Raw genomic sequence first — 48,309 nt, 5'->3', positions numbered from 1 at the left:
CACGGCACGCTGACCACCGCAGCCATCGTGATCTGGCTCCGCGATCTCATCAAAGAGCCATCGGACACGCCCTAGTCCAGGGGCACCGCGAGCCCGACGCCTTCGGCCGACACCGCGATGGCGAAGTCGAAGAAGTCGGACTGGTCGAGGACGCTGTCGTGCGTACGGGCGAAGACCTCGAACGCCAGGAGACCGATCAGGTTGCTCCACAGCACGATGCCACGCTCGATGACGTCCGCGAACGGCGCTTCGGGCACGCTGCCGAACAGCGCGGCCGCCTCGGGCCGGATCAGCGGCGGCCCGGGCACCGCCCGTCGCGGCGGGGCGAGTTCACCGGCTTCGAGCGCGGAACGCACGATGCCGGCCAGCACGGCCGGCGTGCGGGACGCGGGCGGGACCGTGTCCTGGGGTGCGTGGTATCCGGGAACGGGCGAACCGTAGACCAGCGCGAATTCGGCGGGGCTGCCGAGGGACCACGTCCGCAGTGCGCGGGCGGCCGCGAGGAAGCGCGCCCCCGTCGGCGCGTCGGCGTCCTTGGCCGCCTGGTCGGCCTGCTCCATCGCCGCGCCGGACTCGTTGTAGGCGTCGACGAGCAGCGCGGTCAGCAGGTCGTCCCGGTGCGGGAAGACGCCGGTGACCTCGGCGACCGCAAGACCGGCGCCGTCGGCCACGGCTTCGAGGGACAGCCCGCCGGCGCCCAGTTCCCCGAGGAGGCGCCGCGCGGTTGCCCTGACAACACTGGATATGTCCATGATCAAACCGTACCTGCCGGCCGGTCCGCGGGACGTTCATAGCAGTCGTAGTTGCGCTGCGCGCGGATCTTTCCGTCGCGGAATTCGAGGAAGACCGCGATGTGCGCACGGAGTACGTGGCCTACGGGGAGGTCGCCCAGCGGGACGGCGAGCGTGCCGGTCCAGGCGACTTCGAGAGCGACCTGGTCGCCGGCCGCCACCGCATTGTGCACCTCGAACCGCTGGTGAGCGATGACCTCGCGGCCGCGCTCCGCGGCCTGGAGCACATCCGGCAGATGGCGGCGGACGCCGTCGGGGAAGAGGGCGTTGGGGAACTCCTGTTGCACCGCCTCCTCGTGGAAGAAGCGGGCCAGTTCCTCCCCGGCGACCCCCCGGGAGACCGCCTCGTGGTACCGGACGGCGGCTTCGACGTTGGGGTGCTGCGGCATGCGACAGAGCCTAGGCAGCGACCCGACCGGTCGGCTAGCGCCGTGCGACGAACGAGCCCATTCCCGGGGTGGTGATGATCAGACCCTCTTCGCGCAGCGCCGCGGTGACCTTGCGCACCGTCCCTCGCGCCACGTCGAACTCCTGCTCCATGCGCACTTCGGAGATCAGGTGGTCGGGCGGGTACTCGCCGGTCGCGATCCGCTTGCGGATCTCCTCAGCGATCTGGGCCCACTTCGGTCGCGTCGGGTCAAACTTCATCACGACCCATGACTGTATGCATCAATATGCAGCCGAACATAGACAGTACTGTACTTGTCTAGGCATGGACAGGGGGGTCTAGGTAACTTGTCGTGAGTCACATGACAGACCCCCGCGACCGTCCGACCGGTCCGGGGGCATGGCCACCAGCCTCAAGGAGCTGATGACATGAAAGAGCGTATCGCCCGACTCCTTGCACGGACGAGAGCGCGACTCATCCGCACCGCGCCCCCTTCCCCGCCCACGCCACCACGTCCGCCCCGACCCGCCGTCATCTCCCTCCCCCACACCGGCGGCCCATGAGCCGCCACCGACACCGAGCGGCCCAGCGCCACGGCGCAGACCGTGAACGCCCGTGGCAGGTGGGGCAAGTGAGCGTTCCGGACGTCCCCCTCGGCATCCTTGCCGTGGACACCTTCACCAGCGGCGTCGGCCTGGTCGTCGAATCGGCGGACGGCCTCGTCCGGCTCCAGCACCCCAACGGCTTCAGCTGGCAGGCGTACGCCACCAACCTGCGGCCGCCGGAGCAGGCGGAGAAGCACCGGTTCGCCGCCGCGGAACGTGTGTACGGGCCCCTGCCCGTACCCCCCGGCCAGGGCGACTGACCGCGCAGTCCGGCGAGGGGGGCAGCCCCACGACGAGTCTGCCCCCGCCGGCTACTCCTGCCCGGCCGGACGGTAGTCGAGCACCATGGCCCCCGACGTGAACGCGGTCGTCCCGGAGGGCACCCACGTCGACGTCGGCGTGCCCTCCGGGAAGAGGCGCTTGCCCTTGCCGACCACCACCGGGTGGATCCAGAGCTTCAGCTCGTCCACCAGGCCCTCGGCTATGAGCGAGCGGATCAGCGCGCCGCTTCCGTAGACGAGGATGTCGTTCTCGTACTGCTCCTTGAGCGCGGCGACCTCCTTCGCGAGGTCGCCTTCGATCAGGGCGGCGTTCCACTCCGTCGTCCGCAGCGTGGTGCTGGCGACGTGCTTGGGCATCGAGTTCATCCGGTCGGCGAAGCCGTCCTCGTCCGTCATGCCCGGCCACGCCTGAACGAAGCCCTCGTACGTCTCGCGTCCCAGCAGCAGCGCGTCCGCGGCGAACAGCTGCCGGTGCGCGTACGCGCCGTGCTCGTCGTCGAAGTACGGAGCGGTCCAGGACGGGCTCTCCATGACGCCGTCCAGCGACAGGTACACCAGCGCGACGATCTTGCTCACTGCAACCCCCCAAGGTCGTGCCCGGGCCGGGCACACGGACAGAGCGGAAAACGCCCCCGTGAAGGCGTCCCCCCGACATGACGGTCAATCTAGGGGCACCCACTGACAACGGGCCGCGCCCCGGCCGGGCCCCCGCCGCCGGGTGGTCGCCGTCACATCCCCGGCCCCGGCGCGACCTGCGAAGATGACCCGCATGCGAATCATGTTCGTCGGCGACTCGATGACGATCGGTAGCGCCGGTGACCACACATGGCGCTACCGCATGTGGCAACACCTCAACGCCTCCTACGGCGCCCCCTACAAGATCGTCGGGCCGCGCCGCGAGCTGTACGACCCCTCCACCGGCGAGGCCGGATCGCTCGACTACGGCGACCCCGGCTTCCCCGAGCGCTGCCGCGGTCACCTCGCCGGCTGGGGCGAGGGCTGGCTGCACATGGCGCCGCTCATCGGCGACGCCGTCCGCCAGGGCAAGGCGGACACCCTGCTGATCTCCCTCGGCCTCATAGACCTCGGCTTCTACACCGACGCCGACCAGACCGCCGCCAACGTCCGCCGCTTCTTCGCCGAGGCCCGCGAGGCCAACCCGCGGATCCGGGCCGTGCTGATGCCGGTGATCCCCAACGTCCGCGCGCTCGCCGACCCGCCGTTCGCCGCCGAGTGCGAGCGCTTCAACGAGCTGCTGGGCAAGGCCGTCGCCGACCTCGACGAGCCCACGTCCCCCCTGCTGCTCGCCTCTTCCCCCCAGGGCTGGGACATCGACCGGGACACCTACGACGGGACGCACCCGAACGCCGCCGGCGAGCACCTCCTCGCCGCCGCCTTCGCCACCGCGCTGCACCAGGCGTGGGACGTGGCCGGCCCCTACGCGCCCGCCCTCTCCCACCGCTGAGGCGCCACTGAGGCGCCGCGTCCTCGTACGGACCCGACCCATACGCGAGCCCGCACGAGAACACCGCGCACCGGCTCGTTCAGCTCACCACGCGAACGCCTCCGGCGACGGCCCCGGACCCGGGAAGATGCCGTCCAGCCCCGTCAGCAGCTCGTCGCCCAGCTCCAGCTCCACCGCCCGCAGCGCGCTCTCCAACTGCGCCTGCGTGCGCGGGCCGACGATCGGGGCGGTGACACCGGGCCGGGTCAGGAGCCAGGCCAGGGCCGCTTCGCCCGGCTCGATGCCGTGCTTGTCGAGCAGGTCCTCGTACGCCTGGACCTGCGCCCGCACGGCCGTGTCGGCCAGGGCGTCCGCCGACCGCCCGGACGCGCGGCGCCCGCCCTCGTTCTCCTTCTTGATCACGCCACCGAGCAGGCCGCCGTGCAGCGGCGACCAGGGGATGACGCCCAGGCCGTACTCCCGCGCCGCGGGGATGACCTCCATCTCGGCGCGCCGCTCGGCGAGGTTGTACAGGCACTGCTCGCTGACGAGGCCGACCGTGCCCCGCCGCCCGGCCAGTTCGTTCGCCTGGGCGATCTTGTAGCCGGGGAAGTTCGAGGACCCGGCATAGACGATCTTGCCCTGCTGGACGAGGACGTCGATGGCCTGCCAGATCTCCTCGAAGGGAGTCAGACGGTCGATGTGGTGGAACTGGTAGAGGTCGATGTGGTCGGTCCGCAGCCGCTTGAGGCTGGCGTCGACGGCCCGGCGGATGTTGATCGCGGAGAGCCGGTCGTGGTTCGGCCACGGCTCCCGGTCGCCGTCCATGCCGCCGAACACCTTGGTGGCGATGACGACCTTCTCGCGGCGGCCGCCGCCCTTGGCGAACCAGTTGCCGATGATGGTCTCGGTGCGGCCCTTGTTCTCGCCCCAGCCGTAGACGTTGGCGGTGTCGAAGAAGTTCAGGCCCGCGTCCAGGGCGGCGTCCATGATGGCGTGGCTCTCGGCCTCTTCGGTCTGCGGGCCGAAGTTCATGGTGCCGAGGACGAGCCGGCTGACCTTGAGTCCCGTGCGTCCGAGCTGCGTGTACTCCATGCGCCCAGCCAACGCCTTCGAGTCCGCTCCAGGCAAGGGTGACCCGCGCCCGTCACCCGCTCATCGTCCGGAGCATGCGCCGCCCGCCCGTGGCCAGGAAGCGCGCCACCAGCACCGCGGCCAGCAGCAGGAAGACGATGTTGAGGTACGTCGTGTAGTTCCAGTGCACGCCCTCCGCCGGGATCTTCGCGTCCGCCTGGTCCGGGATCAGGCCGAGGCCCCCGAAGACGACCTCCACGGCGTAGCCCGCCACCACCGCCGCCGCGTAGAACGTGCCGAGCAGGAACAGCGCCATCCGCCGCCCGTAGTACTTCCGGTAGATGCTGAGGATCGGCAGGATCAGCAGGTCCGCGAAGACGAACGCCACAACGCCCCCGAAGCTGATGCCGCCCTTCCACAGCACCACCGCCAGCGGCACGTTGCCGATCGAGCAGACGAACGACGCGATCGCCACCAGCGGCCCCACCAGCGGGCCCCACAGCTTCGCCAGCAGCGGGTTGCCCTCGAAGAAGAACGCGCGCCAGAAGTCCTCGGGCACCCACGCGGCGATCGCACCCGCGATGAGCAGGCCGAGCACCAGATCGCGCAGGATCGCCGCCCACTCCATGACGAAGACGTGGGAGGTGGCGGTGAGCCCCTCGCGCGACAGCAGGCGGTGGACGAACGACCCCTCGCCCCGGACCGACATGTCCATCGCCGCATGGCCCTCCATGGCACCCGCCACCCCGCGTCCGGCCTGCTCCCGCGCGCTGCGCAGCAGCGCCTCGCGGAGCAGCAGCCGGAAGAGCACGGCCAGGACCGCGATCATCACGATCCCGCCGGCGAACTCCGCGGCGGTGAACTGCCAGCCCATCAGCAGGGCGAGGATGACGCCCAGCTCGACCACCAGGTTGGTGGAGGCGATCTCGAAGGCCATGGCGGACGTGAAGTGTGCCCCCTTGACGAACAGCGAACGGGCCAGCGCGACGGCGGCGTACGAGCAGGAGGACGACGCCGCGCCCAGCCCGGCCGCGGCGGCGAGCGCCCGGGGGCGGTCGTCGCCCAGCAGCGAGACGACGGCCGAGGTGCGCACGAGGGCCTGGACGACGGCGGACAGGGCGAAGCCGAGGATCAGCGCCCAGGTGATCTCCCAGGTCATGGACCCGGCGATGGAGAGCGCGTGCAGCACGGCATGGACCATCCGGAACCCCGCCTTCCGATCAGCGCCCGGGGCCGGGACCGTACCAGCGTGATTCGCCGGTATCCCGGCACAGGCCGCCCTCCGCGTGTTGGGGCGCGTGTCCGTCGGCGTGTCCGTCGGCGTGTCCGGACGCGTCCGGGCGCCGCCGTCACTTCACCGCGGCCACCACGGCGACGACGACGAGCATCACGGCGAGCGCACCGGTCATGATCCGGTTCCTGGTCTTCGGGTCCACCCCTTGAGCGTAACCGGACCGCTCACTGTGCTCGCCGGGTGCCCAGCGGCCAGGCCGCCACGGTCTCGTAGCGGGGGCGCTCCCCGGGCACCCCGGAGGCCGGCAGGCGGCTGCGGACGAGCTCCAGGCGCTCGACGGGCCACCGGCGGCCGCGGAACTCCGCCAGCTCCTCGGCGTACGGCCGCAGGTTCACGTGCCCGGTGGCCCGGGCGAGGGTGAGGTGGGGGCGGAAGGGCCTGGCGTCGTCCATCCGCACCCCGGCCCGCCGGGCGCCGGCGGCGGTGGAGCGGGCGAGGCCGCCCAGGGTCTCCAGCGAGCCGGTCGCCCCGACCCACAGGATCCGGTCGCCGAACCGGCCGCCCCCGGCGAACCGCAGCTCGTGCGCCGGATGCCGGTGGGCGGCGCGGGCGAGACGCTCGCCCAGCTCGGGCAGCAGGGTCTCCTCGACCTCGCCGAGGAAGGCGAGCGTGAAGTGCCACATGGCCGGCTCGGTCCAGCGCAGCCGGCCGTGCCGGTCGGGGAGCGCGGCGCGCAATTGCGCCACTTCGGCCGCCAGTTCGTCGATGGCGGGTCCGGGCGGGATCACCGCGGCGAACAGTCGCATGCGGCCAGTCTCCCCCGGCGGGCGGCCGCCGGGGCGGTGCGACGTCGCCCGGCGGCCACGCCGTCACACCACGCCCGCCGACCCGGCGACCGCGCCTCACGCCGCCACGCCACGCCCACCGACCCGGCGACCACGCCTCACGCCGCCACGCCGTCACGCCACGGCCGTCACCTCGTCCGGACGGGGAGCGGCGGTCCGCTGCCGCGGGACGAACGTCACGTGCCGGCGTCCGCGGCGCAGGTCGATCTTCAGGCGCAGCCCGCCCGAGCGGGCCAGCGCGAAGCCGATCGCGACCGCGGCCAGCGCCGAGACCGCGCCCCCGGCGAGGAAGCCGACCCGGGGCCCGTACGCGTCGGTGACCCAGCCGATCAGCGGCGCGCCCAGCGGCGCACCCCCCATGAAGACCATCATGAACAGGCTCATCACCCGCCCCCGCAGGGCCGGGTCCGAGGCCATCTGCAGGCCCGAGTTGGCGGTGACGTTGATCGTCAGGCCGCACATGCCGATGGGCACGAGCAGCAGCGCGAAGACCCAGAACGAGGGCGCCAGCGCCGCCGCGATCTCCAGCGCCCCGAAGGCCGCCGCCGCGCCGACCAGCATCCGCATCCGCGAGGTGCCCCGGCGCGCCGCGAGCAGGGCGCCGGTCAGCGAACCGCCCGCCATCAGGGTGTTGAGCAGGCCGTACGTGCCGGCCCCGGCGTGGAAGACGTCGTTGACGTACGCCGTGAGCCAGATGGGGAAGTTGAAGCCGAAGGTGCCGATGAAGCCGACCAGGACGATCGGCCAGATCAGCTCCGGGCGCCCGGCCACATGGCTCAGGCCCTCGCGCAGCTGTCCCTTGGCCCGCGGGGCGCGGTCGACCTTGTGCAGTTCGCCCGTGCGCATCAGCAGCAGCGCGGCGATGGGTGCGGCGAAGGACAGCCCGTTGAGCAGGAACGCCCAGCCGCTGCCCATCGCGGTGATCAGCACACCGGCGACGGCCGGGCCGACGAGGCGGGCGGACTGGAAGTTGGCGGAGTTGAGGCTGACGGCGTTGCGCAGGTCGGACGGGCCGACCATCTCGACGACGAACGCCTGCCGGGCGGGGTTGTCGACGACCGTGACGAGGCCGAGCGCGAGCGCCGTGAGGTAGACGTGCCAGACCTGCACGTGCCCGGTGAGGGTGAGCACGCCGAGCGCGAGGCCGGTGACGGCCATCGCGGACTGGGTGATCAGCAGCAGCGGCCGCTTGGGGCAGCGGTCGGCGATCACGCCGCCGTAGAGGCCGAGCAGCAGCATGGGAAGGAACTGCAGTGCCGTGGTGATGCCGACGGCGGTGGAGGAGCCGGTGAGGCCGAGGACGAGCCAGTCCTGGGCTATGCGCTGCATCCAGGTGCCGGTGTTGGACACCACCTGGCCGGTGGCGAAGAGCCGGTAGTTGCGGATGCGGAGCGAGCTGAACGTGCCCCCCTTGGAAGTGCGCCGAGTGCGCGGCAGGGGGGTGGTGCGTGCGTCGTCGTGGCGGTTCGGTGCGGGGGCGGAGTCTGCTCCGTGTCCCGTACTCAAGGTGCGTTCGCCTCCTTCTCGGGCGCTTACAGGTGCGCGAGTTTCTCCAGAACGGGCGCGGCGGCGCGCAGCGTCGCCCACTCCTCGTCGTCGAGCTGCCCGGCCAGTTCGGCGAGCCAGGCATTGCGCCTGCGCCGGCTCTCTTCGAGCATCGTTTCGGCCTGCTCGGTCTGGCGGACCACCTTCTGGCGGCGGTCCTCGGGGTGCGGCTCCAGCCTGACCAGGCCCTTGCCCTCCAGCAGCGCGACGATGCGGGTCATCGACGGCGGCTGGACGTGCTCCTTGCGGGCGAGCTCGCCCGGGGTGGCCGAGCCACAGCGGGCGAGGGTGCCGAGCACCGACATCTCGGCGGGGCTCAGCGACTCGTCGACGCGCTGGTGCTTGAGCCTGCGCGAGAGCCGCATCACGGCCGAGCGCAGAGCGTTCACGGCGGCTTCGTCGCCCGGTTCGGGGGCACGGGACAGATCCGGCATGTTCATTAGATTAACTCATTACCTGAACTAAAGAAAGTGGGCCAGTGGGGCGGACGGAAGCACACGTGGGCGGCCGGGCATCACGCCCGGCCGCCCACGACGACCGTTTCCTGCGGTGCAGGTACTACTTCACGCCCAGCATCCGCTCGATCGGGTCCAGCATGAAGTAGACGAGGAAGCACAGCCCCACGGCGTTGAGCAGCCAGGGGATCTCCCGCGCCCGCCTGTCGGCGATCCGCAGCAGGATGAAGGACAGGACGCCGATGCCGATGCCGTTGGTGATCGAGTACGTGAACGGCATGGAGATGATCGTCAGGAACGCGGGGATCGCGATCGTGAAGTCGCTCCAGTCGATCTCCTTGACGTTGGACGCCATGATCAGGAAGCCGACGACGACCAGCGCGGGGGTGGCGGCCTGGGCGGGGACCACGGTGGCCAGCGGGGTGAAGACGAGGGCGAGCAGGAAGAGGCCGCCCGTCATCAGGTTGGCCACGCCCGTGCGGGCGCCCTCGCCGACACCGGCCGTGGACTCCACGAAGCAGGTGTTGGCCGAGGCCGAGCCGGCACCGCCGGCGGCGACCGCCACGCCGTCGATCATGAGGATCTTGCCCATGTTGGGCAGCTGGCCCTTCTCGTCCGTCAGGCCGGCCTCCTCGCCGACGCCGATGATCGTGCCCATGGCGTCGAAGAAGCCGGACAGCAGCACGGTGAAGACGAACAGGCAGCCGGTGAGCAGGCCGACCTCGTGGAAGCCGCCGAAGAGGCTGACGTCGCCGATCAGCCCGAAGTCCGGGGTGTCCACGATCTTGTCCGGCATGGACGGGACGGACAGGCCCCAGCTCGCGTCCGGGATCTTCGCCACCGCATTGACGGCGATCGCCACGACCGTCATCACGACGATGCCGACGAGGATCGCGCCCGGCGCCTTCCGCACGAGCAGGATGAACGTCAGCGCCAGCCCGGCGACGAACACCAGCACCGGCCAGCCCTGCAGCTGACCGCCCTGGCCGAGGCCCAGGGGGACGGTCGTATGGGCGGCGTCGGGGTTGCGGGTGACGAAGCCGGAGTCCACCAGGCCGATCAGCGAGATGAACAGGCCGATGCCGATGGCGATCGCCCGGCGCAGCCCGGCGGGGATCGCGTCCATGACGCGCTGCCGCAGGCCCGAGGCGACCAGGAGCATCAGGACCAGGCCGGCCAGCACGACCATGCCCATCGCGTCCGGCCAGCTCATCTTGGGCGCCAGCTGCAACGAGACGACGGCGTTGATGCCGAGGCCCGCGGCGCAGGCGATGGGCACGTTGCCGATCACGCCCATGAGGACGGTGCTGAGCCCGGCCATCAGGGCCGTGGCCGTCACCAGCTGGCCGTTGTCCAGCTGGTGGCCGAACTTGTCCTGGCCTGCCCCGAGGATGATCGGGTTCAGCACGATGATGTAGGCCATCGCAAAGAAGGTGGCCAGACCGCCGCGCAGCTCGCGGCCGAGGGACGAACCCCGCTCGGATATCCGGAAGTAGCGGTCGAAGGCGTTCTTCGCGGCGCCGGGGGGCGTGGGGGACGGCTGCTGCTCGTCGACCGCAGGGGTGGCCGAGGTGGTCATGCGGGGACCTCAGTCGTGAGAGGGCCGGCCGGAGCCGGGGAAACAAACAAAAAGGATCATGAATTGGATGCTTCTTGGATGATCAAACAAAAGCATCCAGTCAATTCCGGTTCGATTCAGTATGAATAAACAAACGCCGCTTGGCTATCTCCGCGCGTAGACCCCGGCGGGACAAGGGCTCCGCGGCTGCGCCTCCGACAGGACGCACTAGGCTGGCCGCCATGACGAAGTGGACACCCAGGCACGAGGCGCCCGAGCCGCTGGAGGGGCCCGTCGTGGCCACCATCACCGGTGGCACCATCCTGTGGTTCGTCCTCTTCCTCGCCCAGCTGCCGTTCTACGGCTGGTTCCAGGACCACGGGCACCTGTGGTGGCTGTGGACGTGCCTGGCCGGCGGCGGCCTCGGCCTGATCGGCGTCTGGTACGTGCGCAAGCGCGACGCCGCGATCAAGCGCCACGCGGCGGGGACGGACGAAGTCCGCTAGACCCCGCGGCCGGTGGCCGGTCCCCGGCGTCCCGGAAGGCCGGGCGGGCGGGGGCGCCTTACCGTCGGAGGATGAGGCACAGCGGCCTGACCTCCCGCGAAGTCGCCGAGCGCGTGGCCCGGGGCGAGGTCAACGACGTCCCCGTACGGTCCTCGCGCTCCACGGCGGACATCGTCCGGGCCAACGTCTTCACCCGGTTCAACGCCATCATCGGCGTCCTCTTCCTGATCATCCTCGTCGTCGGGCCCCTCCAGGACGGCCTCTTCGGCTTCGTGATCATCGCCAACACCGCGATCGGCATCGTCCAGGAACTCCGCGCCAAGAAGACCCTCGACTCCCTCGCCCTCATCGGCGAGGCCAGACCGACCGTCCGGCGCGACGGCACGGCCGTGTCCCTGGCCACCGGGGAGATCGTCCTCGGCGACCTCGTCGAGCTCGGCCCCGGCGACAAGTGCGTCGTCGACGGCGAGGTCGTGGAGGCCGACGGCCTGGAGATCGACGAATCGCTGCTCACCGGCGAGGCCGACCCCGTCCTGAAACAGCCCGGCGACAGGGTCATGTCCGGCTCCTTCGTCGTCGCCGGCGGCGGGGCCTTCACCGCCACCAAGGTCGGCCGCGCGGCCTACGCCGCCCAGCTCGCCGAGGAGGCGTCCCGCTTCACCCTCGTCCACTCCGAGCTGCGCACCGGCATCAGCCTGATCCTCAAGTACGTGACGTGGATGATGCTGCCCACCGCCGTCGGGCTCGTCGTCAGCCAGCTCGTCGTGCAGGAGCACGACTGGAAGGAAGCGGTCCGGCGGATGGTCGCCGGGATCGTGCCGATGGTCCCCGAGGGCCTGGTGCTGCTGACCTCCGTCGCCTTCGCCGTCGGCGTCGTCCGGCTGGGCCGCAAGCAGTGCCTGGTGCAGGAGCTGCCCGCCATCGAGGGGCTCGCCCGGGTCGACGTCGTCTGCCTCGACAAGACCGGCACCCTCACCGAGGGCGGCATGGACGTCAGCGAACTGCGCGTCCTGCCCGACGCCCGGGCCGACGAGGACTACGTGCGCCAGGTGCTCGGCGCCCTGGGGGACGCCGACCCCCACCCCAACGCCAGCCTGCAGGCCATCATCGACGCCTACCCCGACGGCAGCGGCTGGCGCTGCACCGGCGCGCTGCCGTTCTCCTCGGCGCGCAAGTACAGCGGCGCCACGCTCGACGGCCCCGGCCACGACAGCGGCAACTGGCTGCTCGGCGCGCCCGACGTCCTGCTGCCGCCCGGCGACGCGGCGCTCACCGACGTCGAGGAGCTCAACGCCCGGGGGCTGCGGGTGCTGCTGCTGGCGCGGGCGGGGCGCGGGCTGGACGACCCGCGCGTCACCGAGGGCCTGCGGCCCACCGCGCTCGTCGTCCTGGAGCAGCGGCTGCGGTCGGACGCCGCGGACACCCTGCGCTACTTCGCCGAGCAGGACGTCTCCGCCAAGGTCATCTCCGGCGACAACGCCGTCTCCGTCGGCGCCGTCGCCGCGAAGCTGGCCCTGCCCGGCTCCGCGGCGCCCGTGGACGCCCGGCGGCTGCCCGGGGAACGGGAGGCCATGGGCCGGGCCCTGGACGAGGGCGCGGTCTTCGGGCGCGTCACCCCGCAGCAGAAGCGGGACATGGTCGGCGCCCTGCAGTCACGCGGGCACACGGTCGCCATGACCGGCGACGGCGTCAACGACGTGCTCGCGCTGAAGGACGCCGACATCGGCGTCTCCATGGGCTCCGGCTCGGAGGCCACCCGGGCCGTCGCCCAGATCGTCCTGCTCAACAACAGCTTCGCCACCCTGCCCTCGGTCGTGGCGGAGGGCAGGCGCGTCATCGGCAACATCACGCGCGTGGCGACGCTGTTCCTCACCAAGACCGTCTACTCGGTGCTGCTGGCCATCCTGGTGGTGTGCACGCGCGTGCCGTACCCCTTCCTGCCGCGCCATCTGACCCTGCTGTCGACGCTGACGATCGGCGTACCGGCCTTCTTCCTCGCCCTCTCGCCCAACAAGGAACGGGCGCAGCCGCACTTCGTGCGGCGGGTGATGCGGTACGCCGTTCCGGCGGGGCTCATCGCGGGGACGGCCACGTTCGCGGTGTACCTGCTGGCACGCCACTACTACTCCGGCGCGGGCGCGCTGGACGCGGAGACGAGCGTGGCGACGCTGGCGCTCTTCCTGATCTCGATGTGGGTGCTCGCGATCATCGCGCGCCCGTACACGTGGTGGCGCGTGGCGCTGGTGGCGGCCATGGGGGCCGGCTTCCTGGCGGTGCTCGCCACGCCCTGGCTCCAGCGGTTCTTCGCGCTGAAGCTGGTCGGCACGGCCATGCCGTGGGCCGCCGTCGCCGTGGCGGCCGTGGCCGCGGGGGCGCTGGAGGTGACCTGGCGGTGGGTGGGGCGGAGGTTCCCGGCGTAGCCGCCGGCCGCCGCCACGCCCCTCAGGAACCGGCCTTCTCGTCCTCCAGCAGGCCGCGGATCTGCTCGCGCAGCTCGGGGGTGTCCTCGTGCTGGTGCACGGAGACGGCGTGCTCGGCGGCCGCGCGGAGCACCTCGTCCTCCTCGCCGGAGATGGTGAGGGTGCAGTGCGATTCGCTGGGGTACTTGCGGCAGTCGGCGACTTTCCGGGTCATGGGGGCCTCCCGGGGGTGCGTGCGTACTTCGCCGTACTGCCAGGGTAGGCCGCGGGGGGCGGGGGGCGGAGTTTTCCCCTACCCGCCCCTTCCCGAAACCGGGGGCGGGCCCCCGGACCCCCGGATTTCGGGGCTCCGCCCCGGACCCCGGTCCTCAATCGCCGGACGGGCTGGATTGCTGCCGCCGGGACCGGGCTGGATCGTCGTCGCCGGACGGGCCGGATTGCCGCCGCCGGGACAGGCCGGATCGCTGTCACCGGACGGGCCGGATTGCTGCCGCCGGGACCGGGCTGGATCGTCGTCGCCGGACGGGCCGGATCGCCGTCACCGGACGGGCCGGATCGCTGCCGCCGGGACAGGCCGGATCGCCGTCACCGGACAGGCCGGATTGCTGCCGCCGGGACAGGCCGGATCGCCGTCACCGGACAGGCCGGATTGCTGCCGCCCGGACAGGCCGGATCGCCGTCACCGGACGGGCCGGATTGCTGCCGCCGGGACCGGGCTGGATTGTTGCCGCCGGACGGGCCGGGTCGCCGTCACCGGGCGGGCTGGGGCGTCGTCAGTCGAACCACCTCGCCCGCGCCAGTTCCTCCGTCCGGGTCGGGTCCTCCAGGAGCGCCGCCGCCTCGAAGCGGCGGGACCAGGCTCCCGCCGCCCAGGCCAGGCCCGCCGCCACGCCCTCCAGGGTGGCGGCGTGCAGGATGCCGTCCTCGCCGTAGCGCCAGTCGAGCTCGACGCCGCCGACGACCAGATCCTCGTGCTCGACGTACGTCGACGGCGCGCCCGGGAGCAGGACGCGGACGCCCTCCGGCACCTCGCGCGGCCGGCCCTCGCCGGCCGGGACGATCACGGGGAACACCTCGCTCACCCGCCGCACCTGCAGCAGCTCGGCGAGAGCGGCCGCCCGGTCCGGGCGTACGGGCAGCAGCGGGTGGCCCGCCGCCAGGGGCACCAGGTCGGGGGCGTCCGCGACCAGCACGTCGGTCGCGTCCCCGACCTGCACCTCGTCGTCGACCACGGCCCGCAGGTCGTCCGGCAGCGTCACGTCCTCCGGGTCCAGCTCCGCCAGCGCGCTGTAGAGGCCGTGCAGCTGGGCGGGGGTCACCGGCAGGTCCGGGTCGGCGAGGCGGGCCAGCAGCTCCGCGGCGCCGCCGGGCTCGTCGAGGAGCGCGGCCACGGACGTCCGGACGCCCAGCGCCCGCAGCACCTGCTCGTCGGCGAGGCCGGCCGCGTCGGCGGCCTCGTAGAGGCCCGCCAGCAGCGGGTCGCCGCCCCTGACCCGCAGCCCGGCGGGGCGGCGGCCGTCCAGGACGGGGTGGCCGCGCAGCCACCACGCGGTGTACGGGCGCACGGACTCGGTCGTGCCGTCCGGCAGGAGCACCCGCACGGGCGCGGTCAGCGCGTCGCGCAGCGGCGGCCGGGACAGCAGGGCGAACGCCTCCGGCCACGCGTCGTCGTCGACTAGGTCGAGGTCCCGGACGGCGACGATCTCCGTCGCGACGGGCGGCACGGGCGTGTCCGGGAGCCGGTCCAGGACGTCCTCGCACCAGACGTCGACCGCGTCGAGCAGGCCCACGTCGTCGGGCTCGGCGAAGTCGCCGTCGCGCGGTTCGAGCTCGTCCGGGTCCAGGACGACGTCCGTGGCCCGCACCAGCGCGAAGTCCGCGAGCACGCCCACCGCCGTCAGCGGCTGCTCGCCCCAGCGCCCGGCCAGCTCCGCGTCGCACGCGGCGAGCTCACCTGGCCGGATCACGCGCTCGAAGGCACTGCCGGGGAAGACCAGTTCGCCGGCGGGGGCGAGCTCGCCGTCCTCGTCCGGGAGGGCCAGCGCGGCCAGCCAGGGCTCGTCGCCGGGGGCGAGGTCCGCGTCCCGTACGAGGGTGAGGACGACCTCGGCGAGCGTGTCGCTGTCGAGCCCCTCCTCGTCCCAGACGTCCTCCGCGTCCAGCGACGCGGCCACGGCGGCCCGCACCTGCGGGGTCGTCAGCACGGCCCGCGGCGAACTGGGCGTGGCGCCCAGCTTCTCCAGCAGGGGGTGGGCCGCGTCGGGGTGAGCGACCTTCAGACCCAGCCGCGACAGGCGCTCCGAACCGGTCGTGTCGGCCGGCGGGAGCAGCACCTGGCGGGGCCCGACGGCCGTCCGGCCGTCGGCCAGCGGCACGGGCAGGCCCGTCAGCCGGTCCGGGTCGACGCCGGCCAGGCTGTCGTAGAGCCGCCACCACCAGTCCGCGGGGCGCTCGGCACCCGCGAGGCGGTCGATGACCTCGCCGAGCGGCACGCGCGCCACGCCGAGCGCCCGCAGCTCCTGGCGGCGCTCCAGCCCCGCGGGCAGCAGGCTCGGGAACAGCTCGGCCAGCACCGCCACGGTCTCCGCGCCCGCGCCCTCCACGACCTCGGCCTCCACCGGCCGCAGGGCCCGCGGGGCGCCGGCGGCGGTGTGCGCGAAAGGGTCGTCCCAGGCGTGGGCGGACGGCTCCGCCCGCTGGGTGGAGGCGTCCGGCCCCTCGGTCCAGGGAATGCCCTCCACACCGGCACCGGCCGGCGGTACGGGCTCCTCCTCGCCGGGCCCGCCCGCGGCGCCCGGCAGGAACGCCACGCGCGGCAGCCGCTCCAGCACCCGGCGGCGCAGCTCCGCGTCCACCACGCCCGTGGCCAGCGGCGGCGGGACCAGGTCCAGGGTTCCGGTGCCCACCGGCTGCCAGTCCCGCAGCAGGGCGGCGTACGCCTCCGCCGCGCGCTCGGTGAGGAAGTCGGTGAGCGGGCCGGGGGCCGTGTGACGGCGGGTGGGCTCCAGCGGGAAGCTCGCGATGAGCAGCGCCGGCAGCCCGAGGGGCTCGTCGGTCGGGGTCGGGGCGTGCACGACCGGCGCGGTGGCGGGCCGTGCGGGCGCGCCGTCGGCGTCGACGGGGACCGCCCAGGTCAGCGACCAGTGCGGGCGCAGTCGCTCCTCGACCGGGCGGTCCGCGAGCAGGGCGGGCTCCAGCGGCCCGCCGTCGCGGTGCACGCGCCAGCGCGTGGGCTGCGGCGCGGCGGAGTCCTCGACGACGACGTACGGGCCGTCCTGGCGGCGCGTCAGGGTGCGCTCCCCGTCGCCGGGCGTCTCGACGACCACCTCGGTCAGGCCCGGCAGGGCCAGCAGCAGCGCGTCGTCGACGCCCGCGAGGAGACGGGCGGTCAGGTCCTCGGCGGCGCCGTCGCGCAGGGGCAGCACGACCACCGTGTCGTAGCCGGCAGGCGCCTCGCCCTCGGCGGGCAGCGGGAGCCGCAGCAGCGGGACGTGGCCCTCGCGGCGCCGGATCTCCTCGGCCAGGGCGCCGTCACCGGCGGCGTCCGCGAGGGCCCGGGCCTCGGTGAGGGACCAGCGGACGCCGCCGGTACGGCCCAGGATGGCGGGCTCGTCGCTGACGGCGAGGACGGCGGCGAACCCGACGCCGAACCGGCCGACGGCCCGGCCCTCGTCCTCCCGCTTGGCGGAGGCGCGCAGCGTGGAGAGGGACTCGGCGCCGGCGGCGTCGAGGGGCGCACCGGTGTTGGCGGCGGCGAGCGTGGCGGGCGCTCCGCCGTCGGCGGCGCGCAGGGTCAGCCGGAGGCGGCCGGTCACGCCGGCGCGGGCCGCGGCGTCGGCGGCGTTCTGGGCGAGCTCGACGACGAGGCGGTCGCGGTAGCCGCCGAGGGCGAGGTCCTCCTCGGCGTTGGCGTCCTCCCGGAACCGCGCGGGCGAGGCCGCCCACGCATCCAGCACGGCGCGGCGCAGGTGGGCGGTGCCGAAGGGGTCCATATCCGTGCCGGTCACGTCTGGTGGTCTCCCTGTGCGCGTGGGCGGGCCGGGGCCGTTCCGCGCCACTCGCGTGGTGCGGTTCTCCCTGCCCGGTGGGTGGGTCGGGGCCGGGGTGGGACGGACCCTTCTGGGGCTGCATTATTTACGGCCCGTTGCCCCGCAGTGTCATGGGAGCCCGGCACTTGGGCCGCAAATAACGCGTAACGCCCCTGCCAGGGCCCATCCCACCCCGGCCCCTCAGCCCGCACGGAGTCTGCGGACCGTACGGCGTGCGGGTGACGGGAGGGCGCCGGGGGCGGAGGAGGGTGTTCCGGAATGCTGCCGGATATTTGTGGGCCCGACCCGTGCGGGGTGCGCCGAGGAGGGACGGCGCCGGGCCCGTAAATATCCGATTCCGGAATACCCTCCGGAGCCCCCGGCGCCCGGACCCACCACCGGGCCGCACCCGCACCCGCAACGGCAACGGCAAGCGCAGCGCTACGCGCTACGCGTGCCCGAGGTCGTCCTCGGACTCCGGCGTCTCGTCGCGCAGCGGCATCGCGTCCACCAGCGTCTCGTCCACCACCGGCGGCGCCGGCCGCGGCGCCTTCGGCATGACCGCCGCCTCCGAGTGCCCGCCGCACCCGTACGACAGCGACACCACGTGCCCGTCCGCCGGACCGAACTCGTTCGCACAGACACCGAACGCCTGCCCGAGCGATCCCCCGATCGGCACCAGGAAGCCGCAGCTCACGCAGGACGCGGGCGCCGCCTGGGCCATCGGGGTCTTGGAGCCGTGGGACTCGTCCCACCGGTCCGCGGCCGTGTGCAGCCCGTACCGCGACAGGACCCGGGCGCGCCGCATGCCGAGCTCGTGGGCGAGGGCGGCGATGGAGCCGCGCACGGGCGCCGAGGGCTGGGCGGACGGGGGCCCGGCCGTGACGTCCGCGTCCTCGGCCTCGGCCAGCTCGGCCATCTCCTCCGAGACGGCGGAATTCGGCGGCGGGACGTCCTCGCCGGTCCAGCCCGGCTCCAGGCGCAGGTCGTCGGCCTCGGTGGGCAGCAGGTCGCCGGGGCCCATGTCGCCGGGGCGCAGCCGCTCGCTCCAGGGCACCCATTCGGGGGCCATGAGGGCGTCGGGCCCGGGCAGCAGGACGGTCTCGTCGAGGGTGACGTTCTTGGCGCGGGAGGCGCGTGCGACGGTGACGGCCCAGCGCCAGCCGCGGTAGCCGGGGTCCTCGCAGGCGAAGTAATGCGTGACGACGCGGTCCCCGTCGGCGACGACCTCGACGTGGTCGCCGACCTTCCCGGGCAGCGCGGCCTCCTCGGCCGCCGCACGGGCGAGTTCGACCGCCTCGGCGCACAGGCGGTCCGGGGTACGGCTTCGCATCGCAGCACTCACAAGAATCGATTCTCTCTTCCACGCCGTCTCACGAGTGCGCCAGCCGAACGGTCGGGGCTGCGGACGGAGCGGACCGGTGGACCGCGTCGACGTCCGCGCCCGAACGGCCTCGGGCGCACCTGTCATCACCCATTCTGCGGGATGGGGACTCGGGGTGCGGCCAAGAGCAGCGGCCGGTGGCGCGCTACGCACGCTACCCCGCGCGACCGCCCGGGGGATACCCGGGCCACGGCGAGCCCCCGGCGACCTGGTGTGCGCGCCCCGCTCGTGCGCCGAAAGTGCCATGCGCGGTGCCAGTTGGGGCAGTATGGCGTGGTGGGAGCCATCCGGTCAGCCGAAGGCGGCCCGCTCCGCCGTACGGGCCGGAGCGTCGGCCGCCTCGTTCGCGCGCCCTTCACAGGGGCCGCCCGGGGTGTGCGCAAGGCGACGAACGCACACGGCGCCGGCGAGTCCGGGCTGGGCCGGCTGATCGAGCTGCACGCGGTGAACTCCGCCGGCGACATGATGATCACGATCGCGCTGGCGTCGACGGTGTTCTTCTCGGTCCCCACGGACCAGGCGCGCGGCCGGGTGGCCCTGTACCTGGCGGTGACGATGGCGCCGTTCACCCTGCTGGCCCCGGTGATCGGCCCGCTGCTGGACCGGGTGCCGCACGGGCGGCGGGCGGCGATGGCGTGCGCGATGCTGGCGCGGGCGCTGCTGGCCCTGACGATGTCGGGCGCGGTGGCGACGGGCGGGCTGGAGCTGTATCCGGCGGCGCTCGGGGTGCTGGTGGCGTCGAAGGCGTACGGGGTGGTGCGCTCGGCCGTGGTGCCGCGGCTCGTACCGCCGCGGATCGCACTGGTGAAGGCGAACTCACGGGTGACGCTCGGCGGGCTGCTGGCCACGGGAGTGGCGGCCCCGCTGGGCGCGGGGCTGCACCAGCTGGGCCCGGCGTGGCCGCTGTACGGGGCGTGCGCGGTGTTCGCGTTCGGCACGTACCTGTCGCTGTCGCTGCCGCACAAGGTGGACTCGGCGAAGGGCGAGGCGCGGGCGCGGCTGACGGCGCCGGAGTACCGGCACCACCTGACGAAGCAGCGCAAGCGGCCCCGGACGCCGGGGCTGCGCACGGTGGGTGCCTCGGTGCTGCACGGTCTGCAGGCGAACGGCGCCCTGCGCATGCTGTCGGGGTTCCTGACGTTCTTCCTGGCGTTCCTGCTGCGGGTGCATCCGCTGGGCGGGCTGAGCCCGGCGTTCTCGCTGGGCGTGGTGGCGGTGGCGGCGGGCACCGGCAATGCGCTGGGCACGGCCATAGGGGCGCTGCTGCGCTCGCGCGGCCCGGAGAAGATGATCGCGCTGGTGCTGACGGTGACGCTCGGGACGACGATAGTGACGGCCGTCCTCTACAGCGCGTTCTTCGTGGTGGTCATGGCGGCGGTGGCGGGCATCGCGCAGGCGCTGGGCAAGCAGTCGCTGGACGCGCTGATCCAGCGGGACGTGCCGGAGGAGGTGCGGACCTCCGCGTTCGCCCGTTCGGAGACGCTGCTGCAGATGTGCTGGGTGGTCGGCGGCGCCATCGGCATCCTGCTTCCGCTCAACGGGGTGGTGGGGATGGCGGTCGCCGCGGGATTCCTCGCGCTGGGCGCGCTCACTGCCGTACGGGGCCTGCTGGCGGCCGCGCGGCGCGGCTCGCCGCACCCGCGCGTGGCCTGAGCGGGGACGCCCGATAGCCTGCCCGCATGACCGCTGCGATTTTCCGGGGCAAGCGCCGCCGCGCCGCTGCCGCCGTGGGTGCCGTGACCTTCGGGCTCGTCGCCCTCTCCGCCTGCGACAAGCCGACGCCGCTGGCGACGGTGACCGTCGGCTCGACCACCGTGACCGCCGAGGCGTGCGCCTACAACGACGGCGAGGCCGTCGACACCGAGAAGGTGGCGCCCTGCCTGAAGGACGCGGGCAAGACCGTCAAGGCGTCGATGGAGGACAAGGTCCGCTTCGGCGTCGACCCGAAGATCGCCGATGAGGGCTGGAGCCTCTTCATCAACGGCCAGCCTGCCGAGCAGGAGCCGAACAAGAAGACGTACCGCACCATCCCGGCCAGCGCCTTCTTCTCGGCCGGCCAGGGCGCGGCGGTGAAGAAGACTCAGATCAGCATCGTCGAGACGACCACGGGCAAGGCCCTGGGCGTCTGGAACTTCACCCTTGAGCGCGACTCCTGACGCACCGTGGCCACCTTGCCGACGCGGGTCCTGATCGTCGCCGCCGTCACGGCGGAACGTGACGCCGTGACCGCCGCATGGCCGGTCGCGGCGGAGGTCGCGCTGCCCGGCGCCACGCTGCGCCGCGCGACCCCGGCGGGGCCGGACGGCCCGGTGCTGGACGTGCTGGCCGCCGGCGTGGGCCCGGGGGCCGCGGCGGCCGGGACGGCGACGGCGCTGACCGCCGCCGCGCTGGCCGGGCGGCCGTACGGGCTGGTGATCTCGACGGGCATCGCGGGCGGCTTCGCACCCGGCGCGCAGGTCGGCGCCGTGGTGGTCTCCGACGCGATCGTCTCCGCCGACCTGGGCGCGCAGTCCAGCACCGGCGGTTTCCTGTCGGTCGAGGAGCTGGGCTTCGGGAAGGTGACGCACGGGGCGCCGGAGGCGCTGGTGCGTGCCGTCGCCGAGGCCACCGGTGCGCTGCGCGGGGACGTGCTGACGGTGTCGACCGCGACGGGCACCGCCGAACGGGCCGCGGAGCTCGCCGGGCGGCACCCGCAGGCGGTGGCCGAGGGCATGGAGGGCTTCGGGGTCGCGGAGGCGGCGTCGGCGCACGGCGTGCCCGTACTGGAACTGCGCGCGGTCTCCAACGCCGTCGGGCCGCGCGACCGCAGCGCCTGGCGCATCGGCGAGGCGCTCGGCGCCCTGTCGGGCGCCTTCCGCGAGCTCGGCGCCGCCCTCGGTGCGGCGGCCGCGCCCGGCGACGACAAGGCCGCACCCGGCGGCGAGGACGACGAACCGGAGGTCTCGGGATGAGCAAGCCGCTCCGGATCGCCTACTCCCCCTGCCCCAACGACACCTTCGTCTTCGATGCCTGGGCGCACGGCCGGGTGCCCGGCGCGCCCGCGCTGGACGTGACGTTCGCGGACATCGACGTCACCAACGGCATGGCCGAGCGCGGCGAGTTCGACGTGCTGAAGGTGTCGTACGCGGTGCTGCCGTGGGTGCTGGACGAGTACGCGCTGCTGCCGTGCGGCGGTGCGCTGGGCCGGGGCTGCGGCCCGCTGGTGCTCACCAAGGAGGCGGCGGAGCCGGCCGGCCTGGCCGGGAAGACCGTCGCGGTGCCCAGCGAGCGGTCCACCGCCTACCTGCTGTTCCGGCTGTGGGCGGCCACCGAGGTGCCGGGCGGCGTCGGCGAGGTCGTCGTGCTGCCCTTCCACGAGATCATGCCCGCCGTGCGCGACGGGAAGGTGGACGCCGGCCTGGTCATCCACGAGGCCCGGTTCACCTACCGCGACTACGGTCTGACGTGCCTGGCCGACATGGGCGAGCACTGGGAGGACACCACCGGCCTGCCCATCCCGCTGGGGGCGATCATCGCCAAGCGGTCGCTGGGGGCGCCGGCGCTGCGGCAGCTGGCCGAGGCGGCGCGCACGTCGGTGCGGATGGCCTGGGACGATCCGACGGCCTCGCTCCCGTACGTCCTGGAGCACGCGCAGGAGATGGACCCGGCGGTGGCGGACCAGCACATCGGGCTGTACGTCAACGAGTTCACGGCCGGCCTCGGGGAGGCGGGCTACGCCGCGGTGCGGGGGCTGCTCACACGTGCCGCGGCCGAGGGGCTCGTACCGCCCCTCGGCCCGGACGCGCTCGCCTTCGTCTGAAAGGCCCGGAATCAGACGTCCAGCTGGTCGGCCACCGCGCGCAGCATGCCCGCGATCTTGGAGCCGTGTGCCTTGTCGGGGTAACGGCCGCGCTCCAGCTGCTGGGTGACGTTCTCCAGGAGCGTGGTGAGGTCCTGGACGATGGAGGCCAGCTCGTCGGGCTTGCGGCGCTGCGCGGCAGCGACCGACGGGGTGGGGTCGAGCAGTGTCACCGTCAGCGCCTGGTCACCACGCTGGCCTGCTACGACGCCGAACTCCACGCGCTGGCCGGGCTTGAGGGCGTCGACCCCGTCCGGGAGCACCGAGGAGTGCACGAAGACGTCTCCGCCGTCGTCGCGGGAGAGAAAGCCGAAGCCCTTCTCGCTGTTGAACCACTTGACCTTGCCGGTAGGCACGTCTGTCCTCGTCCTCGTGTCTCGTCGGATACCGAAAAAAGCCGAAACATCTGCAGTCTCTGCAATATCTGCAATCAACAGAAAAACAGCTCTGGATAGCACTACAGCGGGCCACAGGACCCGCTACCCCCAAGGCTAATGGTCCCCGGCCCGGTGACAAGACGTCCTCGGGTCGTACCTCTGCGCGTCCGGTCCGATCGCCGTCGTCCCGGCAGCCGTGCCGCCGCACAGGGATCTACCCTGGTCGGGTGAGTAGCGAAACGCCCCGAGCCGGGGATCTGCTGGTACGGACCGGTGCCGTCGTCTTCCTCGTCGGCGCCGTGGCCACGATGGCCACGATGGCCCCACTGTTCCTCGGTGCGGACCCGTTGCCTCCGGTGGCGTGGTTCGTGTGCATGCTGATGGGCGTCGGATTCCTGATCGCCGGGGCCGGGGTGCTGCGTTCGATCGCGGAGCAGCGCCGTCAGGCGAGCGGGGCGAGCTCGGCGTCGCAGTAGCCGCGCAGCCAGCCGGGGAAGTCCGGCAGGCCCCCGTCGAGGACGACGTCCGCCCCCGCCGCGCGCAGTTCACGCGGTCCGTACGGGCCGGTCGGCACCGCCACGGCGAGCGCGCCCGCGGCGCGGGCGCCGCGCACGTCCCCGATGTGGTCGCCGACGTAGACGGCGGCGGCGTGCTCGCGCAGCGCCACGGCCTTGCCCTCGGCCCACAGGCCGCCGACGAGTTCGTCGGGCTCGATGCCCAGGTGGTCGAGGTGGAGCCGGGCGTTGCGGGGGAACTTGGCGGTGACGACGATCGCCCTGCCGCCCAGCTCCCGGACGGCGGCCACCGCTTCGCGGGCACCGGGCAGGGCGGGCGAGGGGGCGATGCCGTGGTCGGGGTAGGCGGCCACGTAGAGGGCGGCGACCTCGTCGACCTCCTCCTCCGGGAACCAGTTGCGCAGCTCGTCCTTGAGCGGCGGGCCCAGCCGGCTGACGACGAGGTCGATGTCGATGTGCGCGCCGGTGGCCGCCACCAGCGCCTCGTACGCGGCCCGGATGCCGGGCCGGGAGTCGACCAGCGTGAGGTCGAGGTCGAAGCCGACCGTGAAGCGGTGGTCCGTGCGCGGGGCTCGCGGAGATGGCGTCATGCACCGCATTGTGCCGTGATGCCCACCCGTACACTTAGCCTCGCCTAACTCCGGGTAGCCCCGCCTCACTCCGGGCCGGTCCCGCGGCCGGTACCAGCCGTCGCGGTCCGATCCGGCCGTCCGCCGAAGTGGAAGCAATGTCAGCCGCCGTCCCGATCAGCAACCCCAGATCGTCCCTGGTCCGCCGCCGCGTCGGCTGGACGGCGGCAGCGGTCGCCGCCCTGCTGGTCGCGGTCCTGCTCAGCCTCGCCGCGGGCAGCCGCCCGGTGGCGCCGTCCCAGGTCGCGGGCGCCCTGCTGCACGACGGGACGGACAAGGCGTCCGTCATCGTGCGCAGCATGCGGCTGCCCCGCACGCTCATCGGCGTGATGGTCGGCGCGGCCCTGGCCATGGCGGGGGCGGTCATGCAGGGCATCACCCGCAACCCCATCGCCGACCCCGGCATCCTCGGCGTCAGCCAGGGCGCCTCGCTGGGCGTGGTGCTGGCGATCGCCGTCGCCGACGTGCACGCGCTGAACGGCTACGTGTGGTTCGCGTTCGCGGGCGCGGCCGTGGCCGCCGTGGGCGTGTACGCCATCGCCTCGCGCGGCCGCGGCGGGGCCTCCCCGGTGAAGCTGGCGCTGGCCGGGGCCGCGGTCAACGCGCTGCTGGTCTCCGTCATCTCCGGCGTCCTGACGACCGAGGCGTCCGCGCTGGACGAGTTCCGCTTCTGGCAGGTCGGCTCGATCGCCGGGCGGGACGCGGACCTCGTCGGCCAGATCTGGCCGTTCCTGCTCGTGGGCGCAGTGCTGGTGCTGTCGGTGGCCCGCGGGCTGGACGCGCTCGCGCTGGGCGAGGACGTGGCCCGGGGCCTGGGACAGAACGTGGCGCTCGTACGGATCGCGGGCGGCCTCGGCGCGACGGTCCTCACCGGCGTGGGCGTCGCGGCCGCCGGCCCGATCGCCTTCCTGGGCCTGGCGGTGCCGCACATCGCCCGCGCGGTCGTCGGCAACGACCACCGCTGGGTGCTGCCGATGGCGGCGTTCCTGGGGCCGGTGGTGCTGCTGACCGCCGACGTCATCGGCCGCGTCGTCTACGCCCACAGCGAGGTGCCCTCCGGTGTGATGACCGCACTGATCGGCCTGCCCTTCCTCGTCACCCTCGTGCGCCGCAAGGCGGTGGCGGCGTGAGCGCCACCGCGCCGGTGCGGCCGGCCGGGTACGCCCTCGTCCGGGCCGGGCGCGGCTCGTTCCTCGTCCACCGGCGGGCCACCGCCGTGGCACTGGGCCTGACCGTGCTGCTGGCCGCCGCCTGCCTGCTGTACCTGTGCGTGGGCAAGAGCTGGGTCGCGCCGGGCGAGGCGCTGAAGGTGGTGTTCGGCCGGCCCTCCGCGCAGGAGCTGACCGTGGGCTCCTTCCGGCTGCCCCGGATGACGGTCGGCCTGCTGGCCGGTGCCGCCTTCGGCGTGGCGGGCGCCCTCATCCAGACCGTGGCCCGCAATCCGCTGGCCAGCCCCGACATCATCGGCGTCAGCCAGGGCGCGAGCGCCCTGACGGTCGGTGCGATGACCTATGGCATCACCTCCTACGCCGCGCTGCCCTACGTGGCGGTGGCGGGCGGGCTGCTGGCCGCGGCGCTCGTGTACGCGTTCGCCTGGCGGGGCGGGCTGCAGGCCGCCCGCTTCGTGCTCATCGGCATCGGCTTCGCGATCGCGCTGCGCTCGGTCACCCACCTCTTCCTCACCAAGGGCGACTACCTCGTCGCCCAGCAGGCGAAGGTGTGGATGACCGGCTCCCTCAACTCCCGCGGATGGGACGAGGCGGCCCCGCTGGCCTGGACGCTGCTGGTCCTGGTGCCGTGCGTGTGCTGGGCGGCGCGGGCGCAGCGCACGGTCTCGATGGACGACGACACGGCCACGGCGCTCGGCGTCCGGCTGGGGCGGGTGCGGCTCGGGCTGGCGCTGCTGGGCGTGGTCCTGGCCTCCGTCGCCACGGGCGCGGCCGGGCCGGTGGACTTCGTGGCGCTGCTCGCCCCGCAGATCGCCCGCCGGATGACGCGCACCGCGCAGATCCCACTGCTGTGCTCGGCGCTGACGGGCGCATTCGTCGTGGTCGTGGCGGACCTGCTGGGACGCAAGCTGTTCGAGCCGACGGAGCTGCCGGTGGGTGTCCTGACCGCAGCGGTGGGCGCCCCCTATCTGATCTGGCTGATCGCCCGCAGCCGCACCGGAGGAAGAGCGTGAGCACGACCGACGTCCCGGCGGCGAGCCGCCTGGCCGCCCGCGGCCTGACCCTCTCCTACGAGGACCGCACCGTCGTCGACGGCCTCGACCTGGAGATCCCGGACGGCGAGGTCACCGTCGTGGTGGGCCCCAACGCCTGCGGCAAGTCGACGCTGCTGCGCGCGCTCGGCCGGCTGCTCAAGCCGGCACGGGGTGCGGTGTTCCTCGACGGCGAGGAGCTCGACCGCCTCCCGACGCGCCGGATAGCGCAGTCGCTGGGCCTGCTGCCGCAGACGCCGGTGGCGCCCGAGGCCATCACCGTGGCCGACCTGGTCGCCCGCGGCCGGCAGCCGCACCAGCGCTGGTGGCAGCAGTGGTCGGAGGCCGACGAGCGTGCGGTGACGGACGCCATGGCGCGCACGGACGTCACGGCCCTGGCCGGCCGCCCGGTGGACGAGCTCTCCGGCGGCCAGCGGCAGCGCGTGTGGATCGCGATGGCGCTCGCGCAGGAGACGGACCTGCTGCTCCTGGACGAGCCGACGACGTACCTCGACATCTCCCACCAGGTCGAGGTCCTGGACCTGGTGCGCCGGCTCAACCACGAGCGGGGCCGCACGGTGGTGGCGGTGCTCCACGACCTCAACCAGGCGGCGCGCTACGCGGACCACATCGTGGCGATGAAGGCGGGCCGGGTGGTGGCCGCCGGCCGGCCGTCGGAGGTGGTGACGGCGGAGCTGGTGCACGAGGTCTTCGGACTCGCCTGCGTGGTCGTCCCGGACCCGGTGACGGGCGGCCCGTTGGTGGTCCCGGGCAAGCCGTGGGGGGCGTGACCTCCGCCCGGAGCGGACGGAGGTGCGCCGCGGCGGCGGCAGGCGGGCTCCGGCTCGGCCGCCGCGGGCAGGGCCGTAGGCGTGGCCCGCCACTTGGACAGACCAGCGTGCGTCACGGCCGGCAGAGGGCCCGGCCTCCCGTGGCCGGTCGGTCCGGCCGCCGCGGGCAGGCCATGAGGAGGATGGCCCACCGCCCCGTGGGTCCCGCCAGCGGCCGGCCGGGTCGGATCAGCCCGGGCGGCGGGCTCGCCACAGGACGAAGGCTGCCGATGCCACCGCCGCCACCTTCACCACCACCGGCAGCGTCTCGGACAGCGCCGTCCCCATCTCGCCCTCCGCTATCGGCGCGCCCCAGCGGCCGTTCATCCGTCCCCACAGCCACACCAGGCCACCGGCCACCACCAGCCCGGGCACGCCCATGACGGCCAGCTTCGACTCCGTCTGCGTCAGCCGGCGCGTGACGTAGGCCAGGGCCCAGCCCGCGACGATCACGAGCCAGTTGCCGAGGACGGCGCCGGTCACGAGCAGCAGGGCGACCAGCAGGAGCAGCGGGCTCATGGGGACGCCGGCGCGCGAGTACCAGAAGCGGAAGCGGCGGTCCGGGGGCTCCTCCTCGTCCTCCTCCGGCTCCGGCGCCGCCCGCCGCTTCCCCGGCTTCCCCGGCGTCTCCGGTTTCTCCGGCTTCTCCGACGCCTTCGCGCCCTCCGGCGCACCGGCCTCCGTGCCGCGCCGCGCCTCCCGGGGCTCCGCGGCCTCCGGCGGCTTCAGCATGTCGGGGATCTCGATCCCGCCGACGAAGCCGTGCACCTCGTCCCCGCCCCGGAAGGGCCCCGGTTCCAGGCCCCACCCGTCCGGGTGAACGCCGCTGACCGGGCGCAGCTCCTCCTCCGTGGCCAGGTGCGGCGGCAGCGCCGCGCCCGGCACGCGGCGGGCGGCCGCGGCCTCGCCGTACTGCCGTTGGACGGGAACACGCCCGGCCCCCTCCGCCCCACCGCCTGCGCCACCACCGGTGCCGGCGACGGCCACGGCCTCGGCGGGGGTGCCGAGCCCGTCGAGGATGCGCTGCACGGCGGTCGGGCTGTCCGCCCCCTCCGCGGCGCGGCGGCGTTCGATCTCGGCGCGCAGCCGGGAGACGAGGCGCATGCGGTCGCCGGAGGTGAGGGACTGTCTCTGGGCGAGGTCCCCGACCTTGCTCAAATAGTCATAAACAAGCTGATCGCTCTCGATCCCCATCGAAACCCCCAAGACCGCACGAGCCGTCGAACCCCACCGAAGGTACCGGTTTCCCGTCCTGTGGTCTCCGGGCGCGGGGGAAGCCGGGGGCCGGGCGGGTCCACGGCGGGCCGAAGCCCGTGCCGGCCGGCACGGACCCGGTACCGTAAGCAGAATGACCACTTCGCGGGAGACCGGCAGCACCGCCGACACCACGGGCTCGCCCGGCGTCGGCAGCGCACCGCGCACGCTCGCCGAAGAGCTGCGCACCCGTCCCGACGACGCCCTCGCCGGCCTGCTGCGGGCCCGGCCCGACCTGCTCAACCCGGTGCCCGGGGACCTCACGCAGCTGGCCACCCGGGCCTCGACCCGGGCCTCGGTCGTGCGCGCCCTGGACCGCCTGGACCGCTTCGCGCTGCAGGTCGCCGAGGCCCTCGCGGTGGCCCCGGACCCGTGCCCGTACGCCACCCTGGCCGCGCTCATGACCGGTGGGGAGGACCTCCCGGGCGCCGCGACCGGCGACGCGGTCGGCGCCGCGGTCGCGGCCGAGCTGCCGCGCGCGGTGGCCGCGCTGCGCGAGCAGGCCCTGGTCTGGGGCGGCGAGGACCGGCTGCGCCTGGTCCGCACCGCCCGCGAGCTCCTCGCCCCCGCCCCGCACACCCCCGGCGTCTCCTCCCCCACCGGCCTGGGCCCGACCGTCGCCGAGGCCGCGTCCGGGATGTCGCCGGGACGGCTGCAGGAGATCCTCGCCACGGCCGGGCTGCCCGCGACCCACGACCCGGTGAGCGCCGTCGCCGCCCTGACGGACCTGTTCCGCGACCGCCGGCGCATGGCCGCGCTGCTCGCCGGGGCGCCGGCCGAGGCCGCCGCCGTCCTGGACCGGCTGGTGTGGGGCCCGCCCCACGGCACGGTCACCGCCGACCCCGCCCCGCACCTGCGCTGGCTCCTGGACCGCGGCCTGCTGCTGCCCACCGGTCCCGGCGGGGTGGTGCTGCCCCGTGAGGCCGCGCTGCACCTGCGCGGCGGGCGCGCGCACCGCGCCCCCGAGCCGACGCCGCCGGAGCTCGCGCCCGTCACCGAGCACTCGGTGCGGCTGGTCGACACGACCGCGGCCGGGCAGGCGTTCATCGCCCTGACGACCGTGGAGGAGCTGCTCGGCGCCTGGGAGAGGGGCGGCCCGCTCGTGCTGCGGGCCGGCGGCCTGAGCGTACGGGACCTCAAGCGCACCGCGGCCGCCCTCGACGCGACCGAGGCGGCCACCGCGTTCTGGGCCGAACTCGCCTACGCGGCCGGGCTGCTCGCCTCGGACGGCGAGGTCGACGAGCGCTACGTGCCCACCCCCGCCTACGACGACTGGCTGCTGCTGCCCGCCGAGCAGCGCTGGACCCGGCTGGCCACGGCCTGGCTCGCGGCCACCCGCACCGCGGGCCTGGTGGGCGAGAAGGACGCCAAGGGCCGCACGGCGGCGGCGCTGGGCCCGGAGCTGGACCGGGGCCCCGCCCCGGAGGTGCGCCACCGCGTGCTGACCCTGCTCGCCGGGCTGCCCGAGGGGGCGTCGGTCCCGCCGGACACCCTGCTGACCAGGCTGCGGTGGGAGCGCCCGCCCCGCACGGCCACGGACGACCTGCGGTCGCGGCTGGCCCTGTGGACGCTGGACGAGGCCGAGCAGCTCGGCGTGACGAGCCGGGGCGCGCTCTCCGGCCACGGCCGCGCCCTGCTGCGCGAACCGGCCGCCGCGGCCGGCGTGCTGGCGCCGCTGCTGCCCGAACCCCTCGACCACGTCCTGCTGCAGGCCGACCTGACCGCCGTGGCCCCGGGCCCGCTGCGCCGGCCGCTCGCCCGGACCCTCGCCGTGCTCGCGGACGTCGAGTCCAAGGGCGGCGCGACGGTCTACCGCTTCACCCCGGACTCCGTGCGCCGCGCCCTCGACGCGGGCCGCACCGCGGCGGACCTGCGGGCGTTCCTGACCGGGCACTCCCGTACGCCCGTTCCGCAGCCGCTCGCCTACCTCATCGACGACATCGCCCGCCGCCACGGCCGGCTGCGGGTCGGCGCCGCGTCCTCGTACCTGCGCTGCGACGACGAGTCGGTGCTGGCCGAGATCCTCGCCGACCGGCGCTCGGCCCCGCTGCGGCTGCGCCGCCTGGCGGCGACCGTGCTGGCCTCCCAGGCCGCGCCGGACGCCCTGCTGGAGGGGCTGCGCGCGATGGGCTACGCCCCGGCCGCCGAGTCCGCGGAGGGCGACGTCGTCGTCACCCGCGCGGACACCCACCGCACGCCACCGCGCACGCCCCCGGCGCCCGTTCCGGACGGCCCGCCGGTGCCGGACGCCACGCTCCTCGGCGCGGCGGTCCGCGCCATCCGCGCCGGCGACCTGGCCTCGACCACCCCGCGCAAGCCGGCCGCGGCCCCCATGACCACGGCCGGCGGCCTGCCCCGCACCACCTCCGCCGACACCCTGGCCACCGTCCAGGCCGCGGTCCTGACGGGCGCCGCCGTGTGGATCGGCTACGTCAACGCCGACGGCGCCGCCAGCCAGCGCGTCATCGCCCCCATCCGGGTCGAGGGCGGCTTCGTGACGGCCTACGACCACACCGCGGACGAGGTGCGCACGTATCCGCTGCACCGCATCACGGGCGTGGCGGAGCTGGCGGACGACGTGGTGTGAGACGGCGGGGTGCCGGGCGGCGCCCGTCCGTCCCGGGGCGGTCCGGCGTCCTCTCCTCGCGCAGCCCGAAGAAGTACGTGGCCAGGAAGCCGGTCCCGTACCCCACCAGCAGCCCGACGCCGTAGATCGCCACGGTCCGCCCGAGCCCGTGGTTGCCCTTGAGCAGGGGGAAGAGGGCCCAGCCCGACGGGCCGATGGCGGTGGAACCGACCTTGTCGCCCAGCTGGTTGAACAGGCCGACGACCGCGCCGCCGAACGCGCCGCCCACGCACGCCGTGACGAACGGCCGTCCCAGCGGCAGCGAGACCCCGTAGATCAGCGGCTCGCCGATGCCCAGCAGCCCGGCGGGCAGCGCCGACCGGATGGTCCTGCGGACGGAGGTGTTGCGCGCGAGCCGGACGTAGACGGCCAGCGCCGCCCCGACCTGTCCCGCGCCCGCCATGGCGAGGAGCGGCAGCAGGACCGTGTAGCCCTGCTCGGCGATCAGCGTGGTGTGCAGGGGGATCAGCGCCTGGTGCAGCCCCACCATCACCAGGGGCAGGAACAGGCCGCCCAGTACGAAGCCCGCCGCCGCGCCACCGCTGCCCAGCAGCCGGTCCGCGACGTGCCCGATCGCGGCCGACGCCCCGCCCGCCAGGAACATCAGCCCGTACAGCGTGGCCAGCCCCGGCAGCAGCACCGTCAGGAACGGGGTGACGAGCACGTCGACGGCCTCCGGCACCACCCGCCGGCACCCCTTCTCGACCTGGACCGCGAGCAGCGCCGCCGCCAGCGCCCCGAGGACCCCGCCCTGGCCGGGCGCGAGGTGCTGGCCGAACGCGTCGACGTGGGCGACGCCCGGATACACGACGACGGCCGCGACCGCGCCGCCCAGCACGGGCGTCCCCCCGAACTCCTTCGCCGTCTGGTGGCCGACGAACACGGCGATGAGCGACATGAAGCCCGCGGCGACGGCGGTGAGCGCCGGCACGAGCGAGGGCAGCCAGTGCAGGTTGGCGAGGAACCCCGCGAGGCCGGCGATGATGCCGCAGCCGATCAGGGCGGGGATCAGCGGCACGAAGACCTGCGCGATGCGGCGCAGGAGGAGCTTGAACGGGGTGGCGTTGCGCGCCTTCCGTCCGGCCCGCAGGGCCGCCCCCCGCTCGGCGAGGGACTCGGCGGTGACCGCCGTCGCCGTCCCCTCCAGCTCCGCGGCCACGCGCGCGACGGCGCCCGGCCCCAGCACGATCTGGTACTGCGCCGGGGAGGACGCCGCGTCCTCCACCACGCCGAGCACGCCCGGCAGCGTCCGCAGCCCGTCGCCGTCGACGAGCGAGCGGTCGCGGACCTCGACGCGCAGCCGGGTCATGCAGTGGGTGGCGGACAGGAGGTTGGTGGCGCCGCCGAGGAGGGGCAGGAGTGCGGCGGCGGTGGCGCTGTGCTTGCTGTCGTCCGATGACATGTGGCCTTGCTCGGTTCGGGGATGACACCACGTCAGGGTGGGGTGGCCGCCGCGCGCAGGGCGGCGCGCAGGTGCCCGTGCGACGCGTCGAGCAGCCGGGCCGCGGTGGGCCCGTCGACGTCGCCGAGGAGGACGAGGATGGCGTTCTTGACCTCGCCGTCGGTCGCGGCCAGCGCGTCCTCGATCTCGCCGTCCGCCGCGCCCGTCGCGAGGGCGACGATGCGCCGCGAGCGGGCCCGCAGCTTCTCGTTCGAGGCGCGGACGTCGACCATCAGGTTTCCGTAGGTCTTGCCGAGGCGGATCATCGTGATGGTCGAGAGCATGTTGAGGACGAGCTTCTGTGCCGTGCCGGCCTTCAACCGCGTCGAGCCGGTGAGCAGTTCGGGCCCGACGACGACCTCGACCGCGTGCTCGGCGGCCGCGCCCAGCTCGGAGCCGGCGTTGCAGGCCAGGCCGATGGTGAGCGCCCCGGCGGCGCGCGCGTGCCGGACCGCGCCGATGGCGTACGGGGTGCGGCCGGAGGCGGAGACGCCGACGACGGTGTCGTCGGCCCCCACCTTCAGCGCGTCCAGGTCGGCGGCGGCCAGCCCGGCGCTGTCCTCGGCGCCCTCGACGGCCGCGACCAGGGCGCCGGGCCCGCCCGCTATCAGGCCGACGACCTGCGCGGGGTCGGTGTTGAAGGTGGGCGGGCACTCACTGGCGTCCAGCACCCCGAGCCGCCCGGCCGTACCGGCGCCGGCGTAGACGAGCCGGCCACCGCGGGCCATCCGGGCGGCGGTGGCGTCGATGGCGGCGGCGATCTCGGGCAGCCGCTCGGCGACGGCACCGGCCACCGTCGCGTCCTCGGCGTTCATGATCGTGGCGATGTCGTGGGTGGACAGCTGGTCGATGTCGGCGAGGTCCGGCCGGAACGCCTCGGTGGTGAGCGTGGCGAGCTGGGCGCGGAGGGCGGCGAAGGCGGCGGTCGAGGTCATGATGATCTCCGTGCGGGCGGACGGAACACGGACGGAACACAGGCGGACGCGACGCGGGCGTACGGGGGCGTACGGGAACGTCAGCGCCGGTCGCGCGGGTCGTGCCGGTGCGCCAGCGCCTCGTACGACGCGGACAGCGCGGGCGCCGCGTCGTCGTACGTGCGCTGGGCGACGCCGATGAACAGGCAGTCCACCACGAGAAGCTGGCTGGTGCGGCTCGACATGGCCGCGGGCCGCAGCTCACTCTCCCGTGCGGAGGACGTGGTGAGGATGTGGTCGGCGTACTGCGCGATCTCGCCGCCCGGCCGGCCGGTGATCGCCACCGTCGTCGCGCCGCGCTCGAAGGCGACCCGCAGCGGCTCGATGACGTCGGTGGTGCGCCCGGAATGGGTGATGGCGATCGCCACGTCGCCGGAGCGCAGCTGGACGGCGTTGGTGACGGCCAGATGGGGGTCGGCGGGCGCGTGGGCGATCAGGCCGATGCGCAGCAGCTTCTGGACGAGGTCCTGCCCGACGAGGTTGGAGGCGCCGATGCCGTAGACGTCGATGCGCCGGGCCCCGGCCAGGGCGGCGACGGCGGCCTCCAGGGCGGTGGTGTCCAGCCCGGCGGCGGTGTCCGCCAGGCACTGCGCCTCCTCCTGCGCGAGCTTGGCGACGACGCTGGCCAGCGGGTCGTCGACGGCGATGTCGGCGGTGACCGAGGGCGCCCGGCCGGCCGCCTGCTCGGCGGCGAGCGCGGCGAGCGCGAGCCGCAGGTCCCGGTAGCCGGGGTAGCCGAGGATGCGGGCGGTGCGCACGACGGTGGCCTCGCTGGTGCCGGTGCGCTCCGCGAGCCCGGTGACGGTGAGCGCGGCGGACCCGGCCGGATCGTTCGCCACGGCCTCCGCGACGCGCTGCATGGAGCGGGTCATCGAGGGGGCGAGCGTACGGACCTTGGCGGCGAGGGCGGCCGGGGGCGTCGGGGTGGCAGGGGGCGTCGGTGCGGAGGTGCCGGCAGTTTCTTTCACCTTGCTGCTCACAGCTCGAAAGGTATTTTCGGCCCGGTGTGCCGTCAACCCTCCGGCGAGCCGACAATGGGTCACATGGAGCTCGAACAGGCACTGCACACGGCGCGGGCGCTGGTCCTCGCCGACCTCGTGGCCGGCGATGCGGCGGAGGCCGACGTGGTCTCGCTCGTGGAGGACGCGGTGGCCCACCGCAGGTGGTGGGTGGAGCAGTGGCCGGAGGGCGTCGCGTTCCTGCCCGGCCTGGTGGCCCAGGACGTCCAGGACGCGCTGCTGGAGCGGCACGGCCGCTGGCCGCTGTGCCCGGTCTGCACCGACTCGGGCGACCCGCACGCGCTGGAGGTCGAGCCGGAGCTGGGCCCCGACCCGCACTGGGCCTGCACCAAGCAGGCGGTGCTGGTGGCGCGGGTGGGCTCGCTGGCCACGGCCCTGCGCCGGTGATCTACATCGACCCGCCGAACTGGCCGGGTCACGGCCGCATGTGGTCGCACCTGATCAGCGACGAGTCCTTCGACGAACTCCACACCTTCGCGGCCCGCCTGGGCGCCCCGCCCCGGGCGTTCGACGGCGACCACTACGACGTGCCGGCGGCCTCGTACGCGGAGGCGGTGCGGCTGGGCGCCACCGAGGTGGGCAGCAAGGTCCTGGTGCGCCTGCTGAGGGAGGCGGGCCTGCGACGCCCCAAGCGCACCCGCGGCGTGCCCCGGGGGACGGGCGGGGCCTGACCTCTCAGGCGGTGAGCAGTTCCAGTTCGGTGGTGAGGTTACGGCGCGCGAGCAGCTCCCACCGGTCGTGCCCGAGTGGCGTGCGGAACAGGCGCGGCAGGGCCAGCAGCCGGCGGAGCACGTCGGCGCGGCCGGCCCGGAACGCGTCGTCGGGCACGAAGCCGTACTCCTCGCGGACCGCCGCCGCGTAGGCCGCGTACTGCTGCGGCGTCCCGCCGAGCACGGCGAGGTCGGCGTCGCACAGCGTCTCGCCGTTGTGGTCGCCGGGCGCGGGGTCGTGGCCGACGGTCAGCCGGACGAGCCGGGCGACCTCGGCGGTGCGTCCGGGGTCGACGCCCAGCTCGGCCAGGGCCCGCTCGGCGAGGTGGGCGGAACGCTCCTCGTTCTCGGAGCGGTCGGGCCGGTAGACGGCGTCGTGGAACCAGGCGGCCAGGCGGACGGACTCGATGTCGTCGGCGTGCGCGGCCAGGGCGTCGAGGTGCCCGAGGACGGCGTCGAGGTGATCGGCGGTGTGGTACCGCCGCTGCGGCTCGGACCACCGGCCGAGGAGGTCCTCGGCGTACGGACCCGGGTCGGGCTCGGCGGCGGCACGGACCTGCTCGACGGTCTGCCGCCAGCGGGCCCGCAGGCTCTCGTGCCGGGCGTGCGGGGGGCCGGACGGGCCCTCGGGGGTGTCTGCCATGGGCACCAGTGTGGGGCACGGTGACGGCCGGGCCGAAACCGTCCGGAAATGGCATGCCCATTGGCCGGAATCATCAACCGGCACGCGCGACACCCGGATGGAATTATTCGATTCACCCTTTCCCGCCCGCCCTCCCGCGAATAGCTTTCCGGAGAAAAATGCACGCGCATTACCGGAATTGCATATTTCAATTGGAGGTAACATGAACAAGCTGGTAAAGGCGGCCGCCGTGACGCTCGGCGGGGTCGCCCTCATCGGCGCCGTCTCGGGCACGGCCCAGGCGGCGACCTCGCCGGCGACGGCGGACGCGCCGGGCTGCGTCACGCTCGACGCCCCGTACACGATGTTCGGCGGCATGGTGAAGGCCACGGTGACCAACGGCTGCACGCAGCCGGTCAACGTCAGAATTGTTTACCCCAACGGCCCCGGCCGGACGTGCCACACGGTGGCACCGCAGCAGAGCGTGGTGGAGTCCTACTGGTCCTTCGGCTTCGGCTGGACGGCCAAGAGCCTGATTTCCTGCTGACGACACCGCACAAACCCCCGGCATGCGCGCCACTTCCCGTCGATGCCCCTGACGGCGCGCATGCCGGGCGCCGGGCACCCGCACCGGCACCGCCCCCATCGGGGGAATCCCGGGGTTCGGCTTCCTGCCCGGTCCACGGGTGTGGGAGGCTTGTTACATGTCTAGACCAATTCTTGAGGTGATCGCGCTCGGCCCCGAGGACGCGGTGGCGGCACAGTCCGGAGGTGCGGACCGGCTCGAACTGGTCAGCGACATGGCCGCGGACGGGCTCACCCCGGCCCGCGAGACCTTCGCGGCGGTGCGCGCCGCCGTCGACATCCCCGTCCGGGTGATGCTGCGCGCCACCGACGGCTTCGCCGCGGGCGGCGCGGCCGCCCTGGCCGCTCTGTGCGAGGAGGCGCGGGCGCTGCGCGCGGAGGGCGCGGAGGAGTTCGTCCTCGGCTTCCTCACCGACGACGGCCGCGCCGACCTGGCGGCCGTCTCCGACCTGGCCGAGGCCATCGGGCCGCGGGCCCGCTGGACGTTCCACCGCGCCATCGACCGTGCGGCCGACCGCAACGCCGTGCGCAAGCAGCTCGCCGACCAGCCGGGCCTGGACACCTACCTCACCGCCGGCTCCGCCTCGGGCGTCGACGACGGCCTCGCCACGCTCCTCGCGGAGGCGGCCCGCGGCGACGAACCGGGCTACGAGCCGCGCATCATGGCGGGCGGCGGCCTCCAGCTGAAGCACGTGCCGGTGCTGCGCGAGGCAGGCGTCACCGCGTTCCACATCGGAACGGCGTCGCGCCCCGCGGGCTGGGACTCCCCGGTCTCCCCGTCCGCGGTCCGCACCTGGCGCACAACCCTGGACGGCTGAGCCCCCGCCCCCGACGACGGCCGGGGGCGCAACACCGCAGACACCCGGGGCCACCTCCGGCGACCCCGTCCCCCGCCCACCGCCCCAGGCACTCGGGCCCCCGCTACCCCCTCGCCCGGGGCCGCCCCCTGGCTGCCCCTCCCCCACCCGCCGTCACAGGCGCCCGGGCCCCGGCCACCGCCGGAACGTGCCCGGGGGCCGGGGGCTTGCCCACGGTTTCGGGAAGGGGCGGGGCTGGGGAAAGAAAGCCCGCCGCAACGGCGCTCAGCCCCCGCGGCGCACCCCGGCGGTGCCCACCGCCCCCGGCCCGGCGGCAGCCGCCCCCGCGGCAGCCGCCCCCGCCCCGGCGTCAGACGAGACGGACACCGGCACCGACGCCCTGCCCCGTCCGCCCCCCGCCGTGGCCACCGCCAACCCCGTCGCCGCCAGCGCCAGCACCGTCCCCGCCAACGGGAACCACCGCTCCCCCAGCAGTGCGATCGCCGCGCTCCCCGTGCCGCCGCCCGCCGCGATCCCCAGGTACAGCGCACTGCTGTTGAGGGAGATCAGCAGCGGCGCGCTCGGCGGGTCGATCGATGCCAGGCGGTGCGGCAGGGCCACGCCGATTGCCCAGCCCGCGAGCGGGCCCACCACGGCGTACGCCATCGCCCCCGGCATCGTCCGCCCCAGCCACGGCAGCGCGGCGAAGGCGGCCGCGGCCGCAAGGCCGGCGACGAGGAGCACGGACCCCGCGCCCAGCCGGTCGACGGCCCGGCCCCCGAGCCAGCTGCCGGCCACCGACGCCACGCCCGTGACCAGCAGCACCGCGCTCAGCCGGTCCGCGTCGCCGCCCGTCGCGCCCTCGACCGCGGTGGCGAGGTAGACGTACACCGCGTTGATGGCGAGGAAGAAGGCGAACGTGGTCGCGGCGGCCCCCACGACCCGCCGGTCCCGCAGCGGTTCCAGACGCCGACGCAGCGTCAGCGAGGCGGCGGGCGCGGGGAGTTCGCGCAGGAAAACGGCCTGCCCGGCGCAGGCGAGCACGCCGAGGGCGACGACGAGCCACATGGTCAGCCGCCAGTCGGTCCGTCCGATGTAGGTGCCGAGCGGCACGCCCAGCGCCGTCGCGACGGTCATGCCGCCCATCACGGTGGCCAGCGCCCGGCCCCGCCGCTCCGGCGGTACGAGCGAGGTGGCGACCGCGTTGGCGGTCGGCGTGTAGAGCGCGGCGCCGGCCGCCGCGAGCACCCGGGTGGCCAGCAGCAGCCCGTACGTCGGCGCGACGGCGCTCAGCGCGTTCGCGACCGTGAAGAACGCGAGTGCGGTGAGCAGCAGCCGGCGCCGCGGCCACCGGGCGGTCACCGTGGCGAGGACGGGCGCGAGGAGCGCGTACGCGAGGGCGAAGACGGTCACCATCTGGCCCGCGGCCGGGACGGAGACGTCCAGGTCGCGGGCCACGAGGCCGAGGATGCCGGCCATGACCATCGAGTCCGTGCCCACGGCGAACGCCCCCAGGGCCAGCAAGAGCAATCGGAAACGCACAAGGTCCTCCCCCGAACGACCACTAAAGTTTGACGCACGCCAAACAATAGAGACTGTTGGACAGATATCCAACAGTTAAGTGGTCATCGATCGGAGGAACCATGGACAACGACGGCGAGTGGCTGCCCCAGCCGGACGTCGCGGACATCCAACTGGCCAAGGTGCTGCACGCGTTGGGCGACCCCGTGCGCCTGCGCCTGTTCGCGATCTACGCGACCGGCGAGCAGTACGACTGCTCCTCCGAACGGCTCGGCCTCGGCCACCTCCACAAGTCGACCGTCTCGCACCACATGCGGGTCCTGCGCGAGGCCGGGCTCACCTCCACCCGGGCCGTCGGCCGCAACCGCTACGTGCGCCTGCGCCGCGCCGACCTCGACGCCCGTTTCCCCGGACTGGTGAAAGCCCTCCTCACGGCGGCGGAGGGCCTCGACGACCTCGACGACCTCAAGCCCGCGGACTAACTAGGGAGTGTCCGAGGCGGCCAGCCGCTCCGGCAGCGGCTCCGCGTGCAGCACCGTCAGCCCCGACACCGCCCGCGTCAGCGCCACGTACAGCCGCCGCAGCCCCGTGCGCTCGTCCGGCTCGCCCGCGACGACCGCCGCCGGCTCGTCCAGCACGACGTAGTCGTACTCCAGGCCCTTGGCCAGCGACGCCGGCACGAGCGTCAGCCGGGCCTCGGCCGAGCTCTCCTCGCCGGGCGCGAGGTACGGCAGGCCGGCCGCCACGAGCAGCCCGCCCAGCACGGCGATCCGGTCGTCCGCGGCGATCAGGCCGATCGAGCCCTCGCGCCCGAGCGCCTCGCGGCACGCGGCGACCACCGCCGCGTCCAGCTCCCCGGCCGCCACCTCCCGCACCGCGAAGTCGCCCGCCGCCTCACGCACCGACGTCGCCTCCGCCAGCCCCGGGGCGATGGCCGGCAGCAGGCGCGACGCGTAGGCGATGACCTCGCGCGGCACGCGGAAGCCCTGCGTCAGCTCCTCGACGGCCGCGTCCGGCTTGCCCAGGTGGGCCAGCGCCTGCTCCCAGCTCGCCGTCGCCCACGGCGTCGTCCCCTGCGCGAGGTCGCCGAGGATCGTCGCCGAACCCGTCGTGCAGCGACGACCGACCGCCCGGTACTGCATGGGCGAGAGGTCCTGCGCCTCGTCCAGGACGACGTGCCCCAGCGACGGCGTGCGCGCCACCAGGTCCATCGCCTCGTCGACCAGCACCGCGTCCGCCGCCGACCACGCGGCCGACTTCACGCCCCGGGCCGGGCGCGCCCACAGGACCTCCCGCTGCTCGTCCTCCTCCAGCACCCCGTCGGCGTGCTCCGCCAGGAACTCCGCGTCCGACAGCAGCCGCAGCACGAGCTTCGCCGGGTCCACGGCGGGCCAGATCGTCTTCACCGCGGCCTTCACCGCGGCGTTGCGCGCGACCGCGTCCTGCACCCGGTCGTCGGGCGCCTCGCCGGCCTCCTCCATCCGTACGAGCACGGCGTGCGCGATGCGCTGCGGCAGGGCCTCACGGGCGGCGCCGTAGCGGATGTCGCGGGCGAGCAACTCCCGCACCATCTCCTCGATCTCGTACGCCGGCACCCGCCAGCGCCGCGACCCGCGCGCCACGATCACCGGCTCCACGGGCATCGTCACGCCCGCCCGCACCGCCCGCCGCAGCACCTCCGCCATGCGGGCGTCGCCCTTGAGCCGGGCCGCGGCGGCGGAGTCCGTCCCCCGCACCTCCACGTGCGCGACGAGGTCGTCGACCGTCGCCTGCGCCACATTCAACTCGCCCAGCGCCGGCAGGACTTGCTCGATGTAGTGCAGGAAGGACCGGTTCGGCCCGATGACCAGCGTGCCGGTGCGGGCGAGCCGCTCGCGGTGGGCGTACAGCAGGTACGCGACGCGGTGCAGGCCGACGGCCGTCTTGCCCGTACCGGGGGCGCCCTGGACGCACACCGTGCCGCCGATGCCGGCCCGGACGATCTCGTCCTGCTCCGGCTGGATCGTGGCGACGATGTCCCGCATGGGGCCGACGCGCGGCCGCTCGATCTCGCTCTGGAGCAGCCGGCTCGCCCGGTCGCCGGCCGCCGCGTCCGTCAGGTCCTCGTCCTCGTAGGCCGTCAACTCGCCGCCGGTGTAACCGAAGCGGCGGCGCAGCCGGACGTCCATGGGCTCCTTCTTGGAGGCCCGGTAGAACGGCTGCGAGACGGGCGCACGCCAGTCGATGACCATGGGGTCGCCGACGGCGTCGTGCACGTGCCGGCGGCCGATGTAGAACTGCTCGCCCTCGGCCCCCTCCGCCTGCTCCGCGCCCGGGGCGTGCAGGTAGTCGAGCCGGCCGAAGAAGAGCGGGGTGTGCGCGAGGTCGGCGAGGGCGGTGATGCGCTCCTCGATCTGCCGCTGCAGGATGACGGCGTTGACCCAGTTGGCCGTGACGTCCTTGATGTCGAGGGACTCGGCATCGGCCCGCATCGCCCGCAGCGCGGCCCGGGAAGAGGCCAGGTGGGCGCGCTCACGGTCGAGGGGGTCGGTCACGTTCGTTACGTGCGCGGGCACGGCAGGGCCTCCAGGCGTACGGCGGTGTGAGCGGGGAACCGCCCGGTTACCGACCGGACGGAGGCGCTCCCGGAAGCGGTGCGGGCGGGAGGCGGCGGGAAGGGGGGATTGTAGTCGGGGCGCCCAGGGGCACGCGACCGATTTATCCCCCACCCCTGGCGTACCTCAGGGTCACCGTCGTCCTCCCGTAGGGGACGGCATGATTCCTGGGTCGTACGCGGGCGCCCGCGCGTTTACACCGGCAGGCCGATGCCGACGGGGCCGCGGAAAACCATCATGGAGACATGACCACGGCATCCATCACCCCGGACCCCTCGGCCCCCGCCAAGCCCCTCGCCACCGCCCTCCGCGCGATCAAGGCGTTCGCCGGCGCGGCCGTCAGCGTCGTCGTCCTCGGCGAGTACGCCGACAAGCGCAGGGCCTAGGCCCTGCGCGGGCGCCCCGCCCCCCGTCAGGCGTCCTCGCCCGCCAGCAGCGAGTCCGCGTCCACGATCCGGTACGCATACCCCTGCTCGGCCAGGAAGCGCTGGCGGTGCGCCGCGAAGTCCTGGTCGACCGTGTCGCGGGCGACCACGGAGTAGAAGCGGGCCTCGTGACCGTCGGCCTTCGGGCGCAGCACGCGGCCCAGCCGCTGGGCCTCCTCCTGGCGCGAGCCGAAGGTGCCCGACACCTGAATGGCCACCGTCGCCTCCGGCAGGTCGATCGAGAAGTTCGCGACCTTGGAGACGACCAGCACCGAGATGTCGCCCTGCCGGAAGGCGTCGAAGAGCTTCTCGCGCTGCGCGTTGGTCGTCTCGCCCTTGATGACGGGCGCGTCCAGGTGCTCCCCCAGCTCGTCGAGCTGGTCGATGTACTGGCCGATGACCAGCGTCTGCTCGCCCCGGTGCTTGCGCACCAGCGCCTCGGTGACCTTCCGCTTGGTGGCCGTCGTGGCGCAGTAGCGGTACTTCTCCTCCGTCTCGGCCGTCGCGTACGCGAGCCGCTCGGAGTCGGTGAGGTTGACGCGGACCTCGACGCAGTCGGCGGGCGCGATGTAGCCCTGGGCCTCGATCTCCTTCCAGGGCGCGTCGAAGCGCTTGGGACCGATGAGGGAGAAGACGTCCGACTCCCGCCCGTCCTCGCGCACGAGCGTCGCCGTCAGCCCGAGCCGCCGCCGCGCCTGCAGGTCGGCGGTGAACTTGAAGACGGGCGCGGGCAGCAGGTGCACCTCGTCGTAGACGACCAGGCCCCAGTCCCGGGAGTCGAAGAGCTCCAGGTGCGGGTAGATGCCCTTCCGCTTGGTCGTGAGCACCTGGTACGTGGCGATGGTGACCGGGCGGATCTCCTTCTTCGTCCCGCTGTACTCGCCGATCTCGTCCTCGGTCAGCGAGGTCCGCTTGACCAGCTCGTGCTTCCACTGCCGCGCGGAGACGGTGTTGGTCACCAGGATCAGCGTGGTCGCCTTGGCCTGGGCCATCGCACCCGCGCCGACGAGCGTCTTGCCGGCACCGCAGGGCAGCACCACGACGCCGGACCCGCCGTGCCAGAAGCCCTCGACGGCCTGCCGCTGGTACGGGCGCAGCGCCCAGCCGTCCTCGGCGAGCTCGATCGGGTGCGCCTCGCCGTCCACGTACCCGGCCAGGTCCTCGGCGGGCCAGCCCAGCTTCAGCAGGGTCTGCTTGATCTGGCCCCGCTCGGAGGGGTGCACGGCGACCGTGTCCGGATCGATCCTGGCCCCGACCAGCGGCACGATCTTCTTCGACCGGAGGATCTCCTCCAGCACCGGCCGGTCGGTGCTCTCCAGCACCAGCCCGTGCGTGGGGTGCTTGAGCAGCTTCAGCCGCCCGTAGCGGGCCATGGTCTCGGCGATGTCGACGAGCAGGGCGTGCGGCACGGGATAGCGCGAGTACGTGACGAGCGCGTCCACGACCTGCTCGGCATCGTGCCCGGCGGCCCGCGCGTTCCACAGCCCCAGCGGCGTCACCCGGTAGGTGTGGATGTGCTCGGGCGCCCGCTCCAGCTCGGCGAACGGCGCAATGGCCCGTCGGCAGGCGTCCGCCTGCTCGTGGTCCACTTCCAGCAGCAGGGTCTTGTCGCTTTGAACAATGAGGGGGCCGTTCACGCGTCACCCTTTCGGTATGGCTAAACCTCCAGTGTGCCGCATGAGGGAGCGGTGCCGGAGGGCGTCGGCGCTGCGCACCCTCCGTGGGCCGGTCCCTAGCAGGGGGTCGACGGTCCGCTCTGGCGGGTGAGGTTGTCGTTGGACATCCAGCCCGAGGTCTTCGTGCCCTCCACGCGGACGTAGGTCCACGTGTTGCCGTGCGCGTTGACGACGGAGCAGTGGTACCAGAGCTTCGTGCCGGACTTGGCCAGGGACACCGACGGGCAGTTCTCGTACGGGCCGGTCTGCAGGTGGTAGCTGCCCGACATGTAGCCGTAGCTGCCCGGGGCCGGATCCCGGTGGCTCCAGCCGCTGCAACTCTTCGACACGGAAGTGGGCTTGGCCGACGCGGATGCCGACGCGCGCGGGCTCGCGCCGCCGGCACTGCCGCTCGGCCGCGGCGAGGGCTTGCCGGACGGCTTCCCCTGGACGGACGGCGAGGTGCCCGGGGAGTTCCCGTCGGCGGCTGCGCCTCCGCTCGGTCCGCCGCTGCCCGAGGGCGAGCCGGCCGCGGGCGCCGCCTGCGCCCCGCCACCGCTCTTGTCGCCGTACTCGCCGGTCAGGGCGTAGGTGACGCCGGCGCCGGCGAGCACCACCGCGGCCGCCACCGCGATGACCGTACGGCGGCGGCGCCGTGCGCGATCGGCAGCGGGGCGGCTGTCGCCGGGATCACCGGGCCGGGCGAAGGGGGCCGGCCCGCCGGGCGGCGGGTAGCCGACGTGCTGCGGCTGCGGGGACGGATGCGGCTGGGGCTGCTGGTGGAACGGTGCGGGGCCGAAGCCGGGCGGGGGCGGCGGCACGGCGGCGGGCGTGACCGGAGGGACGGCGGCCGACGGCGTCGGCACGGCCCCCGGCCCGGCCCCTGCCCCGGGCGGCGGGGCGGCGACGGTGGGCGGGTGCGGGGGAACGGGGGCCTTGGGGGCGACGTTCACCGTCCCGCCCGCAGCGACCTGCTCCAGCATCCGGCGCGCCTGGTCGGCGGTGGGCCGGTTCTCCGGCTCCTTCGCCATCAGCGCCTGCAGCACCGGGGTGAGCGGGCCCGCACGGCGCGGCTCCGGCAGCGGCTCGTTGACGATCGCCGTCATCGTCGACCACACGGACGTGCGGCGGAACGGCGAAGCACCCTCGACGGCCGCGTACAGCGTCATGCCCAGCGACCAGATGTCGGACGCGGGGCCGGGCTCCCTGCCCTGCGCCCGCTCCGGCGGCAGGTAGTCGATGGAGCCGATGATCTGGCCGCTCTGGGTCAGCTTGGTCACGGCGTCGCCGTCCGACGCCTCCATGGTGGCGATGCCGAAGTCGGTCAGGACGACCCTGCCGCCGCGCTCCAGCAGGACGTTCGCCGGCTTGACGTCCCGGTGCAGTACGCCGGCCCGGTGCGCGGCGTCGAGCGCGTCCATCAGCTCGGCGCCGATGGCCGCGGCCTCGTGCGGCTCCAGCGGGCCGCGCTCTTCGAGCACGTCGTCGAGCGAGGGGCCGTCGACGAGTTCCATGACGATGACCGGCAGGCCCTGCTCCTCGGTCACGTCGTGCACGGTGACCACGCCGCCGTGCCGGATGCGGGCGGCGGCCTGCGCCTCCCGCTGCATGCGGGCCCGCAGATCGGCCAGGTCGGGTGCGGAGGCGTCGGTGTAGACCCGAAGGATCTTGACGGCCACCTCGCGGCCCAGCAGTTCGTCCACCGCCCGGGCGACCACGCCCATGCCGCCGCGCCCGATCGTCGCCGTCACCCGGTACCGCCCGCCGAGCACCTGCCCGACCAGCTCTCCGCCGTTCGCCTCCCCCGCCGTCACCGCACGCTCCCTTCCCTCGTGTCCGTATGTCCGTCACATGACAACCTGCGCGCCCCAAGGGTAGAGGCATCGCCGGAGCCCACGGCTGCGGCCGGGAACGCCACCGGGGCGGCACCCCCGCGAGGGAGTGCCGCCCCGGTGTCCTGGAAGGACAGGCGATCAACCGTCAGAGGTCGATCAGAAGTCCATCTCACCGCCGGGCATGCCGCCCGGAGCGGCCGCAGCGGCCTTCTCCGGCTTGTCGGCGATGACGGCCTCGGTGGTCAGGAAGAGCGCGGCGATGGACGCGGCGTTCTGCAGGGCGGAGCGGGTGACCTTCGCCGGGTCGATGATGCCCTCGGCGATCATGTCGACGTACTCGCCCGTGGCGGCGTTGAGGCCGTGGCCCACGGTGAGGTTGCGGACCTTCTCCACGACGACGCCGCCCTCAAGACCACCGTTGACGGCGATCTGCTTGAGCGGGGCCTCCAGGGCCAGCTTGACGGCGTTGGCACCGGTGGCCTCGTCGCCCTCCAGCTCCAGCTTCTCGAAGACCTGGCTGGCCTGCAGCAGGGCCACGCCACCACCGGCGACGATGCCCTCCTCGACGGCGGCCTTCGCGTTGCGGACGGCGTCCTCGATGCGGTGCTTGCGCTCCTTGAGCTCGACCTCGGTCGCGGCACCGGCCTTGATGACGGCCACGCCGCCGGCCAGCTTCGCCAGGCGCTCCTGCAGCTTCTCGCGGTCGTAGTCGGAGTCGCTGTTCTCGATCTCGGCGCGGATCTGGTTGACGCGGCCCTGGACCTGGTCGCTGTCACCGGCACCGTCGACGATGGTCGTCTCGTCCTTGGTGATGACGACCTTGCGGGCGCGGCCGAGCAGGTCGAGACCGGCGTTCTCCAGCTTGAGGCCGACCTCCTCGGAGATGACCGTGCCACCGGTGAGGATGGCGATGTCGCCGAGCATGGCCTTGCGGCGGTCGCCGAAGCCCGGGGCCTTGACGGCAACGGACTTGAAGGTGCCGCGGATCTTGTTGACGACCAGGGTCGACAGGGCCTCGCCCTCGACGTCCTCGGCGATGATCAGCAGCGGCTTGCCGGACTGCATGACCTTCTCCAGGAGCGGCAGCAGGTCCTTGACCGAGCCGACCTTGGAGTTGACGATCAGGATGTACGGGTCGTCGAGCGACGCCTCCATACGCTCCATGTCGGTGGCGAAGTACGCCGAGATGTAGCCCTTGTCGAAGCGCATACCCTCGGTGAGCTCCAGCTCCAGACCGAAGGTCTGGGACTCCTCGACGGTGATGACGCCTTCCTTGCCGACCTTGTCCATGGCCTCGGCGATGAGCTCGCCGATCTGGGTGTCGGCGGCGGAGATGGAGGCGGTGGAGGCGATCTGCTCCTTGGTCTCCACGTCCTTGGCCTGCTCCAGCAGGGCGGCGGAGACGGCCTCGACGGCCTTCTCGATACCGCGCTTCAGCGCCATCGGGTTGGCACCGGCGGCCACGTTGCGCAGGCCCTCGCGGACCAGCGCCTGGGCGAGGACGGTCGCGGTCGTCGTGCCGTCACCGGCGACGTCGTCCGTCTTCTTCGCGACCTCCTTGACCAGCTCGGCGCCGATCTTCTCGTACGGGTCCTCCAGCTCGATCTCCTTGGCGATGGAAACACCATCGTTGGTGATCGTGGGGGCGCCCCACTTCTTCTCAAGGACGACGTTGCGGCCCTTGGGGCCGAGGGTGACCTTGACGGCGTCGGCGAGCTGGTTCATACCGCGCTCAAGGCCGCGCCGCGCCTCCTCGTCGAACGCGATGATCTTGGCCATGTGAAGTGGTCCTCCCGGACTGGGGGTGGATTGCTCCGGACCGCACAGGCGCCCGCGACGGACGGCCCGCGCACCCTGCGGTTCCTTGCCCCGCTTGGCTCGCAGACCTCACCGACGGTCCAAATCTGTCACTCTCACCCGGAGAGTGCTAAGCCCAATGATTAGCACTCGACCCACCCGAGTGCAAGCGGTCCGCCCGGTATCCCACCCCGAGTGGCAGGGGGTACGGCCCCGCAGCGACCCGCGCCGGATGCAACCCTGCCCCGCCCGGGGCCCGCGCACACCCCGTCGGCCCCTTACGACGCGCACCCGCACGCGCACACGCACGAGGGGCCCGCGCCTTCACAGGCGCGGACCCCTCGTACGAGCTGAGTGAGCCGGTGGTCGATGCGACGCGATCAGCCGGCCGCCAGCCTCACCATGTCGGCCTGCGGACCCTTCTGGCCCTGCGAGATCTCGAACTCGACTCGCTGCCCCTCTTCGAGGGTGCGGTAGCCGTCCATCTGAATCGCGCTGTAGTGGACGAAAACATCCGCACCACCGTCGACCGCGATGAAGCCGTACCCCTTCTCCGCGTTGAACCACTTGACGGTGCCCTGAGCCATGCCTAACTCCCCTATTACTGGCCCTTGCACAGGACCGCACCTCGCGGACCCGGGTCAGACCTCACCCCCAGACAGGTTGGAGGTGTGCGCCGGAACGCGTCGACCGCGGCTGAATGTATCTGCACGGATGCCGTCTGCAACAGGTCAGTCGGACGAGAATTCCAGGCGTGGCCGATCGGCCATTCGTGCCGATTCACGGCACTTCCCGGGCAAGTCGGGCCGGGCAAAACGCCACCAACCCGGCAATTCGTACACGTGTTAACGGCACAAGTTGACGGGTTCTCATATGCGCTCGGCACTGACGCCGGAGGGGGAACGCCCCAACTGTATCGCGCTTCAACAGACGGAATCACCCCGTCCGTTTAACGGGCGGGGTGATTCCAGGGAATTGCTCAGGAACGCTGAGAAAAGCTCAGGCCATTGATCAGCCGGTGCGCGTGACCGCGTTCACCGGCTCAGCCGCCGGCCACCGCCGGAATGATCGAGACGCCGGCACCGTCCGGCGTGGCCGCGCCCAGCCCGCCCTCGAAGCGGACGTCGTCGTCGTTGACGTAGACGTTGACGAACCGGCGCAGCTTGCCGGACTCGTCGAGGACGCGGGCGGCGATGCCGGGGTGGTTGCGCTCCAGGTCGGCGATGACCTCGGAGAGGACGGCCCCCTCCGCGGAGACCTCGGCCAGACCGCCGGTGTAGGTGCGCAGGATGGTGGGGATGCGGACGTTGACGCTCATGGGATCACCTTGGTGTGAAGGCCGGACGCACTCAGCCCGTCCGGCGATGGAGGACCGGGGGCCGGGGGCAGAGCCCCCGATGACGGGAAGGGACGGGGCGGGGGCGACAGCCCCTAGTAGTGCTTTGTTAGGTGGTGTCGTAGGGCTGCCATGGGACGGTCTGTCGGCAGGTGGGGCAGGTTCCGGTCC

46 protein-coding genes are annotated in these 48,309 nt (G+C 73.7%); 19 read left to right on the top strand and 27 right to left on the bottom strand.

What is annotated here, in order from left to right:
- Positions 1–71 precede the first annotated feature (71 nt).
- Genes IE182_RS28960 through IE182_RS28950 form a run of 3 tightly spaced genes read right to left on the bottom strand, consistent with a single transcriptional unit; the run spans position 72 to position 1,439 of the window.
- Positions 72–752 carry a TetR-like C-terminal domain-containing protein gene (locus tag IE182_RS28960; RefSeq protein ID WP_190112938.1) on the bottom strand — a complete coding sequence of 227 codons (681 nt, stop codon included), beginning with the start codon at positions 750–752 and terminating at the stop codon, positions 72–74.
- A 2-nt stretch (positions 753–754) separates the two neighbouring features.
- Complete coding sequence (locus tag IE182_RS28955; RefSeq protein WP_190112937.1) at positions 755–1,180, bottom strand: nuclear transport factor 2 family protein; 426 nt, start codon at positions 1,178–1,180, stop codon at positions 755–757.
- A 34-nt stretch (positions 1,181–1,214) separates the two neighbouring features.
- Positions 1,215–1,439 (bottom strand): GntR family transcriptional regulator, encoded by a 225-nt coding sequence (locus IE182_RS28950; RefSeq protein WP_373303635.1) that lies wholly within the window; start codon positions 1,437–1,439, stop codon positions 1,215–1,217.
- Between the two features lie 371 nt (positions 1,440–1,810).
- Here IE182_RS28950 and IE182_RS28945 point away from each other — a divergent pair, with 371 nt between their 5' ends.
- The gene (locus tag IE182_RS28945; RefSeq protein WP_190112935.1) at positions 1,811–2,044 is read left to right on the top strand and encodes a hypothetical protein; all 234 of its coding nucleotides are present in this window, start codon (positions 1,811–1,813) and stop codon (positions 2,042–2,044) included.
- 51 nt (positions 2,045–2,095) lie between these two features.
- Here the strand turns inward: IE182_RS28945 and IE182_RS28940 are convergent, their stop codons facing one another.
- Positions 2,096–2,641 carry a dihydrofolate reductase family protein gene (locus IE182_RS28940; protein ID WP_190112934.1) on the bottom strand — a complete coding sequence of 182 codons (546 nt, stop codon included), beginning with the start codon at positions 2,639–2,641 and terminating at the stop codon, positions 2,096–2,098.
- Between the two features lie 193 nt (positions 2,642–2,834).
- On the opposite strand from IE182_RS28940, the gene IE182_RS28935 reads away from it, so the two are divergent.
- Positions 2,835–3,530, top strand: coding sequence for a GDSL-type esterase/lipase family protein (locus IE182_RS28935; RefSeq protein ID WP_229845205.1), 696 nt, complete (start codon positions 2,835–2,837; stop codon positions 3,528–3,530).
- An 84-nt stretch (positions 3,531–3,614) separates the two neighbouring features.
- Here the strand turns inward: IE182_RS28935 and IE182_RS28930 are convergent, their stop codons facing one another.
- From IE182_RS28930 to IE182_RS28905, 6 genes are all read right to left on the bottom strand, one after another.
- Positions 3,615–4,604 carry an aldo/keto reductase gene (locus IE182_RS28930; RefSeq protein WP_190112933.1) on the bottom strand — a complete coding sequence of 330 codons (990 nt, stop codon included), beginning with the start codon at positions 4,602–4,604 and terminating at the stop codon, positions 3,615–3,617.
- A 52-nt stretch (positions 4,605–4,656) separates the two neighbouring features.
- Positions 4,657–5,784, bottom strand: a complete 1,128-nt coding sequence (locus IE182_RS28925; protein ID WP_190112932.1) for a permease — start codon at positions 5,782–5,784, stop codon at positions 4,657–4,659.
- A 257-nt stretch (positions 5,785–6,041) separates the two neighbouring features.
- Positions 6,042–6,623, bottom strand: coding sequence for an RNA 2',3'-cyclic phosphodiesterase (gene thpR, locus IE182_RS28920; protein ID WP_190112931.1), 582 nt, complete (start codon positions 6,621–6,623; stop codon positions 6,042–6,044).
- A 153-nt stretch (positions 6,624–6,776) separates the two neighbouring features.
- Entirely contained in the window at positions 6,777–8,168 is a 1,392-nt protein-coding gene (locus IE182_RS28915; RefSeq protein ID WP_190112930.1) for an MFS transporter, read from the bottom strand.
- 26 nt (positions 8,169–8,194) lie between these two features.
- Complete coding sequence (locus IE182_RS28910; RefSeq protein ID WP_190112929.1) at positions 8,195–8,641, bottom strand: MarR family winged helix-turn-helix transcriptional regulator; 447 nt, start codon at positions 8,639–8,641, stop codon at positions 8,195–8,197.
- Positions 8,642–8,765: 124 nt separating this feature from the next.
- Positions 8,766–10,241 (bottom strand): NCS2 family permease, encoded by a 1,476-nt coding sequence (locus IE182_RS28905; protein ID WP_190112928.1) that lies wholly within the window; start codon positions 10,239–10,241, stop codon positions 8,766–8,768.
- Between the two features lie 221 nt (positions 10,242–10,462).
- On the opposite strand from IE182_RS28905, the gene IE182_RS28900 reads away from it, so the two are divergent.
- Both IE182_RS28900 and IE182_RS28895 read left to right on the top strand, forming a co-directional pair.
- The gene (locus tag IE182_RS28900; protein WP_190112927.1) at positions 10,463–10,726 is read left to right on the top strand and encodes a DUF2530 domain-containing protein; all 264 of its coding nucleotides are present in this window, start codon (positions 10,463–10,465) and stop codon (positions 10,724–10,726) included.
- Positions 10,727–10,797: 71 nt separating this feature from the next.
- The gene (locus tag IE182_RS28895) at positions 10,798–13,146 is read left to right on the top strand and encodes an HAD-IC family P-type ATPase (RefSeq protein ID WP_190112926.1); all 2,349 of its coding nucleotides are present in this window, start codon (positions 10,798–10,800) and stop codon (positions 13,144–13,146) included.
- Positions 13,147–13,168: 22 nt separating this feature from the next.
- Here IE182_RS28895 and IE182_RS28890 read toward each other — a convergent pair whose 3' ends face one another.
- The 3 genes from IE182_RS28890 to IE182_RS28880 form a co-directional block, all read right to left on the bottom strand.
- Entirely contained in the window at positions 13,169–13,360 is a 192-nt protein-coding gene (locus tag IE182_RS28890) for a DUF1059 domain-containing protein (protein WP_190112925.1), read from the bottom strand.
- Positions 13,361–13,919: 559 nt separating this feature from the next.
- On the bottom strand, positions 13,920–17,138 hold the full coding sequence (locus tag IE182_RS28885) for a sacsin N-terminal ATP-binding-like domain-containing protein (RefSeq protein ID WP_190112942.1): 3,219 nt from the start codon (positions 17,136–17,138) through the stop codon (positions 13,920–13,922).
- 484 nt (positions 17,139–17,622) lie between these two features.
- A complete protein-coding gene (locus IE182_RS28880; protein WP_190112924.1) occupies positions 17,623–18,507 on the bottom strand; it encodes a DUF3027 domain-containing protein in 885 nt (294 codons plus the stop codon).
- Between the two features lie 327 nt (positions 18,508–18,834).
- Between IE182_RS28880 and IE182_RS28875 the strand changes: the two genes are divergently transcribed.
- The 4 genes from IE182_RS28875 to IE182_RS28860 are packed head-to-tail and all read left to right on the top strand — an operon-like array spanning position 18,835 to position 22,357.
- Complete coding sequence (locus IE182_RS28875) at positions 18,835–20,211, top strand: MFS transporter (RefSeq protein ID WP_190112923.1); 1,377 nt, start codon at positions 18,835–18,837, stop codon at positions 20,209–20,211.
- Between the two features lie 26 nt (positions 20,212–20,237).
- Positions 20,238–20,714, top strand: coding sequence for a DUF2771 domain-containing protein (locus IE182_RS28870; protein WP_190112922.1), 477 nt, complete (start codon positions 20,238–20,240; stop codon positions 20,712–20,714).
- 15 nt (positions 20,715–20,729) lie between these two features.
- Positions 20,730–21,509, top strand: a complete 780-nt coding sequence (locus IE182_RS28865) for a futalosine hydrolase (protein WP_190112921.1) — start codon at positions 20,730–20,732, stop codon at positions 21,507–21,509.
- The gene (locus tag IE182_RS28860; protein WP_190112920.1) at positions 21,506–22,357 is read left to right on the top strand and encodes a 1,4-dihydroxy-6-naphtoate synthase; all 852 of its coding nucleotides are present in this window, start codon (positions 21,506–21,508) and stop codon (positions 22,355–22,357) included. Before IE182_RS28865 ends, IE182_RS28860 begins: the two co-directional genes overlap by 4 nt.
- An 11-nt stretch (positions 22,358–22,368) precedes the next feature.
- On the opposite strand, the gene IE182_RS32675 is transcribed toward IE182_RS28860, so the two are convergent.
- Positions 22,369–22,752 carry a cold-shock protein gene (locus IE182_RS32675; RefSeq protein ID WP_190064580.1) on the bottom strand — a complete coding sequence of 128 codons (384 nt, stop codon included), beginning with the start codon at positions 22,750–22,752 and terminating at the stop codon, positions 22,369–22,371.
- A gap of 248 nt (positions 22,753–23,000) precedes the next feature.
- Here IE182_RS32675 and IE182_RS28850 point away from each other — a divergent pair, with 248 nt between their 5' ends.
- Positions 23,001–23,249 (top strand): hypothetical protein, encoded by a 249-nt coding sequence (locus IE182_RS28850; RefSeq protein WP_190112919.1) that lies wholly within the window; start codon positions 23,001–23,003, stop codon positions 23,247–23,249.
- On the opposite strand, the gene IE182_RS28845 is transcribed toward IE182_RS28850, so the two are convergent.
- Positions 23,216–23,878 (bottom strand): HAD family hydrolase, encoded by a 663-nt coding sequence (locus IE182_RS28845; RefSeq protein ID WP_190112918.1) that lies wholly within the window; start codon positions 23,876–23,878, stop codon positions 23,216–23,218. The two genes, IE182_RS28850 and IE182_RS28845, sit on opposite strands and share 34 nt — an antisense overlap.
- 137 nt (positions 23,879–24,015) lie before the next feature.
- Between IE182_RS28845 and IE182_RS28840 the strand changes: the two genes are divergently transcribed.
- The 3 genes from IE182_RS28840 to IE182_RS28830 are packed head-to-tail and all read left to right on the top strand — an operon-like array spanning position 24,016 to position 26,908.
- A complete protein-coding gene (locus IE182_RS28840; RefSeq protein WP_190112917.1) occupies positions 24,016–25,047 on the top strand; it encodes a FecCD family ABC transporter permease in 1,032 nt (343 codons plus the stop codon).
- Positions 25,044–26,099, top strand: a complete 1,056-nt coding sequence (locus tag IE182_RS28835) for a FecCD family ABC transporter permease (protein ID WP_229845203.1) — start codon at positions 25,044–25,046, stop codon at positions 26,097–26,099. The genes IE182_RS28840 and IE182_RS28835 overlap by 4 nt, the downstream gene beginning before the upstream one ends.
- Positions 26,096–26,908, top strand: coding sequence for an ABC transporter ATP-binding protein (locus tag IE182_RS28830; RefSeq protein ID WP_190112916.1), 813 nt, complete (start codon positions 26,096–26,098; stop codon positions 26,906–26,908). Before IE182_RS28835 ends, IE182_RS28830 begins: the two co-directional genes overlap by 4 nt.
- Before the next feature lie 228 nt (positions 26,909–27,136).
- Here IE182_RS28830 and IE182_RS28825 read toward each other — a convergent pair whose 3' ends face one another.
- Complete coding sequence (locus IE182_RS28825) at positions 27,137–28,141, bottom strand: hypothetical protein (protein ID WP_190112915.1); 1,005 nt, start codon at positions 28,139–28,141, stop codon at positions 27,137–27,139.
- Between the two features lie 154 nt (positions 28,142–28,295).
- Between IE182_RS28825 and IE182_RS28820 the strand changes: the two genes are divergently transcribed.
- Positions 28,296–30,788, top strand: a complete 2,493-nt coding sequence (locus IE182_RS28820) for a helicase C-terminal domain-containing protein (protein WP_190112914.1) — start codon at positions 28,296–28,298, stop codon at positions 30,786–30,788.
- Here IE182_RS28820 and IE182_RS28815 read toward each other — a convergent pair.
- The 3 genes from IE182_RS28815 to IE182_RS28805 form a co-directional block, all read right to left on the bottom strand.
- Complete coding sequence (locus tag IE182_RS28815) at positions 30,751–32,229, bottom strand: PTS transporter subunit EIIC (protein WP_190112913.1); 1,479 nt, start codon at positions 32,227–32,229, stop codon at positions 30,751–30,753. The genes IE182_RS28820 and IE182_RS28815 overlap by 38 nt on opposite strands.
- A 32-nt stretch (positions 32,230–32,261) precedes the next feature.
- Positions 32,262–33,203 (bottom strand): N-acetylmuramic acid 6-phosphate etherase, encoded by a 942-nt coding sequence (murQ, locus tag IE182_RS28810; protein WP_190112912.1) that lies wholly within the window; start codon positions 33,201–33,203, stop codon positions 32,262–32,264.
- 80 nt (positions 33,204–33,283) lie between these two features.
- The gene (locus IE182_RS28805; protein WP_190112911.1) at positions 33,284–34,222 is read right to left on the bottom strand and encodes a MurR/RpiR family transcriptional regulator; all 939 of its coding nucleotides are present in this window, start codon (positions 34,220–34,222) and stop codon (positions 33,284–33,286) included.
- 63 nt (positions 34,223–34,285) lie between these two features.
- On the opposite strand from IE182_RS28805, the gene IE182_RS28800 reads away from it, so the two are divergent.
- Complete coding sequence (locus tag IE182_RS28800) at positions 34,286–34,648, top strand: DUF8819 family protein (protein WP_190112910.1); 363 nt, start codon at positions 34,286–34,288, stop codon at positions 34,646–34,648.
- Positions 34,645–34,932: a DUF4031 domain-containing protein gene (locus tag IE182_RS28795; RefSeq protein WP_268249642.1), complete on the top strand. Its 288-nt coding sequence runs from the start codon at positions 34,645–34,647 to the stop codon at positions 34,930–34,932. Before IE182_RS28800 ends, IE182_RS28795 begins: the two co-directional genes overlap by 4 nt.
- 4 nt (positions 34,933–34,936) lie before the next feature.
- Here IE182_RS28795 and IE182_RS28790 read toward each other — a convergent pair whose 3' ends face one another.
- Positions 34,937–35,614 (bottom strand): HD domain-containing protein, encoded by a 678-nt coding sequence (locus IE182_RS28790; RefSeq protein ID WP_190112909.1) that lies wholly within the window; start codon positions 35,612–35,614, stop codon positions 34,937–34,939.
- A 202-nt stretch (positions 35,615–35,816) separates the two neighbouring features.
- Here IE182_RS28790 and IE182_RS28785 point away from each other — a divergent pair, with 202 nt between their 5' ends.
- Together IE182_RS28785 and IE182_RS28780 are read left to right on the top strand one after the other, a co-directional pair.
- On the top strand, positions 35,817–36,140 hold the full coding sequence (locus IE182_RS28785; protein WP_190112908.1) for an alpha-amylase inhibitor: 324 nt from the start codon (positions 35,817–35,819) through the stop codon (positions 36,138–36,140).
- A 157-nt stretch (positions 36,141–36,297) separates the two neighbouring features.
- Positions 36,298–36,996 carry a copper homeostasis protein CutC gene (locus IE182_RS28780; protein ID WP_190112907.1) on the top strand — a complete coding sequence of 233 codons (699 nt, stop codon included), beginning with the start codon at positions 36,298–36,300 and terminating at the stop codon, positions 36,994–36,996.
- A 264-nt stretch (positions 36,997–37,260) separates the two neighbouring features.
- Here the strand turns inward: IE182_RS28780 and IE182_RS28775 are convergent, their stop codons facing one another.
- Positions 37,261–38,517: an MFS transporter gene (locus IE182_RS28775; RefSeq protein ID WP_190112906.1), complete on the bottom strand. Its 1,257-nt coding sequence runs from the start codon at positions 38,515–38,517 to the stop codon at positions 37,261–37,263.
- 101 nt (positions 38,518–38,618) lie between these two features.
- On the opposite strand from IE182_RS28775, the gene IE182_RS28770 reads away from it, so the two are divergent.
- Complete coding sequence (locus tag IE182_RS28770) at positions 38,619–38,978, top strand: ArsR/SmtB family transcription factor (protein WP_190112905.1); 360 nt, start codon at positions 38,619–38,621, stop codon at positions 38,976–38,978.
- On the opposite strand, the gene IE182_RS28765 is transcribed toward IE182_RS28770, so the two are convergent.
- Positions 38,979–41,051: a HelD family protein gene (locus tag IE182_RS28765; RefSeq protein WP_229845201.1), complete on the bottom strand. Its 2,073-nt coding sequence runs from the start codon at positions 41,049–41,051 to the stop codon at positions 38,979–38,981. It lies immediately after the preceding gene.
- Positions 41,052–41,335: 284 nt separating this feature from the next.
- Between IE182_RS28765 and IE182_RS28760 the strand changes: the two genes are divergently transcribed.
- Positions 41,336–41,476: a hypothetical protein gene (locus tag IE182_RS28760; RefSeq protein ID WP_190112904.1), complete on the top strand. Its 141-nt coding sequence runs from the start codon at positions 41,336–41,338 to the stop codon at positions 41,474–41,476.
- Between the two features lie 26 nt (positions 41,477–41,502).
- Here IE182_RS28760 and IE182_RS28755 read toward each other — a convergent pair whose 3' ends face one another.
- The 5 genes from IE182_RS28755 to IE182_RS28735 all read right to left on the bottom strand — a co-directional run bounded on the left by IE182_RS28755 (position 41,503) and on the right by IE182_RS28735 (position 48,120).
- Positions 41,503–43,152: a DNA repair helicase XPB gene (locus IE182_RS28755; RefSeq protein WP_190112903.1), complete on the bottom strand. Its 1,650-nt coding sequence runs from the start codon at positions 43,150–43,152 to the stop codon at positions 41,503–41,505.
- A 95-nt stretch (positions 43,153–43,247) separates the two neighbouring features.
- Entirely contained in the window at positions 43,248–44,984 is a 1,737-nt protein-coding gene (locus IE182_RS28750) for a serine/threonine-protein kinase (RefSeq protein ID WP_190112902.1), read from the bottom strand.
- Positions 44,985–45,161: 177 nt separating this feature from the next.
- On the bottom strand, positions 45,162–46,784 hold the full coding sequence (gene groL / locus IE182_RS28745) for a chaperonin GroEL (RefSeq protein WP_071961765.1): 1,623 nt from the start codon (positions 46,782–46,784) through the stop codon (positions 45,162–45,164).
- A 398-nt stretch (positions 46,785–47,182) separates the two neighbouring features.
- Entirely contained in the window at positions 47,183–47,389 is a 207-nt protein-coding gene (locus IE182_RS28740; protein WP_005486335.1) for a cold-shock protein, read from the bottom strand.
- A gap of 455 nt (positions 47,390–47,844) precedes the next feature.
- The gene (locus IE182_RS28735; RefSeq protein ID WP_190112901.1) at positions 47,845–48,120 is read right to left on the bottom strand and encodes a MoaD/ThiS family protein; all 276 of its coding nucleotides are present in this window, start codon (positions 48,118–48,120) and stop codon (positions 47,845–47,847) included.
- Positions 48,121–48,309: the final 189 nt, after the last annotated feature.

The organism is Streptomyces cinnamoneus, assembly GCF_014650495.1.
GTDB lineage: Bacteria > Actinomycetota > Actinomycetes > Streptomycetales > Streptomycetaceae > Streptomyces > Streptomyces cinnamoneus.
This window is presented reverse-complemented; position numbering and strand designations above follow the sequence as displayed.

What these genes read in the sequence shown, in the direction of transcription:
- IE182_RS28900 (WP_190112927.1), top strand. Translation starts at nt 10,463, where the DNA reads ATGACGAAGTGGACACCCAGGCACGAGGCGCCCGAGCCGCTGGAGGGG.
- IE182_RS28870 (WP_190112922.1), top strand. Translation starts at nt 20,238, where the DNA reads ATGACCGCTGCGATTTTCCGGGGCAAGCGCCGCCGCGCCGCTGCCGCC.
- IE182_RS28860 (WP_190112920.1), top strand. Translation starts at nt 21,506, where the DNA reads ATGAGCAAGCCGCTCCGGATCGCCTACTCCCCCTGCCCCAACGACACC.
- IE182_RS28760 (WP_190112904.1), top strand. Translation starts at nt 41,336, where the DNA reads ATGACCACGGCATCCATCACCCCGGACCCCTCGGCCCCCGCCAAGCCC.
- IE182_RS28735 (WP_190112901.1), bottom strand. Translation starts at nt 48,120, where the DNA reads ATGAGCGTCAACGTCCGCATCCCCACCATCCTGCGCACCTACACCGGC.
- IE182_RS28895 (WP_190112926.1), top strand. Translation starts at nt 10,798, where the DNA reads ATGAGGCACAGCGGCCTGACCTCCCGCGAAGTCGCCGAGCGCGTGGCC.
- IE182_RS28890 (WP_190112925.1), bottom strand. Translation starts at nt 13,360, where the DNA reads ATGACCCGGAAAGTCGCCGACTGCCGCAAGTACCCCAGCGAATCGCAC.
- IE182_RS28785 (WP_190112908.1), top strand. Translation starts at nt 35,817, where the DNA reads ATGAACAAGCTGGTAAAGGCGGCCGCCGTGACGCTCGGCGGGGTCGCC.
- IE182_RS28935 (WP_229845205.1), top strand. Translation starts at nt 2,835, where the DNA reads ATGCGAATCATGTTCGTCGGCGACTCGATGACGATCGGTAGCGCCGGT.
- IE182_RS28950 (WP_373303635.1), bottom strand. Translation starts at nt 1,439, where the DNA reads ATGAAGTTTGACCCGACGCGACCGAAGTGGGCCCAGATCGCTGAGGAG.
- IE182_RS28770 (WP_190112905.1), top strand. Translation starts at nt 38,619, where the DNA reads ATGGACAACGACGGCGAGTGGCTGCCCCAGCCGGACGTCGCGGACATC.
- IE182_RS28845 (WP_190112918.1), bottom strand. Translation starts at nt 23,878, where the DNA reads ATGACGCCATCTCCGCGAGCCCCGCGCACGGACCACCGCTTCACGGTC.
- IE182_RS28910 (WP_190112929.1), bottom strand. Translation starts at nt 8,641, where the DNA reads ATGCCGGATCTGTCCCGTGCCCCCGAACCGGGCGACGAAGCCGCCGTG.
- IE182_RS28800 (WP_190112910.1), top strand. Translation starts at nt 34,286, where the DNA reads ATGGAGCTCGAACAGGCACTGCACACGGCGCGGGCGCTGGTCCTCGCC.
- IE182_RS28880 (WP_190112924.1), bottom strand. Translation starts at nt 18,507, where the DNA reads ATGCGAAGCCGTACCCCGGACCGCCTGTGCGCCGAGGCGGTCGAACTC.
- IE182_RS28790 (WP_190112909.1), bottom strand. Translation starts at nt 35,614, where the DNA reads ATGGCAGACACCCCCGAGGGCCCGTCCGGCCCCCCGCACGCCCGGCAC.
- IE182_RS28740 (WP_005486335.1), bottom strand. Translation starts at nt 47,389, where the DNA reads ATGGCTCAGGGCACCGTCAAGTGGTTCAACGCGGAGAAGGGGTACGGC.
- groL (WP_071961765.1), bottom strand. Translation starts at nt 46,784, where the DNA reads ATGGCCAAGATCATCGCGTTCGACGAGGAGGCGCGGCGCGGCCTTGAG.
- murQ (WP_190112912.1), bottom strand. Translation starts at nt 33,203, where the DNA reads ATGACCTCGACCGCCGCCTTCGCCGCCCTCCGCGCCCAGCTCGCCACG.
- IE182_RS28820 (WP_190112914.1), top strand. Translation starts at nt 28,296, where the DNA reads ATGACCACTTCGCGGGAGACCGGCAGCACCGCCGACACCACGGGCTCG.
- IE182_RS28925 (WP_190112932.1), bottom strand. Translation starts at nt 5,784, where the DNA reads ATGGTCCATGCCGTGCTGCACGCGCTCTCCATCGCCGGGTCCATGACC.
- IE182_RS28960 (WP_190112938.1), bottom strand. Translation starts at nt 752, where the DNA reads ATGGACATATCCAGTGTTGTCAGGGCAACCGCGCGGCGCCTCCTCGGG.
- IE182_RS28930 (WP_190112933.1), bottom strand. Translation starts at nt 4,604, where the DNA reads ATGGAGTACACGCAGCTCGGACGCACGGGACTCAAGGTCAGCCGGCTC.
- IE182_RS28825 (WP_190112915.1), bottom strand. Translation starts at nt 28,141, where the DNA reads ATGGGGATCGAGAGCGATCAGCTTGTTTATGACTATTTGAGCAAGGTC.
- IE182_RS28955 (WP_190112937.1), bottom strand. Translation starts at nt 1,180, where the DNA reads ATGCCGCAGCACCCCAACGTCGAAGCCGCCGTCCGGTACCACGAGGCG.
- IE182_RS28780 (WP_190112907.1), top strand. Translation starts at nt 36,298, where the DNA reads ATGTCTAGACCAATTCTTGAGGTGATCGCGCTCGGCCCCGAGGACGCG.
- IE182_RS28840 (WP_190112917.1), top strand. Translation starts at nt 24,016, where the DNA reads ATGTCAGCCGCCGTCCCGATCAGCAACCCCAGATCGTCCCTGGTCCGC.
- IE182_RS28885 (WP_190112942.1), bottom strand. Translation starts at nt 17,138, where the DNA reads ATGGACCCCTTCGGCACCGCCCACCTGCGCCGCGCCGTGCTGGATGCG.
- thpR (WP_190112931.1), bottom strand. Translation starts at nt 6,623, where the DNA reads ATGCGACTGTTCGCCGCGGTGATCCCGCCCGGACCCGCCATCGACGAA.
- IE182_RS28905 (WP_190112928.1), bottom strand. Translation starts at nt 10,241, where the DNA reads ATGACCACCTCGGCCACCCCTGCGGTCGACGAGCAGCAGCCGTCCCCC.
- IE182_RS28815 (WP_190112913.1), bottom strand. Translation starts at nt 32,229, where the DNA reads ATGTCATCGGACGACAGCAAGCACAGCGCCACCGCCGCCGCACTCCTG.